This is a genomic window from Accumulibacter sp. (assembly GCF_036625195.1).
In the GTDB taxonomy this organism is placed as follows: Bacteria; Pseudomonadota; Gammaproteobacteria; order Burkholderiales; family Rhodocyclaceae; genus Accumulibacter.
Genome location: NZ_JAZKUG010000001.1, coordinates 2,576,839 through 2,634,509, shown reverse-complemented (window position 1 = coordinate 2,634,509; position 57,671 = coordinate 2,576,839). Strand labels below are relative to the sequence as shown.

Annotated in this window: 44 protein-coding genes, 2 tRNA genes and 4 pseudogenes (2 of these 50 only partly in view); 9 read left to right on the top strand and 41 right to left on the bottom strand. The window is 65.6% G+C overall.

What is annotated here, in order from left to right; all coding sequences use genetic code 11:
• On the bottom strand, window positions 1-609 hold the 5' end (the start) of the coding sequence (gene gltX, locus V5B60_RS11645; protein ID WP_332347149.1) for a glutamate--tRNA ligase. 810 nt of this gene lie to the left of the window's left edge; the window shows 609 of its 1,419 coding nt (coding positions 1-609); its start codon is at window positions 607-609; the stop codon falls past the left edge of the window.
• A 165-nt stretch (window positions 610-774) separates the two neighbouring features.
• On the opposite strand from gltX, the gene V5B60_RS11640 reads away from it, so the two are divergent.
• On the top strand, window positions 775-2,382 hold the full coding sequence (locus V5B60_RS11640) for a gamma-glutamyltransferase (RefSeq protein WP_332347148.1): 1,608 nt from the start codon (window positions 775-777) through the stop codon (window positions 2,380-2,382).
• Window positions 2,383-2,499: 117 nt separating this feature from the next.
• On the opposite strand, the gene V5B60_RS11635 is transcribed toward V5B60_RS11640, so the two are convergent.
• The 3 genes from V5B60_RS11635 to V5B60_RS11625 form a co-directional block, all read right to left on the bottom strand.
• Window positions 2,500-2,982: a phasin family protein gene (locus V5B60_RS11635; protein WP_332347147.1), complete on the bottom strand. Its 483-nt coding sequence runs from the start codon at window positions 2,980-2,982 to the stop codon at window positions 2,500-2,502.
• Window positions 2,983-3,076: 94 nt separating this feature from the next.
• Complete coding sequence (locus V5B60_RS11630) at window positions 3,077-3,280, bottom strand: hypothetical protein (RefSeq protein WP_332347146.1); 204 nt, start codon at window positions 3,278-3,280, stop codon at window positions 3,077-3,079.
• A gap of 128 nt (window positions 3,281-3,408) precedes the next feature.
• Entirely contained in the window at window positions 3,409-4,431 is a 1,023-nt protein-coding gene (locus V5B60_RS11625) for a L,D-transpeptidase (RefSeq protein ID WP_332347145.1), read from the bottom strand.
• A 413-nt stretch (window positions 4,432-4,844) separates the two neighbouring features.
• Here V5B60_RS11625 and ybiB point away from each other — a divergent pair, with 413 nt between their 5' ends.
• On the top strand, window positions 4,845-5,828 hold the full coding sequence (gene ybiB / locus V5B60_RS11620) for a DNA-binding protein YbiB (RefSeq protein WP_332347144.1): 984 nt from the start codon (window positions 4,845-4,847) through the stop codon (window positions 5,826-5,828).
• Window positions 5,829-5,969: 141 nt separating this feature from the next.
• On the opposite strand, the gene V5B60_RS11615 is transcribed toward ybiB, so the two are convergent.
• The 4 genes from V5B60_RS11615 to V5B60_RS11600 form a co-directional block, all read right to left on the bottom strand.
• Entirely contained in the window at window positions 5,970-6,269 is a 300-nt protein-coding gene (locus V5B60_RS11615; RefSeq protein ID WP_332347143.1) for a DUF3579 domain-containing protein, read from the bottom strand.
• A gap of 209 nt (window positions 6,270-6,478) precedes the next feature.
• A tRNA-Val gene (locus V5B60_RS11610) sits at window positions 6,479-6,553 on the bottom strand.
• 252 nt (window positions 6,554-6,805) lie between these two features.
• Entirely contained in the window at window positions 6,806-7,741 is a 936-nt protein-coding gene (locus V5B60_RS11605; RefSeq protein WP_332347142.1) for an alpha-E domain-containing protein, read from the bottom strand.
• Window positions 7,742-7,759: 18 nt separating this feature from the next.
• Window positions 7,760-9,178 carry a circularly permuted type 2 ATP-grasp protein gene (locus tag V5B60_RS11600; protein WP_332347141.1) on the bottom strand — a complete coding sequence of 473 codons (1,419 nt, stop codon included), beginning with the start codon at window positions 9,176-9,178 and terminating at the stop codon, window positions 7,760-7,762.
• 652 nt (window positions 9,179-9,830) lie between these two features.
• Between V5B60_RS11600 and V5B60_RS11595 the strand changes: the two genes are divergently transcribed.
• Window positions 9,831-11,246 carry a DEAD/DEAH box helicase gene (locus V5B60_RS11595; RefSeq protein WP_332347140.1) on the top strand — a complete coding sequence of 472 codons (1,416 nt, stop codon included), beginning with the start codon at window positions 9,831-9,833 and terminating at the stop codon, window positions 11,244-11,246.
• 145 nt (window positions 11,247-11,391) lie between these two features.
• On the opposite strand, the pseudogene V5B60_RS22235 reads toward V5B60_RS11595, so the two are convergent.
• From V5B60_RS22235 to V5B60_RS11500, 17 genes and pseudogenes are all read right to left on the bottom strand, one after another.
• Window positions 11,392-14,832 (bottom strand): annotated as a pseudogene (locus tag V5B60_RS22235) (DEAD/DEAH box helicase family protein).
• Between the two features lie 84 nt (window positions 14,833-14,916).
• The gene (locus V5B60_RS22230) at window positions 14,917-15,210 is read right to left on the bottom strand and encodes a hypothetical protein (protein ID WP_434735389.1); all 294 of its coding nucleotides are present in this window, start codon (window positions 15,208-15,210) and stop codon (window positions 14,917-14,919) included.
• Between the two features lie 148 nt (window positions 15,211-15,358).
• Window positions 15,359-15,481 (bottom strand): annotated as a pseudogene (locus V5B60_RS22225) (Fic family protein); the annotation flags it as partial.
• Between the two features lie 167 nt (window positions 15,482-15,648).
• Window positions 15,649-16,014 (bottom strand): annotated as a pseudogene (locus V5B60_RS22220) (Fic/DOC family N-terminal domain-containing protein); the annotation flags it as partial.
• Complete coding sequence (locus tag V5B60_RS11560) at window positions 16,011-16,286, bottom strand: hypothetical protein (RefSeq protein ID WP_332347136.1); 276 nt, start codon at window positions 16,284-16,286, stop codon at window positions 16,011-16,013. The pseudogene V5B60_RS22220 and the gene V5B60_RS11560, both read right to left, overlap by 4 nt.
• 2 nt (window positions 16,287-16,288) lie before the next feature.
• Window positions 16,289-17,062, bottom strand: a complete 774-nt coding sequence (locus V5B60_RS11555) for a hypothetical protein (RefSeq protein WP_332350701.1) — start codon at window positions 17,060-17,062, stop codon at window positions 16,289-16,291.
• Window positions 17,063-17,115: 53 nt separating this feature from the next.
• A pseudogene (locus V5B60_RS11550) lies at window positions 17,116-18,629 on the bottom strand (N-6 DNA methylase); the annotation flags it as partial.
• A 312-nt stretch (window positions 18,630-18,941) separates the two neighbouring features.
• Entirely contained in the window at window positions 18,942-19,634 is a 693-nt protein-coding gene (gene mtgA, locus V5B60_RS11545; RefSeq protein ID WP_332347135.1) for a monofunctional biosynthetic peptidoglycan transglycosylase, read from the bottom strand.
• Window positions 19,631-20,449: a shikimate dehydrogenase gene (gene aroE, locus V5B60_RS11540; protein ID WP_332347134.1), complete on the bottom strand. Its 819-nt coding sequence runs from the start codon at window positions 20,447-20,449 to the stop codon at window positions 19,631-19,633. Before aroE ends, mtgA begins: the two co-directional genes overlap by 4 nt.
• Window positions 20,446-21,321: an energy transducer TonB gene (locus V5B60_RS11535; protein WP_332347133.1), complete on the bottom strand. Its 876-nt coding sequence runs from the start codon at window positions 21,319-21,321 to the stop codon at window positions 20,446-20,448. Before V5B60_RS11535 ends, aroE begins: the two co-directional genes overlap by 4 nt.
• Window positions 21,322-21,337: 16 nt before the next feature.
• Window positions 21,338-23,245: a ribonuclease catalytic domain-containing protein gene (locus V5B60_RS11530; protein ID WP_332347132.1), complete on the bottom strand. Its 1,908-nt coding sequence runs from the start codon at window positions 23,243-23,245 to the stop codon at window positions 21,338-21,340.
• An 8-nt stretch (window positions 23,246-23,253) separates the two neighbouring features.
• Entirely contained in the window at window positions 23,254-23,829 is a 576-nt protein-coding gene (locus tag V5B60_RS11525) for a YqiA/YcfP family alpha/beta fold hydrolase (RefSeq protein ID WP_332347131.1), read from the bottom strand.
• A 1-nt stretch (window position 23,830) separates the two neighbouring features.
• Window positions 23,831-24,655 (bottom strand): undecaprenyl-diphosphate phosphatase, encoded by an 825-nt coding sequence (locus V5B60_RS11520; RefSeq protein WP_332347130.1) that lies wholly within the window; start codon window positions 24,653-24,655, stop codon window positions 23,831-23,833.
• Window positions 24,656-24,687: 32 nt separating this feature from the next.
• Window positions 24,688-24,885: a proteinase inhibitor gene (locus V5B60_RS11515; RefSeq protein ID WP_332347129.1), complete on the bottom strand. Its 198-nt coding sequence runs from the start codon at window positions 24,883-24,885 to the stop codon at window positions 24,688-24,690.
• Window positions 24,886-24,937: 52 nt separating this feature from the next.
• The gene (locus tag V5B60_RS11510) at window positions 24,938-25,813 is read right to left on the bottom strand and encodes an IclR family transcriptional regulator (RefSeq protein WP_332347128.1); all 876 of its coding nucleotides are present in this window, start codon (window positions 25,811-25,813) and stop codon (window positions 24,938-24,940) included.
• A gap of 16 nt (window positions 25,814-25,829) precedes the next feature.
• The gene (gene tpx, locus V5B60_RS11505) at window positions 25,830-26,333 is read right to left on the bottom strand and encodes a thiol peroxidase (protein WP_332347127.1); all 504 of its coding nucleotides are present in this window, start codon (window positions 26,331-26,333) and stop codon (window positions 25,830-25,832) included.
• Window positions 26,334-26,464: 131 nt separating this feature from the next.
• Window positions 26,465-29,137 (bottom strand): HAD-IC family P-type ATPase, encoded by a 2,673-nt coding sequence (locus V5B60_RS11500; protein ID WP_332347126.1) that lies wholly within the window; start codon window positions 29,135-29,137, stop codon window positions 26,465-26,467.
• 225 nt (window positions 29,138-29,362) lie between these two features.
• On the opposite strand from V5B60_RS11500, the gene V5B60_RS11495 reads away from it, so the two are divergent.
• Complete coding sequence (locus tag V5B60_RS11495) at window positions 29,363-30,229, top strand: hypothetical protein (protein WP_332347125.1); 867 nt, start codon at window positions 29,363-29,365, stop codon at window positions 30,227-30,229.
• A 192-nt stretch (window positions 30,230-30,421) separates the two neighbouring features.
• Entirely contained in the window at window positions 30,422-32,068 is a 1,647-nt protein-coding gene (gene gpmI / locus V5B60_RS11490) for a 2,3-bisphosphoglycerate-independent phosphoglycerate mutase (protein ID WP_332347124.1), read from the top strand.
• 63 nt (window positions 32,069-32,131) lie between these two features.
• Here gpmI and tpiA read toward each other — a convergent pair whose 3' ends face one another.
• The 9 genes from tpiA to alaC all read right to left on the bottom strand — a co-directional run bounded on the left by tpiA (window position 32,132) and on the right by alaC (window position 44,323).
• Window positions 32,132-32,899 (bottom strand): triose-phosphate isomerase, encoded by a 768-nt coding sequence (tpiA, locus tag V5B60_RS11485; RefSeq protein WP_332347123.1) that lies wholly within the window; start codon window positions 32,897-32,899, stop codon window positions 32,132-32,134.
• A 73-nt stretch (window positions 32,900-32,972) separates the two neighbouring features.
• Window positions 32,973-34,229, bottom strand: a complete 1,257-nt coding sequence (pgk, locus tag V5B60_RS11480; RefSeq protein WP_332347122.1) for a phosphoglycerate kinase — start codon at window positions 34,227-34,229, stop codon at window positions 32,973-32,975.
• 223 nt (window positions 34,230-34,452) lie between these two features.
• Window positions 34,453-36,048, bottom strand: a complete 1,596-nt coding sequence (locus V5B60_RS11475) for a phospholipase D-like domain-containing protein (protein WP_332347121.1) — start codon at window positions 36,046-36,048, stop codon at window positions 34,453-34,455.
• 79 nt (window positions 36,049-36,127) lie between these two features.
• Window positions 36,128-37,630: an endonuclease/exonuclease/phosphatase family protein gene (locus V5B60_RS11470; RefSeq protein WP_332347120.1), complete on the bottom strand. Its 1,503-nt coding sequence runs from the start codon at window positions 37,628-37,630 to the stop codon at window positions 36,128-36,130.
• Entirely contained in the window at window positions 37,627-39,393 is a 1,767-nt protein-coding gene (locus V5B60_RS11465) for a carbamoyltransferase family protein (RefSeq protein ID WP_332347119.1), read from the bottom strand. The genes V5B60_RS11470 and V5B60_RS11465 overlap by 4 nt, the downstream gene beginning before the upstream one ends.
• A 148-nt stretch (window positions 39,394-39,541) precedes the next feature.
• Window positions 39,542-40,414, bottom strand: coding sequence for a lipid A biosynthesis acyltransferase (locus V5B60_RS11460; protein ID WP_332350539.1), 873 nt, complete (start codon window positions 40,412-40,414; stop codon window positions 39,542-39,544).
• Window positions 40,415-40,516: 102 nt separating this feature from the next.
• Complete coding sequence (locus tag V5B60_RS11455) at window positions 40,517-41,827, bottom strand: homoserine dehydrogenase (RefSeq protein ID WP_332347118.1); 1,311 nt, start codon at window positions 41,825-41,827, stop codon at window positions 40,517-40,519.
• Window positions 41,828-41,895: 68 nt separating this feature from the next.
• Window positions 41,896-43,128: a pyridoxal phosphate-dependent aminotransferase gene (locus V5B60_RS11450; protein ID WP_332347117.1), complete on the bottom strand. Its 1,233-nt coding sequence runs from the start codon at window positions 43,126-43,128 to the stop codon at window positions 41,896-41,898.
• Window positions 43,129-43,138: 10 nt separating this feature from the next.
• The gene (alaC, locus tag V5B60_RS11445) at window positions 43,139-44,323 is read right to left on the bottom strand and encodes an alanine transaminase (protein ID WP_332347116.1); all 1,185 of its coding nucleotides are present in this window, start codon (window positions 44,321-44,323) and stop codon (window positions 43,139-43,141) included.
• A gap of 147 nt (window positions 44,324-44,470) precedes the next feature.
• On the opposite strand from alaC, the gene V5B60_RS11440 reads away from it, so the two are divergent.
• A complete protein-coding gene (locus V5B60_RS11440) occupies window positions 44,471-44,842 on the top strand; it encodes an Mth938-like domain-containing protein (protein ID WP_332347115.1) in 372 nt (123 codons plus the stop codon).
• Between the two features lie 200 nt (window positions 44,843-45,042).
• Window positions 45,043-45,921, top strand: coding sequence for a polysaccharide deacetylase family protein (locus tag V5B60_RS11435; RefSeq protein ID WP_332347114.1), 879 nt, complete (start codon window positions 45,043-45,045; stop codon window positions 45,919-45,921).
• Between the two features lie 44 nt (window positions 45,922-45,965).
• Here V5B60_RS11435 and V5B60_RS11430 read toward each other — a convergent pair whose 3' ends face one another.
• Complete coding sequence (locus V5B60_RS11430; RefSeq protein WP_332347113.1) at window positions 45,966-46,658, bottom strand: Bax inhibitor-1/YccA family protein; 693 nt, start codon at window positions 46,656-46,658, stop codon at window positions 45,966-45,968.
• 243 nt (window positions 46,659-46,901) lie between these two features.
• Here V5B60_RS11430 and V5B60_RS11425 point away from each other — a divergent pair.
• Window positions 46,902-46,989, top strand: a tRNA-Ser gene (locus V5B60_RS11425).
• A 166-nt stretch (window positions 46,990-47,155) separates the two neighbouring features.
• Here V5B60_RS11425 and V5B60_RS11420 read toward each other — a convergent pair.
• Window positions 47,156-48,448, bottom strand: a complete 1,293-nt coding sequence (locus V5B60_RS11420; protein WP_434735327.1) for an ISNCY family transposase — start codon at window positions 48,446-48,448, stop codon at window positions 47,156-47,158.
• Between the two features lie 302 nt (window positions 48,449-48,750).
• Between V5B60_RS11420 and V5B60_RS11415 the strand changes: the two genes are divergently transcribed.
• A complete protein-coding gene (locus tag V5B60_RS11415) occupies window positions 48,751-49,365 on the top strand; it encodes a Uma2 family endonuclease (RefSeq protein WP_034933360.1) in 615 nt (204 codons plus the stop codon).
• Window positions 49,366-49,748: 383 nt separating this feature from the next.
• Here V5B60_RS11415 and V5B60_RS11410 read toward each other — a convergent pair whose 3' ends face one another.
• The 5 genes from V5B60_RS11410 to V5B60_RS11390 form a co-directional block, all read right to left on the bottom strand.
• The gene (locus V5B60_RS11410; RefSeq protein ID WP_332347112.1) at window positions 49,749-53,270 is read right to left on the bottom strand and encodes an SNF2-related protein; all 3,522 of its coding nucleotides are present in this window, start codon (window positions 53,268-53,270) and stop codon (window positions 49,749-49,751) included.
• A 50-nt stretch (window positions 53,271-53,320) separates the two neighbouring features.
• Window positions 53,321-54,718 (bottom strand): EH signature domain-containing protein, encoded by a 1,398-nt coding sequence (locus tag V5B60_RS11405; protein WP_332347111.1) that lies wholly within the window; start codon window positions 54,716-54,718, stop codon window positions 53,321-53,323.
• A complete protein-coding gene (locus V5B60_RS11400) occupies window positions 54,702-55,430 on the bottom strand; it encodes an OmpA/MotB family protein (protein ID WP_332347110.1) in 729 nt (242 codons plus the stop codon). The genes V5B60_RS11405 and V5B60_RS11400 overlap by 17 nt, the downstream gene beginning before the upstream one ends.
• A 2-nt stretch (window positions 55,431-55,432) precedes the next feature.
• A complete protein-coding gene (gene zorA, locus V5B60_RS11395; protein ID WP_332347109.1) occupies window positions 55,433-57,412 on the bottom strand; it encodes an anti-phage ZorAB system protein ZorA in 1,980 nt (659 codons plus the stop codon).
• A gap of 192 nt (window positions 57,413-57,604) precedes the next feature.
• Window positions 57,605-57,671: the 3' end of a fused MFS/spermidine synthase gene (locus V5B60_RS11390; RefSeq protein WP_332347108.1), read on the bottom strand. It continues 1,277 nt past the right edge of the window; the window shows 67 of its 1,344 coding nt (coding positions 1,278-1,344); its start codon lies beyond the right edge, outside the window — the gene reads right to left on this strand; it ends in the stop codon at window positions 57,605-57,607.

Genomic DNA, 57,671 nt, shown 5'->3' with positions numbered 1-57,671 from the left:
GCCGCGGATGACGTGCGTGATGCCCATGTCCCGGTCATCGACGACGACGCAGAAATTGTAGGTTGGCGAGCCGTCAGCGCGGGCGATCACCAAGTCGTCGAGCTCGCTGTTGGCGACCTCGATGCGCCCCTTCACGAGGTCGTCCCAGGCGACGACTCCGTCCACCGGATTGCGGAAACGGACCACCGGCTCGATCCCGGCCGGCGGCTCCGGCAGGCGCTTGTCCGGCTGCGGCCGCCAGCGGCCGTCGTAACGCGGCTTGCGACCCTGTTCGCGCTGCTCGGCCCGCAAGCGATCGAGCTCGTCGGGCTGCATATAGCAATGGTAGGCGGTGCCGGCGGCGAGCATCTCGGCGATCACGGCCCGATAACGCGTCATGCGCTGCGTTTGGTAGAACGGGCCCTCATCGTGCGCGAGGCCAAGCCACCGCATGCCATCGAGAATCGCCTGCACGGCCTCGGGGGTCGAGCGGGCGAGATCGGTGTCCTCGATCCGCAGGATGAAGCGGCCACCGTGGCGACGCGCGTAGGCCCACGAGAAGAGTGCGGTACGCGCACCCCCGACGTGCAGGAAACCGGTTGGCGAGGGAGCAAAGCGGGTGCGGATCATGGTCGCTGGTCGCAGTCGGAAAAGGCCTCATTCTAGTTGAAGCGCCGGCCCGACGGGCTGCGCCTGCGCCATCGCCCACCCTCGCCGCGTCGCCGCAACCGCCGCCGGCCACGGTCCCCGGTCGCCGCCGGCGGCAGCAGCAGCCTTCTTTCCGCCGGCGCCGGCATGGCGTATCCTTCGCCGATGGGAATTCGTGGCGTAATCGCTGCATCGGAGCCGCACACGGCGGCCGCCGGTGTCCGGGTGCTGCAGCGCGGCGGCAACGCAGTCGACGCGATCGTCGCCGCCAAGCTCGCGGCGACCGTCACCGAACTGCCGCTGACCTCGCTCGGCGGCGGCGGCGCCTGCGTCTGGGGTGACGCGCGCGACGGCTACGAGGTGCTCGACTTTTTTGGTGCGGCGCCGGGACTCGGACTGGCCAGCTGGCCGATCCTCGACTTCGCACCGATCACCGTCGACTTCGGCGAGACCAGCCAGGTCTTCCATATCGGCAAGGGAGCGGCTGCGGTGCCGGGCCAGCTCGTCGGCCTGCTCGCCCTGCACCGGCGCGCCGGCCGCCTGCCGCTGCACGAGGTCGTCGCGCCGGCCGTGGCTTGGGCGCGCGACGGTTTCCGGGTCAGTCCGCAGATCGCCGCGATCGCCGGCCTGATTGCGCCGATCGCCAGCAACTCGGCCACGGTGCGCCGCCTCTTCCAGCCTGCCGGGCGTCTGCCACGGGCGGGTGATCGGCTGGCCAACCCGGATCTCGGGGATTTCCTGCAAGGGCTCGCGGACGGCAGTCCCGACGCCCAGGTGGCGACCTACCACCGTTCGCTCGTCGAGCACTTCGCGCCGGCGCAAGGCGGACTGATCGGCGAGCAGGATGTGGCGAGCTATGCGCCGCTGGCACGCGAACCGCTGCGCATTCCCTTCGGGCCCTTCACGGTGCTGACCAACCCGCCACCGTCGGCCGGCGGTGGCCTGATCGGCGCCGGCCTGCGCATCGCCGAGGAACTCGGCCTTGGCGGCGAGGAATTCCGCTCTCCGGCTCATCAACTGGCCATCGCGGCGGTACTGGCGACGGTCTCGGAAGTGCGCGGTGCCGGCTACGACCACCGCCTGCACGCCGACCCGGAAGCGATCCGGCAGCTCGTCGCCGGCGGCAGCCTGCCGCAGTGGGCACGGCACGCGCGCGCGCTCGGCCGAGAGAACGCCTTGGGCGCGACGACGCACATTTCGGTGATCGACGCCGAAGGCATGGCGGCGGCGATGACGACCAGCAACGGCGAGGGCTGCGGGCACGCCCTGCCCGGGCTGGGCATCCATGTCAACAACTTCCTCGGTGAGGACGACATCAACCCGGCCGGGTTCCACCGACTGGCGGCCGGCAGCCGGATGAGCACGATGATGTCGCCGACGATCGTCCTCGCCGGCGACCGGCCCCGCCTCGCGCTCGGCAGCGGCGGGTCGAACCGCATCCGCAGTGCCATCCTGCAGACCCTGCTCAACGTGCTGGCCTATGGACGTCCGCTCGACGAAGCGGTGAATGCCTCGCGGCAGCACATCGAAGGCCGGCAGCTGTGGTTCGAGACCGCTGGTCTGGCCGCTGGCGCCGCCGACGCCCTGCAGGCGCGCTGGCCGGGCGCGACCCGCTTCGCGTCGGCCAGCATGTTCTTTGGTGGCGTGAACTGCGTCGCCCGCATCGACGGACGCCTCGCCGGCGCCGGCGACCAGCGGCGTGGCGGCACCGTCATGTTCGCCGACGACCGCACTGCGACAGCCCTGCCGGACTGACGCCGAAAAGCGCGGCAGCCGCACACCTCTCGCCTACGCCCCGCTGCGGGCAGGCGACGCCGCAACGGGGAGGAGCTTGGCCGACGCCCGGCCGCCGGCGCCGCGCTGGGCGCCGACTCAGGCGCCGGGCGGTGGCGGCAGCTTCAGGACGTCACGGATCTCGTCGAGGCTGGCCGGAACGCGGTTGACGATCGCGTCGGTGGCCTGCTGATTGGCCTTGGCGACGATCTCGGCCAGCTCGCGCATCTTGCTGACCCCCGTTTCGAAGGCCTTCTTCGCCAGCTCGGTTTCGGCTGCGACGAGCTGCTGCGGCGAGCCGGCCTTGGCGAGGCCACCGACGGCTGTCGTCATTCCCTGGACGGTTTCCTGCAGGATCTTCAACTGCCACTCGCCGACCGCCTTGACTCCTTCCATCGCAGCGCGGTTGGCAGCGTTCAGCGCCTCGAGATTGTCGCGCTGGCTCGCCAGCAGCGCGTCCATGTTGAGGCCCGGAACCTCGAGCCGCGCAAGCGCGTTCAGCAACTGCTCGCTGGCCTTGCTCGGATCCAGGCTGCTCAGGCCCTGCAGCCAGTCGCCCATTTGTTTCGACACGTCGATCATGCTCGTTCTCCCACTCTGGTGAACACCCGGAGATTGGCTGCCATGCGCTACCGGCAGCCACCGTTCGCGTCGCATGACTGCCTGCGCACCGCCCTCACCTGGTCGGCACCGGCAGCAGCTCACGCCCGCCGGCAAGGATGTTGATCATCTGGGCCACCGCCCGGATCTGCTTGCCGGCCTGTGTATGATACCCCGCGTGCGTGTAGTACTGGCCCCACCAGTCCCAGCATCTGCGCGGGTTGACCGGTGGACTCGCCAGAGTGCCGTTGCGCACCTGCACCTGCCTCAAGCCACGCATTCGTCGCCACGAGGCAATGGCCAACGGCGGGCGACGATCAGCGGTAGCTACGCAGGCGTCGAGTGCTCTGCCATCGACGGCGGCAGTCGCCTGCAGCAACGGGCGCAGGCGCTGCCGCTACAGTCAGATCAGTGATCGGGGAAGGAACTCAGGACCGCCAAGTCGAGCCCCGTCGTGTGCTCGAGCACCGGTGCATCGGTCACCATCAGCGTCGTTCCGGGCCGGATCTCGGCTGCCAGAAGCGCCTGGAAATCGGCCGGAATCGTGACCTCGTCCACCACCCTGGGGTCCGGCCGTCTGTCGGCATCGCCCATGTGCCCGACCAGAGCGACGCCAACCCACCGATGCTGCAACAGCCCGCCGGATTGTGCGCCTTCCTTGGCGACGAAGACGTGGCTGCCAACGGGCTGCTGCGGCTTGCGGAATGCCGCCTTGGCACGGCCGATCTCGACGCCGCTGCGCAACACCAGGATGCGCTCGTCGTAGCGGCTCAGGAGGATCGACAGCGGGCCCGACGGCGACTTCTCCGGCTCCCAGCGATGGCCTGTGGCCACCGGCAGGCGGCGATGCTCCGCCCGACTCCCGGCCTCGGTGAGCGGACTGAGGAAGGCCGGATGCCGGAACTCCTCCGGCGCCGAGCCGGCCTTGGCGATCACCACCGTCATCCCCTTCGGTGCGGCGTCGAAGAGAAGGCGAGCAAACTCGCTCGGCAGATGCACGCAGCCGTGCGATTCCGGATATCCGGGAACGCCACCGGCATGCAGCGCCACCCCGTCCTGGGTGAACTTCTGCGTGTAGGGCATGGCGGCGTTGTGGTACTTCGTGGAATGGTGATCCTTGTCCTTGAGGAAGGTCTGGAAGACGCCGCTCGGAGTCTCGTAGCCGGGCTTCCCGGTACTGACCGAGGCAACGCCGATCAGCAGGCCATTGCGGTAGGTGTAGGCGCGCTGCTCTTCGAGGCTGACCAGCACCAGGATCGGTCCAGCCGGTGCGAGTTGCGGCGCCCACGTGAATTCCCCGTTGCGCAACTGGTCGGCCGGGGTCTCGAACGGCACGGGCTCCCTGGCTCCCCAGAAAGGTGTGCGCTCTGCCTGGAGGCTGCCGGCCAAGCCGAAGAACAGGGCGACCGCCATCATGTAAAGTTTCGTCATCTGCTCGTCCAATCCTTCATTTGTTGTGGCCCCATACTGCCGGGCACACCGCCCGGGAGTGCCAACCGTGCATTCTCGCCCGGCCATCGACAACCCCGGCCGGGATGGGTTCCTCCGACAGAGGGCACGCGCGAGCCGTGGGTGCTGCTGCACCCCCCGCTTGCCCGGATCGTCACCCTACCACGATTGATGGCACGGCTGTTGCTTGGACTTCCGGGAAGTGTGGTGTGAAGACGGCAGCTGCGGCAAGTGCTGCCGTCGGCTGTGAGGTACGATGCGGGCTGACGCGGCGATTGGCGGCCGGCGCGGGGTGGCGGTTGCCGACCGCAACAGGCTGGACGGCCGCTGCTGCCGGCGCCGCGGAATCGGATGGGTGACGGCGGCACGCTGTGACGACAACGGGAGGGGGGACAATGGACTTGGCGCTCTTGATCAGGGAAATCGGCCGCGGCGCGACCGGCGCGCGCGACCTGTCGGGAAACGAGGCACGGCAGCTCTATGGGGCGATGCTCGACGGCATGGTTGCCGATCTCGAACTCGGTGCGATCGCGATCGCGCTGCGCATGAAGACCGAGTCGGTCGACGAGATGGTCGGCTTTCTCACCGCCGCCAATGAACGGCTGCCGACCCTGCAGCGACCGCGTGGCCGCGCCCGGCCGGTCGTCATCCCGAGCTACAACGGCGCCCGCCGTGGTGCCAACCTGACGCCGCTGCTGGCGCTGCTCCTGCGCCGTCACGGCGTGCCGGTTCTGGTGCACGGCCTGAGCCAGGACTACGGACGCGTCACCAGTGAGCAGGTGTTCTGTGAGTACGGACTGGCGCCGTGTGACAGCTTGCGCGACGCGCAGGAGCGCATCGACGACAACGGCCTCGCCTACCTGCCGCTGCCGCAGCTTGCGCCCGCTCTGGCATCGCAGCTGGCCCTGCGCGATCGGCTCGGCCTGCGCAACAGCGCCCACAGCCTGGTCAAGATGCTCGACCCCTTTCAGGGCGACTCACTGCTCCTGGCTGCGGCGACGCACCCCGACTACCTCGACAGCATGCGCGCCGTGCTCCGCGCGGTCGGCGCCAACGCCCTTCTGCTGCGCGGCACCGAGGGTGAGCCCTTCGCCAACCCGAAACGCCGTCCGGCGATCGAGCATGTACATGATGGGGAGAGCGCGATCCTCTTCGAGGCGGAACACGACAGCCTGAGAAACCTGCCGCAACTGCCGGTCAGTCCGGCGGCGCGGGAAACGGTCGACTGGATGCGCCGCGTCCTGGTCGGCGAGCTGCCGCTGCCGCTGCCGATCGCCAACCAGCTGGCCTGTTGCCTGTACGCCTGCGGCCGGGCCACCGACCTCAATCAGGCGAAGGCGCTGGTGGCCGTGGATGGCAACCGGCTGTCGCTGGTCTGAGCGATCATCGCCCAGCTTCTGGCGATGTGTGCGCCGCGTCGCCGCAACGGCATCGCAACCCTGACCCGCATGCATCGACCCCTTCGCCACGGTCACCGGACCAGGCAGGGCCGGCGAGACACCGGCGATCCCCCGCGCAGCCTAGCCCGGCGTGTCAGGCGCTGCGACCTCGCGGATCAACTGCAGATCGTTGTCCTCGGCGAAGTGAAGAACGAAACGGTAAGCCATCGGCTCTATTTCGTACAATCGCCCATCGACATGAACCGCCTTCTCTCCCTTGTAGGTCCGCGGACCGACGTAGGGCGAATAGCGCATCCTCTTCTCGGCGCCAAAGACCGAGAGGACGCCACACAGCCTTTCGGCCCAGTCGCTCGGACGAAACTTCCTGCCGCCAGTGGTCAGACCGACGATGATGAAGGAGGAATGCGGCGTCGTGCTCATGTCTCGGTGATGTCGTGGCGAAGAGGACCGGGGAATGCTCCTGCAGCAGCTCGTTGCCCACCTGCCTGTGCGGCTGTGGCAGCGATTCTAACAGAAAGACTGGCAAGCTGCCGGCTCATGCGCTGACTGGAGCTCCGGGCCAGCAACGCCACGATCACGGCGCCCCTCCCACGGTCGGCGTTCGTTGCGCAATGCAAGCCGTCTGCGAATGGTGGGCGATAGTGGGTTCGAACCACTGACTTCCACCGTGTGAAGGTGGCACTCTACCGCTGAGTTAATCGCCCAACCGTCTGCAGTCCCGCGGCGCGAGGAGACATCGCCGCTCGGCTGCCGTCTGCCCGTCGACCTGAGCGCGGCGCCGGCCGCAGGCTCTGCGGCACTCGCGCCGGCGACGGAGGCGCGATTAGAGCACAAGTCACCTTGCCGGTCAATGCAGCTGCACGCGGCAAGCAGCCGGGGGCGCAGAACAAGGGGCGGTTGCCAGCGGCAAAGCCGCTGCCGACCACGGCCAGCCTCGTGGCAGCGCCCGGCACGCCTCAGGCAGCAATCAGGAAGTCGTGGCTGATGCCGTCACCGAGCTCGTAGATGCGATCCATGAAGTCGGTCAGGTATTCGTGCAGACCGCCTGCAAACACATCATCGATGCGGGCGAAATGCAGCCGGGCATGCAGCACGCCCGCCTGGCGCTGGGTCTCGGCCGAAGCGTCGTTGGCGATCAGCTGCAGCATGCGGACGATCCCGTCGGCGCAGGCGTGCAGCGAGCGCGGCAGGTCCATGCGCAGGATCAGCAACTCGGCGACCCGGGCGGGCGTGATCGCATCGCGGTATACCTTGCGATACACCTGGAATGCCGACAGCGAGCGCAGCAGCGCACCCCAGCGATAGAAGTCGCTGGCCCCCTCGTCGTCGCTCTGGCGAAGGATGTGGTACTGCATGTCGAGAATCCGTGCCGTGTTGTCACCGCGTTCGAGCAGGCCTCCCAGGCGGATGAAGTGCAGTGCATCGTCCTTGAGCATGGTGCCGAAGGTGACGCCGCGCGTCACCGCCGAACGCAGCTTGACCCAGTCGAAGAACTCGCTGATGCCGCGCGCGAGGATCTGCTCGAAGGTCTGCTGGCGCACTTCGATCCAGGTGGCGTTGATGCTCTCCCACATTTCCGCCGTCAGCGTCCCGCGCACGGCATGCGCGTTCTCGCGCGCGGCGCGCAGGCAACTGTAGATCGAAGACGGATTCGTCGCGTCGGCGACCATGAATCGCAACACGTTGTCGACATTGACCGCCGGATAGCTCCCGGCGAAAGCCGACTCGAGGCTGTTCAGGGCAAGAATCGCGCGCCAGTTCTCGTTCTGCGCAGCGGTCGACTGCGGAACCAGCGACATCTGGTACGAGACGTCGAGCAGTCGTGCCAGATTCTCGGCCCTTTCGGTATAGCGCGCCAGCCAGTACAGGTGGTCCGCCGTTCGACTCAGCATCTCGATCCTCCGTCCATCTCAGTTCTCCAGCACCCAGGTGTCCTTGGTTCCCCCGCCCTGCGACGAGTTGACCACCAGCGAACCAGCGCGCAGCGCCACCCGGGTCAGGCCGCCCGGCACCATGCCGACACCGCGCTTGCCGGAAAGGACGAATGGGCGCAGGTCGAGGTGGCGCGGCGCGATGCCGGAGTCGACGAAGGTCGGGCAGTTCGAAAGCGCCAGCGTCGGCTGCGCGATGTACTTCTCGGGAGCGGCGATGATGCGGGCACGAAACGCCTCGATCTCCGCCCGGCTCGCCGCCGGCCCGACGAGCATGCCGTAACCGCCGGCGCCATGCACCTCCTTGACCACCAGTTCCGGCAGGTGTGCCAGAACGTAGCGCAGGTCTTCCGGCTTGCGCAGCATCCAGGTCGGCACGTTGTTCAGCTGCGGCTCCTCGCCGAGATAGAAGCGAATCATCTCGGGAACGTAGGGATAGACCGACTTGTCATCGGCAACGCCGGTGCCGATGGCATTCGCCAGGGTGACGTGCCCGGCGCGGTACGCCGACAGCAGACCGGGAACACCGAGCATCGAGTCCTTGTTGAATACCAGTGGATCGAGAAAGTCGTCGTCGAGACGGCGATAGATCACATCGACCCGCTGCGGCCCCTGCGTCGTGCGCATGAACACCGTCTCGTCGCGAACGAACAGGTCCCGCCCCTCGACGAGTTCGATTCCCATCTGCTGCGCCAGGAAGGTGTGCTCGAAGTAGGCGCTGTTGTAGGCTCCTGGTGTCAGCAGGACGACCGTCGGATTGGCGACGCCCTTTGGCGCCACCGTGCGCAGGTTGTCGAGCAACAGGTCCGGGTAGTGCTGGACCGGCGCGATCATGTGCCGGGAGAAGAGCTCGGGGAAGAGCCGCATCATCATCTTGCGGTCCTCGATCATGTACGACACCCCCGAGGGCACCCGCAGGTTGTCTTCCAGGACGTAAGACTCACCGGCGCCCGCGCGGACGATGTCGACGCCGGCGATGTGCGCATAGATCCCGGAGGGAACGTCCACTCCGATCATCTCGCGGCGAAACTGCGCGTTGTTCAGCACCTGCTCCGCGGGAACGCAACCGGCCTTGAGAATCGCCTGCTCGTGGTAGATGTCGTGCAGGAAGGCGTTCAGCGCCTGCACCCGTTGCCGCAGGCCTGCCTCGAGCTGCGCCCACTCGGCCGCCGGGATGATGCGCGGAATGATGTCGAAGGGGATGAGGCGTTCGGTGCCCGCTTCCTCGCCGTATACCGCAAAGGTGATGCCGACGCGATGGAAAGCCGTGTCTGCCTCGGCGCGCTTGCGCTCGAGCCGCTCGGCCGGCATGGCGGTCAGCCACTCGGCAAAGGCGCGATAGTGCGGCCGCAGGCCGGCGTCGGAATCGTACATCTCGTTGTAAAACGCTGTGCTCATGAGGCTCACCGCGACAATAGGACTTGCCGTGCTCAAGCAGGAAATGTGCCAGCCCGGATCAGGCCGTGCCAGCCGATAACAGCATGCCGCCTCCCGGCGGCCAACGCAAGCGGATGGTGCGCCAACGCGGCAGGGCGCACGCTTTCGGTGCATCGCAGCAGGGGCCGTACCGGCCACGGTCTCGCCAGCCGGCAGCCGCGGCGACGCCCGGATCGAAACGGCGGCGACGCGTCCGCCCGCGTCGCCGCCCATGCCGCTTGCCGGCCACCCGGCACTGACGACCCTTGCTGCCAACGGCATCGGCCGGCGTTTGCCGCTTGGCCACCACCAGTAGCCAGCAGCGCGACGATGCCCCTTCCGAAACCGCCATGGCGCCGGCGGCAGTGCTATACTGCGCGCCGCGCTCGGCAGTGGAACTGCCGAGCGCCCCGAGCATCGCGAACCTGGCCGTAAGTCTCAAGCCCCCTGCCCTCTGGTGTCGATCACAGCCCGCCTTCCCGGCACCAGGCTGCAATGCCGACGGGCGCCGGATCCCGTCGATTCGACAGAGTCTGTCTCGCAGCCTTTCGTTGGTTGGCGTTGCCCCTCCTGCTTCATCCGCATCCCGCGCCCACTGGGTGGCGATGGGCTGCGCACCCACACGAAAGACGACATGAGCTTTTCAGAACTCGGGCTCAACCCCGCCCTCCTCGCAGCACTCGCCGATTCCGGCTACACCGTGCCGACCCCGGTACAGGCGCAAGCCATCCCCGCCGCCATCGCCGGCCGCGACCTGATCACCTGTGCGCAGACCGGTTCCGGCAAGACCGCCGCCTTCATGCTGCCTGCCCTGCACCGGCTCTCGCTGCAGGAGCGGCCGGCGACGGCGGCGCCCAAGGCCAACCGGCAAGGCGGCCGGACGCCACCGCGCGGCCGTGAGCAGCAACGCTGGCAGCCCGCACGGCCACGAATGCTGGTCCTCACGCCGACGCGCGAACTCGCCCTGCAGGTCACTGCCGCCAGCGAGAAGTACGCTCGCCGCATGCACCAGGTGCGGGCCGTCGCCATCCTCGGCGGCATGCCCTACCCGAAGCAGCTGGAATTGCTCGCTCGCAACCCGGAGATCCTGGTGGCCACGCCAGGCCGCCTGATCGACCACATGGGCTCGGGCCGGATCGATTTCGCGCAACTGCAGATGCTGGTTCTCGACGAAGCCGACCGCATGCTCGACATGGGATTCATCGACGACATCGAGCGAATCGTCGAGGCAACGCCCGCATCCCGTCAGACGATGCTCTTCTCGGCGACACTCGACGGCACGGTCGGCGCAATGGCCCAGCGCATCACACACGACGCGTTGCGCATCGAGGTCGACGCGCCGTCGGCCCGACACGGGAACATCGAGCAGCGGATGCACTTCGTCGACGATCTGGCGCACAAGAACCGCCTGCTCGACCACCTGCTGCGCGATGCGTCGATCGACCAGGCGCTCGTCTTCACCGCGACCAAGCGCGATGCGGACAGCGTCAGCGATCGCCTCAACATCGCCGGCCTGAATGCGGCGGCTCTGCACGGCGACATGCACCAGGGTGCGCGCAACCGGACCCTGGCCGCGATGCGGCGTGGCCAAGTGCGAATCCTCGTCGCCACCGACGTCGCCGCGCGCGGCCTCGACGTGCCGACGATCACGCACGTCTTCAACTACGACCTGCCGAAGGCCGCCGAGGACTACGTGCACCGCATCGGCCGCACCGGACGCGCCGGCCGCAGCGGTCTGGCGATCTCGCTGGTGCATCACGCCGAGCAGTTCAACCTCAGACGGATCGAGCGGTTCACGCGGCAGAGCATCCCGGTCGAGATCGTCGCCGGGCACGAGCCGACGCGCCGCCCGCAGGCGGCGAAGCCCCGCCCGCAGGGCCGTCCGGCGGGGCCGGCGGCCGACAGGCGGAATGCCGGGCACGCCGACCAGCGCCCGGACAAGGCGGCGGCAAACTGGCGCGCCGGTCTGCCGCGCTCTGCCCACCGCGATCCGACGCAAGGCAAGCCGGCCGGCAACGCGAGGCATCGAAGCTCGGCCGGCAGTCGCTGAGCACACGCTGGGCCGCGGCCGGGCCCAGGACGGGGAAACTGCCGTCCTGGGCCCGGCGCACGGAGAACTGTGACGGGCACGCCCCCCTGTCCGTAGACGCGCGACCCGGTGCGGGCATCACCGCGGTCACCCGCAGCCGGCACGCTCAAGCTGCCATTGCCGTCCGCCGCACCCTTTCGATCGCCGCCAGCAGCTCGTCCACCTGCGGGGAGTCGAAGAGTCCATCCGGCCCGTGCGCAGTCAGGTCGGTGAACGGCGACTCGTAAAGCATCGCGGCGTCCAGCACGCCGTGTTCGGTGAGGTGGTTGACGACCAGGTTCACGAACTCGATCTGGTTGGCACCGAGTGACTTGCCGACGAGAAATCCGGCCAGGCACTCCTTCGCAGCCTGGCGGTCGAGTCCGACCAGCGAGCGTACGAAGAGCCCCAGACCGTGCGACTCCTCGACGGCGCGTCGGAGATCCGCCGCAGCACCCACGCCGCTCTCGCCGAGCATGCGCTCGAGCTCCGCAAGATCGGCCACCGTCAACGCCTTGTTCATCCGCAGCTTGTGGATCGCGACGTGGTCCTGATGTGCCCGCAGGAAGGCCCGCGCCTTGGCGCGGAACTTCGCATCGTCGGTGCCGTGGCCGAAGCCGGGTAGCTCGACCCCCGTCCCGACGCCCATCTCGTCCTCGAAGTCGGTGTAGATGGGCTTGCGCTTCCGCTTCTCGATGAGCTTGATCAGATCACGCAGGCGCCGACGCATGCCCTTCGAGCGTCGGGACGTTCACGGCCTGCCACCACTCGTCGGTCTGCACGTCCTGGATCAGCACCATCTGCTCGCGCACCATCGGGATCGCCGACTTCTCTTCCAGCAGGCCGGCAAGCGCCTTGAGCTGATCGCGCAAACGAGCGAAGCCCGGCTCCGATCGCAGCATCGCGAGCTGGAGGTTCAGTACCAGCAGGTCGAAGCGCTTTGCCTCCTCGTTCTCCGGGTCGAGTTCCGACGGCAGACCCGCGACCTGGTGCGACAGGTTCGAGAGCGCTTCTGGCGACAGCACAGTCCAGGCCTCGGGGATGGCGTACTGCTCGACGATGCGCCGCCGCGGCCGCACGATGAAATTGTCGAGGTTCATGCTGGCCACTTCCCTTTGCAGCAACGCTGCGAGCTGCGCGCGCACCTCGTCATCCGATGCCGGGTGCCCATGCGGCGGCGCCCGTGTTTCGCGCGCCGTCTGGCGGTCGGCTTCGGCCAACTTCCCGTCCAGCTCGCCGATCAGCTCCAGCCGGGCATCGAACAGCCGCTTGCCGAGCGATTCACCGAGCGCACCCTCGGTGGCGGGGATGTTCTGGCTGAAGTACTCCAGGTTCTGGCAGTAGTCGAAGACGCAGAAGTACTCCTTGTGCCTGCCCGGCCCGAACAGGTCCGGACACAGTCGCGTGCCACGGCCGAGCATCTGCCAGAACTTGGTCTTCGAGCGCACCAGCTTGAAGAAGACCAGGTTCACGACCTCCGGGATGTCGATCCCGGTGTCGAGCATGTCCACCGAGATGGCGATGTGCGGCGCCTTGTCCTTGGCCGAGAAGTTGTCGATCAGGCTCTGTGCGTACTCGGTCTTGAACGTGATGACGCGCGCGAACTCACCCTTGTGAGTGCGGGTAGTTGGCGTTGAAGCGCTCGGCGATGAACTCGGCGTGGTGCTGGTTCTTGGCGAACAGGATGGTCTTGCCCAGCCGGTCGCCGCCGGCCACCGTCAGGCCGCGGGTCATCAGGTGTTCCAGGACCTTGTCCACCGTGTCCTTGTTGAACAGCCACTGGTTGACCGCCTCGGCCTCCACCCGGTTGGGGACGTTGCCGTCTTCGTCCCACTCCAGCGCGTCCCACTGATCCTTGTCCTCTTCGGACAGCTCGTCGTACTTGATCCCCTCGCGCTGGAACTTCAGCGGCACCGACACGGCCTTCGGCGGCACGAGGAAGCCGTCGCGCACCGCCTCGTCGAGCCATAGGCGTCGGTCGGCACGCCGTTCTCCAGGTCGAACAGGCTGTAGGTGTTGCGGTCCACTCGTCCTTGGGCGTGGCCGTGAGCCCGACCAGCAGCGAGTCGAAGTAGTCGAAGATCGCACGGTACTTCTGGAAGACCGAGCGGTGCGCCTCGTCGATGATCACCAGGTCGAAATGCCCGACGCCGAAGCGGCGTTGGCCATCGCCACCGCGCCCTGCGCGGTCGTTCGCTACCTCGTCGATCAGCCCCATCATCGTCGGATAGGTCGAGACGAAGACCCGCCCCTCGGCGTCCTTCTCGGTCACCAGGTTCACCGGCGAGGCATCGGGCAGGTGGCGCTTGAAGGCGTTCACCGCCTGATTGACCAGTGCCACGCGGTCGGCGAGGAACAGCACGCGCTTGACCCAATTGCAGCGCATCAGCAGATCGCAAGCGCGATCACCGTGCGCGTCTTGCCGGCGCCGGTGGCCATCACCACCAGCGCCTTGCGGTCGTGGTCGCGCTCGAAGGCCTCGGCGATGCGTCGGATGCCGCGCGTCTGGTAGTAGCGCTCGACGATGGCGGGGTTGATCTCGCCCGCCGCCAGCGGCTTGCGCGTACTGCGCCGCTGGATCGCGAGTTCCAGCTCGGCCTTCTTGTAGAAACCCTGCACGGCGCGCGGCGGGTAGCGCGTGTCGTCCCAGAGCCAGTGCTCGTAGCCGTTGGAGTAGAAGATCAGCGGGCGCTGGCCGAACTGGCGCTCCAGGCAGTCGGCGTAGAGCTTGGCCTGCTGCTGGCCGACGCGCGCGTCGCGCCGCGTGCGCTTGGCCTCGACCAGTCCCAGCGGCTTGCCGTCGTCGCCCCAGAGCACGTAGTCGACGAAGCCCTTGCCCTGGTTGTTGGGCATGCCCGCTGACCTCGAATTCCCGGTCGCGCGGCTGGTCGAGCGGCCAGCCGGCCTCCTTCAGCAGCAGGTCGATGAAGTAGTCGCGGGTTTCGGCCTCCGAGTAGTCGTGCGTGTCGGGCTGCGCCGCCGCGGCCTGCTTCGCCGCCGCCACCTCGGCGCGCAGGCGCTTCAGCTCCTCGTCGAGCGTGCCTTGTCGGCCAGCAAGGCGGCGAGCTTCTCGTCGCGCTCGCGCAGACCCGGCTTCGAGCTGCTGCAGCTGCTCGGCGGTCTGCCCGCGCGCCGGCGTCGCCTTCGGCAGCGCGCTCGGCGTCGAAGGCCAAGCCCCGGCGCCGGCCGCGCCGCGCGGCCGTAGGTGCGGGCAAGCCAGTACGCCACGTGGAACAGCTCGCGCACGGCGACCAGCGCGTCGTCGAGCGGGATCGCGCGCTGGCCGTGCACGGCGCGGTTGCCGAGCGTGTTGATGACCCGCGCCTTGCTGAACACCGCCTCGCCCGCCGCCTGCTTGAAACTCGGCTCGTGGATCAGCGCCGAGAGGTTGTCCTGGTACGGCAGCTTGAGCGCGGCGTCGTGCTTGTACGCCCAGGCGACCGCCAGTTCGAGCGCGCGGCGCGCGTAGAAGCAGGCGCTGCGCGGGTCGGCGTGCGCCGCCGCCTCGGCGCGCGCAGCGGCTCGAACACGGCCGGCCACTCACGTGCAGGAAGGAGAACTGGCTCATCGTCGCCGCGCGCGGCGAGGGCCATGCCCTCGTTCCTCGACGTACGTTGCGATAGCTGAACACGCGGCCGCGCTGCCGGTTGCGTCAGACTTCGGCGACGACGCCGAGGCGCTCCAGATGCGCCAGCGACTTGTTCACCGTGGCCGGCGTCAGCCGGTGGCCGACCAGCGCGGCCGAGGTGGCGATCGGCTGGCGCTGCAGCGCCTGGTGTACCGCCAGTGCCGACGCTGCGGCGCGGCCCAGCGCGGCGATGCGGTCGCGATCGGCGTTGCACCAGCGCCAGCAGCGCCTGCGCCGTGACACGCCCTGCGTGGCGCTCGCCTGCACGCCCTCGGCGAAGAAGTCGAGCCAGCGCTCCCAGTCGCCGCGCAGGCGCACCTCGTTCAGCAGCTCGTAATACAGCGCCGATGCTCCTTGAAGAACAGGCTGGGTAGAGCATCGGCTCGCGCAGTACGCCGTCGGCCACCAGCTGCAGCACGATCAGCAGACGCCCGATGCGGCCGTTGCCGTCGAGAAAGGGGTGGATGGTCTCGAACTGCACATGCGCCAGCGCCGCCTTGACCAGCGGCGGCACGGCTCGGGCTCGTCGTTGAGGAAGCGCTCGAAGCGCCGCCAGGCACTCCGGCAGCGCATCGGCCGGCGGCGGCACGAACACGGCGTTGCCCGGCCGCGTGCCGCCGATCCACACCTGCGAGCGGCGAAACTCGCCGGGCGTGAGCCCCGCCCACCCGGATGGTCGAGCAGCACCGCGTGCATCTCGCAGAGCAGCCGGCTGCACAGCGGCAGCCCGCCGCGCAGCCGCGCCAGGCCGTGCTCCAGCGCCGCCACGTAGCGGCTGACCTCGCGCGCATCGTCCAGCGGCACGCCCGGCTGCTCGTCGATCTCGAAGAGCAGCAGGTCGGCGAGCGAAGACTGCGTGCCCTCGATCTGCGACGACAGCACCGCCTCCTTGCGCACGAAGCTGTAGAGCAGCAGCGCCGCGTTCGGCAGCAGCGCGGTCACCGCGTCGAGCCGCCCCCAGCGCGACCAGCGCCAACGGCGTCGAAGCGCCGCCGCAGCGCCGGCGTCCACGAGCGGCGGCCGCGGCGGCAGCGGCGCCGGGACGAAGGCCTGGAACGGCTCGCCAGCGCTGTCGCGACCTGACGTAACGGCCGGGGCAGCGGGCGTCCGCGAGCGCTTCATCGCGCGTCAAGAGCCGAGTGAGCCGCTTCAAGAAATGCTACAAGCGCGCGCTCGCCGGCGAAGTCGTCCGAAACCGTCTTCTCGAACGCCTCTCGCCTCTGCACGGGGTTGTCGATGATGTCCGCCAGCGCTTCAACCGACGCCCGGCTCTTCGGCGCCGGGACGAGCGCGCGGAACAGCTCGCAGAAGATGTCTCCGCTTTCATCGTCGATCAGCGGCAGCCAGGTCTCACGCCAAGTCTCGGACCACACGCCGATGAAATCGCCTCGCATGGCTATAGCTCTCCCCGGAAGGCTCGGTGCTGAAGGGAGGCAAAGAGCGCGTCGAGTTCGGCCAACGCGGCACGCGCGGCAACCTTCAGTTCGTCGTTGGCAAGGGCAAGCCGAGCGAACCTTTGCTGCTGGCTCAAGGCGGGCGTGATGACCGGCATCAACTTGACGTCGCCGAGGTTGATCCCACGAACTGCGACGCCCTTGGTGTGTTTACCCATCCAGCGCTGGAACCCTTGAGTTCGGAGGCACTCACGAACGAACACAGGGTCTGCGCCAGTGATCGCCAGGCGCGCCGTATCCTGGGTGATGTTTGCATCGTCGAGTTCGGGCGGCACGACCGCGAATCGTCCAACGTGGCCGCGAATTGACATCAGGAGATCGCCCCGTCTTAGAAGCGAGCGCCGGAAGGCGTTTGATATGGCCTCGGTCGTTCGTCGAATGCCGGGCAACGCGATTCCGCCGTCCTGCATATCGACCACGCGCACATACTTGATACCTTCAGGTTGGTCAGGCCCCGGCATTAGGATGCCGTAGCTAATCGGCCGCCTACTATCGACTAGCTCGATCATCGGACGAATTGGGAACTGCCGAGGGTTTGCGATCGGGTCGCCGAACATGTCGAGGAAGATGGATTGGGTGAGGGTGTCGAGCTGGGCGAGTGCGGCGCGGCGCTTGGCCCGCAGCGCGTCCGCCTTGTCCAGGATCTCCGCAATTCGCCGCTGCTCGGGGACTTTGTGCCCGTGATGTACTTCGATGCCTCCGAGCATCCCGATCATCCAACTCCTTCATCCCCCGCTGAAGAATCTCCTCCTCCAGCTTCGCCAGCTGGATCGGCAAGGATCTCCTTCGGCGCCCGGTGCTCGACCGCCTCGTGCACCACTTCCTTGTAGCGGTTGAGCGAGAGGTCGTAGCCCTGCGCGGCGATGTCGGCCTTCGGCACGCAGAAGCTCTGCGCGGTGCGCGGGCGTTCGCGCTCGGCGCCATTGCGCTGCGCCCAGCGCGCCAGCACGTCGGGCAGGTTGTTCTTGCCGTGCTCGTCTTCGCCAGCGCGCTGCGCGGCACGGGCCGAGCTTGTCTTCCGCAGCAGCGGCGTGCGCTTGTCGTCGAGGCTCCAGCCGTCGGCCTGCGACGTCGTAGAACCAGACCTGGTCGGTGCCGCCGGAGTTGGTCTTGGTGAACAGCAGGATCGCGGTGGACACGCCGGCGTAGGGCTTGAAGACGCCGCCGGGCAGCTTGACCACGGCGTCGAGCTTCTGGTCTTCGACCAGCATCCGGCGCAGTTGCTTGTGCGCCTGCTCGAACCGAACAGCACGCCGTCGGGGACGATCACCGCGGCGCGGCCGCCGGGTTTGAGCAGGCGCAGGAAGAGCGCGAGGAAGAGCAGCTCGGTCTTCTTCGTCTTGACGATCTGCAGCAGGTCCTTGGCGGTGTTCTCGTAGTCGAGGCTGCCGGCGAAGGGCGGATTGGCCAGCAGCAGCGTGTACTTCTCCTCCTCGCCGGCGTGGTCCTGCGCCAGCGAGTCGCGGTAGCGGATGTCGGGGTTCTCGACGCCGTGCAGCAGCATGTTCATGCTGCCGATGCGCAGCATGGTGTTGTCGAAGTCGAAGCCGTGGAACATGTGGTGATGGAAGTGCTCGCGCAGCTTCGCGTCGTGCAGGAGACTTCGGGTGGCGCTCGCGCAGGACCTCGCCGGCGGCGACGAGGAAGCCGGCGGTGCCGCAGGCCGGGTCGCAGATGACGTCGGTCGGGCTGCGGCGCGGTCAGCTCGACCATCAGCCGGATGATGTGGCGCGGCGTGCGGAACTGGCCGTTCTGCCCGGCGCTGGCGATCTTGCCGAGCATGTACTCGTAGACGTCGCCCTTGGTGTCGCGGTCCTCCATCGGCACGGCGTCGAGCAGGTCCACCACCTTGGCCAGCAGCGCCGGCGTGGGGATGGTGAAGCGCGCGTCCTTCATGTGCTGCGCGTAGGTGGAGCCGTCGCCGCCGAGCGTGCGCAGGAACGGGAAGACGTGCTCGCCGACCACGGTGTACATCTCGCCGGCGCGAAGTGCTTGAAGCGCGACCAGCGCAGGTCGTTCGTAGGAGCGGCCCCTGCGGCTGTCGTTGCCCGCGGGGAAGACGCGCCGCTCCATCGGCCGCTTGAGCCGGGCGGACTTGTTCTCTTCCAGCGTGTGCAGGTCGTCCAGCCGGCGCAGGAAGAGCAGGTAGGTGATCTGCTCGATGACCTCCAGCGGGTTGGAGATGCCGCCCGACCAGAAGGCGTTCCAGATCTGGTCGATCTGGCTCTTGATGTTGCCGGTGATTCCGACGGCGCGAGTCGAAAAGGGCCGAAGCCTGAACATAGACGACGAAGACCAGGAAGACGGCGGTCAGGACACCGATGATACCGAGCATGACCACCCCGAGCGGCGCTTCCACCTCGGTCACCGCCAGCGACAGCGTCGTCGGGGTGGTGAAGGCGTGCCAGTTGATCGCCGCGAAGATGCCGACGAGGCTGCAGACGAGCAGCAGGAAAATGGTACGAAGCTTCATGAGGCGATGGCTCCTGGAAGAATGCGGAAACGACGGCCGTGGCCGCCGCGAAAGGCCGATAGTATCGCAGGCTTGCCGATCACCGGCCAGCGCGCGCACCACCGACGACCGGATTCCCCGGTTCAGGGCAGGTCGGCAGACGGCATCCGGGCGAGAATGATCGCGGTCTTCCTCGCCAGCCCCGGCGCGTTGCGGTTGCGGTCGTAGAAGCGCGGGCTGGGAACCATTCCGGCGAGCCGCGCCGCCTGCTCGCGCGAAAGCTGGGCGGCAGCGACGCCGTAGTAATGCCGGGCTGCCGCTTCGGCGCCGAAGACCCCGTTGCCCCATTCGATGACGTTGAGGTAGACCTCGAAAATCCGCTCCTTGCTCCACATCGCTTCGAGCATCAGCGTGATGACGGCTTCCTCGGCCTTGCGCCACGGCGTCCGTGCCGGCGTCAGGAAGAGGTTCTTGGCGAGTTGCTGCGAGATCGTCGAGCCGCCGGCGACGACCCGCCCCTTCTTCTGGTTCTTCGCGATCGCCTGCTGGATGCCGTCCCAGTCGAAGCCTTCGTGATCGACGAAGCGGGCATCCTCGGCGGCGACGATCGCCCGCTTGAGATGGAGCGAGATGCGGTCGTAAGGCACCCATTGCTTCCTGAGTTGCGCCTCGGGCTGCTGCCGACGCAGTTCCTCGATGCGGATCTCCATGAAACGGGTGAGATCGGGGTTGCTCCACTTCCACCAGAGGACCCAGCCGAACAACCAGAACTGGTAGATCAGCAGCAGGGCGACGCCGGCAAGCAGCAGGCGCTTCGCCCAGAGCAGCAGCTTCATCTGCCGTCGCGCAGCATCGCCAGCACCGGGGCCGTCTCCGGCCGGAGGCCACGCCAGAGATGAAAGGCCTCGGCTGCCTGCTCGACGAGCATGCCGAGGCCGTCCGCCAGCCGCGTCGCGCCGAGACTGCCGGTGAGCCGCAGGAACGGCGTCTGCCCCTGCCCGTACATCATGTCGTAGGCCAGGCTGCCGGGAGCGAAGAGGCCGTCCGGCAGAGGCAAGGAGTCGCCGGCAAGACTGGCCGAAGTGGCGTTGATCACCAGATCGAAGCACTCACCGGCGAGTTGCGCGTACGCGCAGGCGCCGACATTGCCGGCACCCGCCATCCGCCCGGCCAGTTCGTTCGCCGTCGCCAGGCTGCGGTTGGCGATCAGCAGTCGGCTCGGCGCCGCGTCGAGCAGCGGCCCGAGAACACCGCGCGCCGCACCACCGGCACCGAGCAGCAGGACACGCCTGCCGGCAATCGGGCAGCCCAGGTTGTGCGTCAGGTCACGCAGCAGCCCAGCACCGTCGGTATTGTCGCCAAGCCAGTCGGCGCCATCGAAGGACAGGGTGTTGACCGCGCCAGCCAGCCGCGCGCGCTGCGTCAGTCGCGTCGCCAGCCGGCAGGCCTCCTGCTTGAACGGTACGGTGACGTTGGCGCCACGACCGCCGGTGGCGACGAAGGCGCGCACGCAAGCGGCAAAGCCTTCCTGGGGTGCGAGGATCGCCTCGTAGACCAGATCCTGGTGGCACGCGGCGGCGAAGGCCGCGTGGATCGCCGGTGACCTGCTGTGCCCCACCGGATTGCCGAAGACGCAGTAACGGTCGCTCATCGCTTCGCGGCCCTGGTCTCCAAACTGTCGCGCTGGGTGAAATTCCACGTCCGGGTGATCACCAGGGTATCGGTATCGTGCCGAATGGCCGGCGGAAAGGCGGCAAACGGCGAGGCCATGACGACGATGCGGCGCGCGGCATCGTCGAGGATCCGGTGGCCGGAAGAGCGGTTGATCTCGACCGAGTCGACGCTGCCGTCGCTACGCACCGTCACCGTCAGGACGAGGCTGCCGTAGAGCTTGCCACGCGCCTCGGCCGGGTAGTTGAGCGTGCCGACGCGCTCGACCTTCTGTCGCCACTCCTCGAAGTACTGTGCAAAGCGGTATTCCATCGCACTGCTGCCGATGAACTGCTTACGCGGCCGCTTGCTGTATTCATCGAGTTCCTTGGCGATCTCGCCTTCGAGACGCGCCATCGCCAGCGCACTCTGCGCCAGGTCACGGCCACTGAGGTTCGCCACGGGATCCGGCTGCGCCTCGCGGGCGGCGGTCGCCGGCACCGAATCGTGGCTCCGTGCCTGCGTCGCCAGCCGTTGCTGATGCGCCTCGAGCGCCTGCACCCGCTTCTGCGAGTGTTCGAGCTCGTCACCGTGCTGCTGCCGGGGCGCGGCCGGCATCGGCGTCTTCGCCCGGCGCTCGTGCTCGGTATTGCCGCCATTGTCGAGGTTGGCCTGTGCCTGCACCGTCGCTTCCTCCGGTGCGCGCGCCGAACGACGATTGACCAGGACGACGTCGAGCGCCCGCTCGCGGGCGGCACGCGACGCTTCCGGGAAACGGAAGTGCAGCGACAACAGCAGGCCATGCAGCAGCAGTGAAAAACCGACCGCCAGCGCCAACCGGTGGTTGGCCGACCATCGCTCGAACCGATGCACCGATCGCTGCCTCACCTCAATCGACGGCCTCCGGCAGGGTGTCCACCACGTCCTCTTCCGTCGACGACGACAGGGTCTCGACATAGCGACAGCCGAGGCCCAGGGTCAGGTAGTCCACCGATTCGACCTGCAGCAGCACTCGTTGCCCCGACTTGAGCTCCGGCACTGAGGGCAGACGCTGTACCAACGGCAGGTCGTCGAGCCGCACCAGGTTCTCGCGGCCGATGGTCGCCGCAATGCGCTCGATTCCCTGCTGCCGCAACCAGCGCAGGCACCAGTAACGTTCCATGCAGCGCTGAAATTCGGCGTAGGCGGCATAGGTCAGTTCGAAGTCGCGCAGGGCGGCAAACAGCGCGTCCGAGCGAGCGGCAAAAGGCGGCGTCGTGGACTGCAGGCAGGCAAGCAGCTGCCACTGGTTGAGCAGGTCCACATAGCGCCGCAGCGGTGACGACAACCAGGCGTACTGCTTCACCCCGAGCCCCTCGTGAGCCTGCGGCACCGTGCTCATGCGCACCTTGCCACCGCCCTGCACCCGGTAGATCGCCGCCACCCCTCGGCTGGCCAGCAAGGCGCCCCAGGTACTGTTGGCAACGATCATCAGTTCGGCCACCAACTTGTCGAGCGGGCTGCCGCGACGGCGCGCGGAAATCTCGACGCGACAGCCTTCGGCGTCGGCGAGATCGCCCTCGATGCGGAAGTTGAAGTCCTTGTTGTCCGGCGTCGCCGACGGCTTGCCGCGCCGGCCCTCGCAGGCGTTGGCCAGTTGCCAGAGCATCAGCAGCTCGTCGCGGAAGGGAAACTCCGCCAGTCCGCCAGCCAGAGTCCGCTCGTTGAACAACGGCTCGATGTCGTGATGGCGCAAGTTCGCGGCGACCTGAACGATCTCCAGCCGTGACTCGTCGCCGATGATCTCCATTTCCGGTGTCACCGTGAGATACAGCGAAACGGCCGGGATCGCGCGCCCACTCGCCAGAGTGTAGCGATCCACCACCGCGTCCGGCAGCATCGTGAACTTGCTTCCGGGCATGTAGACGGTGGACAGACGGGCGCGCGCGATCCCGTCGAGCGCCGAGCCGGGAGCGATGCCGAGCCCCGGGGCCGCAATGTGGATGCCGACCCGCCAGCCGATCCCGGGCAGCGACTGCACTGAAAACGCGTCGTCGATCTCGGTCGTCGTCGCGTCGTCGATCGAAAAGGCCTGCACGCCGGCATGCGGCAGCTCAACCGGCAGCGACGGCAGCTCGACGGCGGGGAAAGCCGTCCCGCGCGGGAACTGCTCCAGCAGAAAGCGCTGCAGATGATAGTCGTAAGGCGAGCGGATGGCGCCACAGCGGTACAGCAGGTGGGCGGCCGTGAGGCCCGTCTCGCTGCACGCGGCTTCCAGAGCCTTGCTCTCGGCGCGACTGCGATCCGGCTTGTAGAGCAGCTGCCCGAGCAGCGGCGGGAACTCCGGCGGCAGGGTGAACGACGTCAGTTGCGCCACCATGCGCTCGATGGTCAGCGCCTGCTGACGCTTCTTCTCGAGACCGGCGAGAGCCGCCTGCAGAATTTCCGGCGGCGCCTTGCGGAAGCGGCCGCGACCCTTGCGGTGGAAATAGATTGGCGCTGCGTGCAGCGCCAGCAGCAGCGCCGCTGCTTCGGCCGCAGTCGCGGCGTGACCGAAGTATTCGTTGGCGATGTCGGCGAAATGGAATTCTCCATCAGCGACACACTCCCAGAGAAAGTCCGCTTCGATACCGGGCAACAGTGACTCCGCCTGCTCGAGCAGAACGGCCGGCGCCGGATCGCCGTAACGCAACAGGACACTGGCCGCCTTGATCTTGCTGCGCTTGCCCGATGCGCTCTCGACCTGCAACGAGCTGTCGTTGTCGGTCAGAATGGTGGCCGCCCGAAAGGCGCCGTCCTCTTCGAACAGTACGTGCATCGGGGCCATTATAACCCGCAGAATTCAATGATTTGCGGCAGCAGACGGGGAAAGCTGAGGAAGCTGTGGTCGCCCCCCTCGATGACGATCTGCCGGCTGCCGGCATAGCGTGCCAGCGCCTGGCGGTAGTCGAGAACCTCGTCGCCGGTCTCGACCAGGAGCAGGTAGCGCTGCGCGCACACCTGCGGTGCCTCCAGCAGGCGCAGCTCGGCAACATGCTCGTCGGTGAAGTCGAAGCTTTCGCCGCTATGGAAATTGCTGTGCCTGCCGACCAGACCACCGAGAAGTTCCGGTGCCATCACTGCCGGGTTGATCAGGACGGCGCGCAGGTCGTGCTTCTCCGCCAGCCAGCTCGCGTAGTAACCACCGAGCGAACTGCCCACCAGCGTCGTCTCGCCCGCGGCGCCAGCCAGCACCGCCTCGGCGCTGGCGATGGCGGCCAACGGGGCGGGTGGCAGGACAGGACAGCTGAAACGATCGCCGAGGCCACGCGCCACCATGCAATCGCCGAGCAGCCGCGCCTTCCATGATGCCGGCGACGAACAGAAGCCGTGCAGGTAGAGAATGCGCGATCCGGCCGCCATCTCAGCCAGCGGTCCACGCGATCAGATCGTAGTGCCAGGTGAGCAGGACGACGATGCCGAAAGCGATGCGGTACCAGGCGAAGATCGAAAAGTCGTGCGTGCTGATGTAGCGCAGCAGGCCACGCACCGCCCAGAACGCCGAGATGAACGAGGCGACGAAACCGACCACCCACATCCCCAGGTCGTCGAAGGAGAGCAGCGCACGTTCCTTGTAGAGCTGGTAGATGCTGGCGCCGATCAGCGTCGGCATCGCCAGGAAGAAGGAAAACTCGGTCGCCGCCCGCCGTGACAGGCCGAAAAACAGGCCGCCGATGATCGTCGCCCCCGAGCGGGAGGTACCTGGAATCAGCGCCAGCGCCTGCGCCAGACCAAGCTTGAGGGCATCGGCAAGCGACAGATCGTCGATCGATTCGATGCGGATGCGGTGCTCACGACGCTCGGCCCAGAGAATGACCAGGCCGCCGATGATGAAGGCCGCTGCCACCACCGGCGCGTTGAACAGGTGTGCCTTGATCGCCTTGCCGAAGAGCAGGCCGATGACCGCCAGCGGCAGGAAGGCGACCAGGATGTTGAGCGCGAAGCGCTGCGCGGCGGGCTCGCGCGGCAGTCCACGGACGACGCTGCCGATCTTCGCCCGGTACTCCCAGCAGACGGCCAGCATCGCTCCCGACTGGATGACGATCTCGAACAGTTTGCCGCGCTCGTCGTTGAAATCGAGCAAGTCCCCGGTAAGGATGAGATGGCCGGTCGACGACACCGGGAGGAATTCGGTGATCCCTTCGACGATACCGAGAATCAGGGCCTTGAGCAGCAGCAGGAGATCCACAGCAGACTTTCAAAAAGCCGCCATTCTAGCACTCAGGGCCGGGTTGCCCGTTCGAGCGCGTCGAGCCAGGCGATCGCCTGCTCGCGATCCGTACCGCACATCTCGTCCGACGGCTGCAACCCGGCACAGCAGGGCGGTCGTTCCGCTCTGCCCCAGAGCAGACAGCGATGATCGGCAGCCAGGCTGGCGCAAGGCTCGCCGGCCGCCTTGCCATGCGGGTGGCCGGGCATCGGCGTGCTGATCGAGGGCGCGATGCAACAGGCACCGCAGTCCGGACGACAGTCAGGTCCGCGTCGCACCACCGCCTGGCGCTGCGTCGCCGTGGGCCGCCGGAGCTTCGCCCTCCGCCGCCTCGCCACCACCGTATCCGAGCCGGCGCGACAGAGTCGCCGCGGCTTCTTTCGTCAGCCGTGCCGTCGGGCTGTCCCAGTCGAGGTCGAAACTGCCGATGATGCCGAGCAGGGTCAGCGCCGCCACCATGCGGCCAGCATCGTTGAAGACCGGTGCACTGAAGCCGTTGACCCCGGGCGTGACGCTGCCGGCGGCGCGGGCGATACCGTGCCGCCGGACCTCGTCGAGCTGCACCGCCAGCGCTGCGCGCAACGCTGTCGGCGTCGCCTGCCTCGCCGCCGCAGCCGCCTCGATCTCCGCGTCGAGCATCCGGCGCAGATAGGGCGAACGAAAGAAGGCAGCAAAGGCCAGTCCGGTGGCCGACGAGAGCAGCGGCAGCACGACGCCGGTACGCAGGGTCACTGTGACCGGACCGCCCGCCTCCAGCCAGCGAACGCAGGTCGCACCGCGGTTGCCCCACATGGCGAGGGCGACAGTCTCGCCGGTGCGCTCGCAGAGATCATCGAGCACCGGACCCGCCAGACGCACAGGGTCGAGCCTCGCCAGGCTGGCCAGCCCGAGTTCGAGCGCAAAGCCGCCCAGGTCGTAGCGCCCGGTGTTCGCATCCTGTTCGACCAGCCCCATGCGGATGAAGCTGACCAAGTAGCGACGCGCCTTCGCCGCCGGCATGCCGGCACTGCGCGACAGGTCGCGCAGCAGTAGCGAGCGACCACTGCTCGCCAGTGCCTGCAGCAGCCGGGTACCAATCTCGACCGACTGGATCCCCTGACGCCGCCCGACGGGATCGCTGACGTCGCCTGCAGGCACCGGGCCGACGACCACCTCAGGCCACCGCTTGCAGGGCTGCCGGGTAGTCCGGTTCGTCCTTGATCTCGGCGACGAGCTGGCTGTGGAGCACGCGATCGTCGGCGTCGAGAACGAGCACCGCGCGCGCTGCGAGGCCAGCCAGTGGCCCCTCGCTCAAAGCGACGCCATAATCGGTGAGAAACTCCCGGCCACGCATGGTCGACAGCGTCACCACCCTGTCGAGCCCTTCGGCGCCACAGAAGCGGCTCTGCGCAAAGGGCAGATCGGCAGAGATGCAGAGCACGACGACTCCCGGGAGCGCACTCGCCTGCTCGTTGAACTTGCGTACCGAGGTGGCGCAGGTGGGCGTGTCGATACTGGGAAAGATGTTGAGAATCTTGCGCTGGCCAGCGAAGCTGCTCAGCGTGACGTCGGCAAGGTTCTTGCCAACCAGCGAGAAGGCCGGCGCCACTTGGCCTGGCTGCGGGAAACTGCCACTGAGCTGAAAGGGCTTGCCACCCAGAGTCACTGTACTTGTCATATCGGGTCCTGGTCGGTAATGAGGGTTGGAGGGACCGAAGAAGATCGCGTGCCACCTGCCCCGGTGCCCCTTAGTCATTATGGCATGGCCGGAGTTCAGCGCCGACGACGGTCGGGTCCGGGGCGGGCGAGTCAGCGACGCGCGCGCACGTGCTTCTCGACGCCGACCACGAGGTAGGCGAGGACGCCAACGGCGCCGATCTCGAGCCATTCCCGCCCGCCGATCGGCGCCGTGGCAAACAGGCGGTTCATCAGCGGCAGGTAGGTCAGAGCAGCCTGCAGCAGGGCCATCACCAGAATGCCGTACCAGATCGCCGGGTTGGAGAAGAGCCCCAGCCGCAGGGCCGAGACCTTCAGCGAACGGCAGTTGAAAAGGTACATGCTCTGGACGACGACAAAGACGTTGACCGCGACCGTGCGCGCCTCGGCGAGCGAATGGCCCTGCGCCAGCTCGCGCAGGAAGAGCCCGAAGGAACCGGCAAGCAACAGCAGGCTGACGAGAACGATTCGCCAGACCAGCGCTGCGTCGAGAATCGGTGTTCCCGGCGGTCGCGGCGGACGGCGCATGACCGCGTGCTCGATCGGCTCGAAGGCCAGCATGAGGCCGAGAAAGACCGCCGTCGTCATGTTGATCCAGAGAATCTGCAGCGGCGTGATCGGCAGGGTCGCCCCGGCAAGGATCGCTGCGACGATGACGAGACCCTCGCCGAAGTTGGTCGGCAAGGTCCAGGTGATGAACTTCACCAGATTGTCGTAAACCCCTCTGCCCTCCTCGACGGCAGCCTCGATGGCGGCAAAATCGTCATCGGTGAGGACCATCTCGGCGGCGTCCTTGGCCACTTCGGTCCCGCCCAGGCCCATGGCGATGCCAATGTCGGCCTGTTTCAGGGCTGGCGCGTCGTTGACCCCGTCGCCGGTCATCGCCACCACCTCGCCATTGGTCTGCAGCGCCCGCACCAAGCGCAGCTTCTGCGCCGGCTCGACGCGCGCAAAGACGTTGACCCGGCGCACCACTTCGCACAACGCCTCATCATCGAGCGCCGCCAGCTCGCGGCCGCCGATCGCCGTCTCACCGGCGCGGGCGATCCCCATCTGGCGGGCGATCGAAAGTGCCGTGGCGGCGTGATCGCCGGTGATCATCTTGACCGTGATGCCGGCTGCGTGACAGGTCCTGACCGCGGCAATCGCCTTCGGTCGCGGTGGATCGACCATCCCGACCAGTCCGACGAACTCCAGACCGGCCTCGGCACTGCTGGCGGTCAGCGAGACGGCGGAGCCAGCGGCGAGACGAGCGACCGCCAGCACCCGCAGACCTGTCGCCGCCATCGTCGCGGCAGCGCTCTCGATTTCCTCGCGGCGCAGCGCGACGCTCCGCCCGTTGCTGTCGAGCATGCTCAGCGAACGCGACAGCAACTGCTCGAGCGCCCCCTTGAAGTAGGCGACCCGGGCTCCGTCGATGTCATGCAGGGTCGCCATGTATTGCCGCGCAGAATCGAAGGGAATTTCGTCCAGACGCGGAAACAGCTTCTGCAGCGTCCGCTCGTCGAGCCCCGCCTTGCGCGCAACGACGAGCAGCGCCCCCTCGGTCGGATCGCCGACGATCTCCCAATGGCGGTTGCTCCTGCTCAGGCCGGCATCGTTGCACAGCGCTCCGGCGACCAGGCACTCACGCAGGGCGCCGGTCACGTCGCCACCATCGCCAAGCTTGCCGTTTGGCGAATAGCCACTGCCGCTGACCACCGTCCGGACGCCACCGGCGTGGATTTCGCGCACGGTCATCTGGTTCTCCGTCAGGGTCCCGGTCTTGTCCGAACAGATCACCGTCGTGCTGCCGAGGGTTTCGACCGCCGGCAGCTTGCGAATGATCGCCCGCCGCCTGGCCATGCGGGACACACCGATGGCCAGGGTGATGGTCATCGCCGCCGGCAGCCCTTCCGGAATCGCGCCAACGGCCAGCGCCACCGCCGCCATGAACATGGCAAAAGCCGATTCGCCGCGCCAGATGCCGACGGCGAAGGTCAGCGCGGCGAGCAGGCCGATGGCGAGCAGCAACCAGTTGCTGAATACCGCCATGCGACGGGTCAGCGGCGTCGTCAGATCGGGGGCCTCGGCGATCAGCCGCGAGATGCGACCGGTTTCGGTATGGTCGCCGGTCGCCACCACGACGCCGGCTCCCTGACCGCTGATCATCACGGTCCCGGCGTAGGCCATGTTGCAACGCTCGGCGAGCAGGGTGTTCTCCGGCAAGGTATCGCCGCTCTTGGCAACGGCCGTCGACTCGCCGGTCAGAGCCGCCTCGATCGCCTGCAGATCCCTGCTGCGGAACAGCCGCAGGTCGGCCGGCACCTTGTCGCCCGCCGCCAGCAGGACGACGTCGCCAGGAACGAGCTCGGTCGATGACAGGCGCTGCTTGCCCCCCCCCCGCAGAACCGTGACCTCACTGATGACCGAGCGGGCAAGCGCCGCCAGGGCACTCTCGGCGCGACCTTCCTGGATGAAGCCGATGACCGCGTTGACCAACGTGACACCAAAGATCACGGCGGCGTCGACCCATTCGCCGAGAACGGCGGTGACCAGTCCGGCCAGCACCAGCACCAGCACCAGTGGCTGCACGAACTGCAGCGCGAAACGCAGCAGCGGTCCCCGGCTCGGAGTTGGCGTCAGCCGGTTCTCGCCGTGTTGCGAACGGCGGCAGCCCACCTCCGCATCGTCGAGCCCCTGCTCGAAACTGGCAGCCAGGCGAGCCGCCGCTTCCTCTGCCGGCAGCGAGTGCCAAGCGACATCCTGCAGCGATGAGGTGCTCATTGGAACGGTCTTCTCCAAGGGCAACGCCCGGCGCCGACGTTGCTGTAGTATTCTAGCATCGGTGCCCGACGGCCGGCCGCAGCAGAGGAACGAGCCGCGCCGGCCGTGGCGTGAGGAGGAAACCTGGGGACAGATATCGCCCTGCTGAACGGCGGGATCGGCGGGCGCTCGCAACCGCGTGAAGGCGCTCGGCAGTACCGCCGCTGGCGAACGCCGATTTTCGTGGTGGCGTACGTGCTGCTCAACGGAGATGCGCTGGCCCACAGCATCGGCGACAATGACGCCAGGACATTGCCGCCGACCGCGGCCGCACGGCTGGCCGAACCGAGCGAGACGAACTTGTCGACTTCGCCCGAGCTTGCCGGCGCCCTCGACGAACAAGAGGCGTCGCCGCCATGGTTGTCGCATGGACCGTTGCCGCTGCCGGCGATGCCTGCGCTGGATGCCGACGAAGCCGCTCATCCCTTTGCCCCGGCATCACGACCGCCACCGGGGAGAACGCGCCGACAAGGGTCGCCGGGGCCGGCTGCCGCGCCTCGCGGCTCGCCGCTCCCGCTGCCCACAGGCCTGCTGCCCGGCGTTGAGGACATCCTCGCTGACCTGAACAACCTGCAGCAGGCAGCAACCGACCTCATCGTCGAGAGCACCGATGCACGCATGGGCCCGGGAGGGCGGGTCAGCTTCTCTCTCGCCGGCATTGAAGGCTTTCATTACAGCGCAAGCGACGGTCACGCCTCGATCGGACACGGCGAGCTCGCGCTGACCGTCGGCGACACGTCCGGCGACCACCGCCCTCCCGTTGCCGGGGGGCGCACGGCGCCCGCGCTTCCCGCCAGCCACGATGCCAGTCCGCCGTTGCACGTCATCGAACTCCTCAGGGAGGTGCTCGCCTACCCGCTGGTCTGGGTCCTCGCCTTCCTGCTGCTCGCCGGCAAGATCGCACTGCTGGTCGCCACCCGGCGTGCCCGCAAGCACCGCCACAGGAGGCGTCCCGCGAATCGGCAACAGGAGACACCACAACGGATCCGCAAGCGAGTCCGCATCCGTGTCCGCCGACGGCAGCCGGTGGTCGGCCTGCAACAACCCCGCTAGCTGCCGCGAAGCCTGCGTCGGCCTCGCCACGAGCCCGCAAGCGGCCAAGCGAGTTGCGTGCAAGTGATCGTTTTCAAAAGGGATTCTTTGTTCGGCGACGGCTGCCGGCTTGCGGTATACTGGGATTGACGCCGCTGCACATCGACCCTCGGCGGCCTGCTTTCCCACACTCAACCTCCCCAGGAATCCATCATGTTGCAGAAATCTGCCTCCTTCCCCGGAATTCAGGGCCCTGTTGTCACGATCATCATGGATGGCTACGGCATCGCCAAAACGGATGTCGGCAGCGCCATCGCCGCGGCCAGGAAACCCACCCTGGACCGCCTCCTCGCCAGTTGCCCGAATGTCACCCTGCGTGCCCATGGCATCGCGGTCGGAATGCCCTCCGACGACGACATGGGCAACTCCGAAGTCGGCCACAACGCCATCGGTGCCGGCCAGGTCTACAGCCAGGGCGCGGCGCTGGTCGCCGACGCCATCGCCGTGGGCTCGATCTGGCAAGGCACAGCCTGGCAGCAGATCGTCGCCGGCGCCAAGGCAGGCCGCGGCGTCATCCACTTCCTCGGCCTCTTCTCCGACGGCAACGTACACAGCCACATCGACCACCTGCGGGCGATGGTCCTGCGCGCGAAGGATGAAGGTGTGCCGAGCGTGCGCGTCCATATCCTGCTGGATGGGCGCGACGTACCCGAAACCAGTGCCCTCGAATATGTCCTGCCGTTCGAAGCCTTCCTCGCGGAAGTCAGTGGAGCAGGCTTCGACGCCCGCATCGCCTCCGGCGGTGGCCGCATGAACATCACCATGGACCGCTACGAGGCGAACTGGAACATGGTCGAGCGCGGCTGGCAAACGCACGTCCTCGGTCAGGGCGAGCAGTACGCGAGTGCGTCGCAGGCGATCGAAGCGCTGCGTGCGCGCTCGCCGGCAACGATCGACCAGGATCTGCCGCCTTTCGTGATCGCCAGCGCCGGCCATCCGGTCGGCACCATCGAGGATGGTGACTCGGTCGTCTTCTTCAACTTCCGCGGCGACCGCGCGATCGAAATCACCCGTGCCTTCGAGGAGGCGAACTTCGACAAGTTCGACCGCGTCCGCCTGCCGCGCGTGACCTACGCCGGAATGTTGCAGTACGACGGCGACCTCAAGCTGCCCAAGCGCTTCCTGGTCGACCCGCCGGCGATCCTCGACACCATGGGCGAGTGGTTTGCCAAGTCCGGGATCACCCAGTTCGCCTGTTCCGAAACGCAGAAGTTCGGCCATGTGACCTACTTCTGGAACGGCAACCGCTCGAACAAGTTTGCTGGCGAGACCTACGAAGAGGTGCCGAGCGACGTCGTCCCCTTCGAACAGCGGCCGTGGATGAAGGCTGCGGAGATCGCCGATGCGATGATCGCTGCCCTCAGGAGCGGGCAGTACCGGACCCTGCGCTGCAATTTCGCGAACGGCGACATGGTCGGCCACACGGGGCACTTCCGCGCGGCGACGATGGCGATCGAAGCCGTCGACCTGCAGCTGGCACGCATCCTGCCGGTGATCGACGCGATGGGCGGTGTTGCCCTCATCACCGCCGATCATGGCAATGCGGACGAGATGTACGAGATCGACAAGAAGAGCGGACAACCAGCCAGGAATGCGGACGGGTCGTTCAAGAGCAAGACCTCGCACACCTTGAACCCGGTGCCGCTGATCCTCTACGACCAGGTCAGCGGCGGCCGGCTTGGGCTGACACAGACCGCCAGCGCGGGCCTGTCGAACATCGCCGCGACGATCGCCAACCTGCTCGGCTTCGAGAAGCACGACAAGTGGGATGAGAGCCTGCTGACGGTCAAACAGGCTTAGGAGCAGGGTGCGGCCGGCAGGCGGGCGACGCTGAGGCGCGCCTCCCGCCGCGCGCCCTTTGGGCTACTTGCTGAGCGCCTCGCCCGGCGAGATGATGCCGAGGAAGCTGTCTGCCTTCAGCGCCGCACCGCCAATCAGACCGCCGTCGATGTCCTTCTGCGCCAGCAGGCCGGCAGCGTTCTCGGGTTTCATCGAACCGCCGTACTGAATGCTGATCGACTGGGCAACGCTGTCGCCGTAGAGTTTCGCCAGCAGGCCGCGGACGAAGGCGTGTGCTTCCTGCGCCTCGTCGTCGCTGGCGGTGACCCCGGTGCCGATGGCCCAGACCGGCTCGTAGGCGATCACCGTCGACAGGGCATCGTCGGCGGAAAGACCGGCGTAGGCGCCGTTGACCTGCGTCGTCAGGACGCTTTCAAGCCGGCCTTCCTTGCGCTCGGCCAGTGTCTCGCCGATGCAGACGATCGGCTTCATGGCGAGCGAGAGGACCTTCCGGACCTTCTTGTTGACCGTCTCGTCGGTCTCGCCGAAGTAGCTGCGCTGCTCGGAGTGGCCAATGATCACGTACTCGACACCGATCTCCTTGAGCATGTCGGCGCTGACCTTGCCGGTGAAGGCACCCTGGTTCTCCCAGTGCACATCCTGCGCGGCAAGCTTGACATTGCTCCCCTGCAGCACGTCGGCCACCTTCGCCAGCGCGAGATGGGTGGGGGCGATGGCGACGACCACCTGCTTGATGTCCCTGGCGGCAGCGACCACTTCACCAGCCAGTTTCACGGATTCGGCAACGGTCTTGTTCATCTTCCAGTTGCCGGCGATTACGATTTTGCGCATGGTATTCCTCGATGTTGTATGGCGGGGATGACGGGCTAAGCCGATGGCCCCGGCTTGGCCGGGGCCATCGGCATCACTTTTCGGAGAGCGCGGCAACGCCGGGCAGGATCTTGCCTTCCAGATATTCGAGCGAAGCGCCGCCGCCGGTGGAACTGTGTGTGACTTTCTTGTCGGCGCCGTATTTCTTCGCCGCGGTGGCCGTGTCACCACCGCCGATGACCGTGATCGCACCCGCCGCCGTCGCTTCGACGACCGCCTGCGCCATCGCGCGCGTTCCGGCCTCGAACTTCTCGAACTCGAAGACGCCCGCCGGACCATTCCAGATGATCGTCCTCGCCTTCCTGATGGCGTCGCTGAAGATGCGCGTCGACTCTGGACCGCAGTCGAGCCCCAGCCAGCCATCCGGAATCCCGTCGACATCGTTGGCCGTGCCGGTGTTGGCATTGGCGTCGAACTTGTCGCCGATGACGAAATCGACCGGCAGCAGGATCTCCTTGCCTTTCTCGCGCGCCTTCTCCATCAGGCCGGTGACGAGCTTGGCGCCTTCTTCATCAAACAGTGAGTTGCCGATCGGCATTCCCGAGAGCACCTTCTTGAAGGTGAAGGCCATGCCGCCGCCGATGATGATCTGGTCGGCCTTGTCGAGCAGGTTGTTGATCAGCTGGATCTTGTCGGCCACCTTGGCGCCGCCGAGGATCGCCAGCAGTGGCCGCTGCGGCGATTCGAGAACGGCCGAGAACGCCGCCAGTTCCTTGTTCATCAGGTAACCGGAAGCGCGTTCAGGAAGTTGCACGCCGGTCATCGACGAATGGTCACGGTGCGCCGTACCGAAGGCATCGTTGATATAGACGTCGGCGAGCCGGGTGAGCGAAGCGCGAAACGCCTTGACGGCATCCGGGTTGGCCTTCAGCTTGGTGACCGTCCCGTCGGCATTGGTGACGCTGGCCTTGCCCTCCTCCTCGATGTGGAAGCGCAGGTTCTCGAGCAGGATGACCTCGCCCGGCTTGATCTGGGCGCAGGCCGCCTCGACTTCGGGGCCGACGCAGTCGGGCAGGAACTTGACCGGCCGCCCGAGCAGACCTTCGAGGGCGACGGCCACCGGCGCCAGGCTGAACTGGGGATTCGCCTTGCCGTCCGGACGGCCGAGATGTGACATCAGGATGACCGCCGCCCCCTTCTCCAAGGCATGCTTGATCGTCGGCAGCGCGGCCTCGATGCGTTTGGTATTGGTGATCGCACCGGTCACCTTGTCCTGTGGAACGTTGAAATCGACGCGGATCAGGGCGCGCTTGCCTTCGAGGGCGAGATCTTCGATGAACAGTTTGGACATGATTTCCTCGAGAGTGAGTTGGTGTTGAGAAAAGCTGGAATCAGGATCGCAAAGGGCATGGTGTCTCCGTAATGGTTGTCGGACGACTTGACGGTCCGCCGTCTCTTGGCCACCGCATTGGAAACGTGCAACCGGTGGGAAGGCGTTTCAACCACGCAGACGAAGTATCCTTGGCGCCGCTCCTGGAGTCAATTGTCTGTTGTCAGTCAGGCAGATCCGGCGCTCAGTAGTAGATCCTGAACAGCCTCTGGATCTGCTCGAACTCGTGCAGATAGGCCTTCGCCACCTCGCGATGGGTCGCGAGAACGAGCAGGTCGTGCGAGAAAACCGAGGTGTTGTACCAGTTGAAGCTGCCCTCGATGACCGTCGCCTCGTCGATGATGCAGTACTTGGAATGGATCGGTGAATAGGGCACCGGGTGATCGGTCTGCCCGTACACCAGCCCGACCGCGATGCCAGCGGTGCGCAGGCCCTGTACGGCGGGAAGCAGCGGGCGATTCAGCTCCTCGGCCATGGTTCGCTCGATGCCGACACGACCCTGCCGCGCCAGGTGCCCATTGAGCAGGATGTGCACGTGCACGCCGCGGTTCTTGGCGTGGATCAGCGCATCGACGACGCTGTCGCCGTGCTCGCCGAGCAGGTTGCCGATGAGGAACAGGGTCAGCTTGATCGAATGCTTCGCCCGGTGGATTTCCGCCAGGATCGCATGGTGTGGACGGTAATACCTGCCGTCGAGCAGCGCCTGCCGGCCAAAGGTGTAGAGCAGGTTGAACGGGCTCAGCGGATCGACTCCATAGCGCTGGTTGACGCCACCGCGTTCGCTCTGAAAGACATTGTCGAGCAGACGACAGACCCCCTGCGAGTGAAAAGTCATGCCGGACTCCCAGTTCGCCCACCAGCGGTCGAACGTGATGTTGAACGAGCCCAGGATGCAGTCCTCATCGTTGAAGATGATGAACTTGGTATGCATGTCGGGATCGACTTCGATCAGGTGGTGCTGCGGCGTGCAGAAGACGCCCAGCAGCTCGACACCGGCACGCTTGAGGCGGGCGTAGTTGTCACTGTTGGTCAGCGTCATTTTCCGCCAGTCGACGATGCACTGGACCCACACGCCCTGCTCGCTGGCGTGCTCCAAGTGGCGGGTGAAATCGTGGTCATCGATGCAGTCCACGCTCACCTTGATCGTGCAGAAGCGGTTCGGGTCCCTGTGCTTGCTGCGGATCACCTTGTCGATGTGATCGTGGATGAAGCGCTTCGGATGGTAGGGATGGTGCTGTTGCCCCTTGGTGAACTTCGGGATCAGGTGCAGCGAGTCGAAGTGGTGGTTGTACCAGTCGACGTCACTCTGCAACTGCCAGGCGTTGCATTCATGGGTGCGGTAGCCATTGTGCGTGGCCCACTCGGAGCTGATCCTGCGGTACTGCGGCTGCTCGCTGCGCAGCTGCTGCCAGTCCATGAAGATGTACTCGAGCTGCGACGGCAGCGAGCGTTCGTCACGGTGCACGATGAAGGCGAACTTGACGCAGTTCACCCGGCCGAAGCTGCGCGACTCGGGGTGGATGTAGAAGTCGCGCGTCCGCCGCTTGTGGTGGTTCCACTCGATGTCGTAGGGATCGGTATCGACGATGTAGGTTTCGCAGATGCCGTGGTCCCGATAGACCCGCAGGATCACCTTGAGGTTGAGCTGGGCGCCGAAGGAGACATCGAAGATGATCTTGCCCCAGCGCAGGTAGAACTTTTCGTTGAAGTCGTTGCTGCGCACGAAGGCACCACCTAGGTTTCCGTGCACCCGTACTGCGTAGTTCTCTGCCTTGTCCATGTCGAGAATGACTGCCTGTCGTGTGTGAGGCCGGCCCGCTAGCCGAGGCAGCGGGGCCAGCCGTGAGAAGGGGTCCGCATCATGTCGGTTCGAAGGTCATCAGATAGCCGAGATGGTCGGACACCCTGCCGTAATCGTGGTCGGTGAAAACGCTGCGGCCGGAAGTGACGCGCAACCGGCTCCCCTGGCGCAGAAACACGTAATCGATCCGCTGATCGTCGTCGAGGTCCTGCGGCCAGCCGGGCTCACCGGCTTCGAAAACCTTCCCGAACACCAGCGGGGAGGTCGCGGCAAGGTACTGGTCGCGATACTCGCGCGACTCGACGACCAACTGGTAGCCCAGTGAGCCCGCCTTGATGTTGAAGTCGCCACAGAGCATGCTGGCCGCGATCCCGTCGCCCGCCTCCTCACCTGCCCAACGGCGGAGATTGCCGAACTGCTCGGCAAAGCCATCCTCCCACCAGCTCAGGTGGGACGAGAAGACGTTGAGCAGTCCAAAGCGTGGCACGCGCACCCGCGCCATGACGACCTTGCGCGAATGGATGCTGTAGGGGTCCGTGCTGCGCGAGACGTAGCGCGCTCGGTGGCTCTCGATCGGGTAACGGCTGAGCACCGCCACACCCTCACGGTAGCGTTCGAAACCCAGATGCGACCAGTCGGTCACCAGTTGATACGGCGCCGCAAGCCGCTCGTTGATGATCCTCGCCGTGTTGGTCTGCCAGTCGCCGCGGCCTTCATTCCACAGTTCGGCGACCTCCTGCAGGCAGACGATATCCACCCCGAGTTCATCGATCGCCTGCGCGATCCGCGACAGCTTGCGATCCTGCTCCTCCTCCTGACAACAGTGGAGGTTGAGGATCATCAGCGTCAGCGGCCGCCGCTCGACGACGTAATCGCGGCCGAACGCATCGTCGCGAAGCACGCCCTGCTGCCTGGTCTCACAGCTGATGCGGTAGCGCACGCGGAAGGCATCACCGACACGCAGCCCGGCTTGCCAGACCTGACAACCGTAGTGGTTGGGGTTGCGGGCGTTGCTGAGGAACTCGCTGTCCCAGTAGTTGCGCCGGTAGCGAGCGTTCGACTGCTGCGTGCTGCGCCAGTCGTCGGTGGTCCATTCGATGCTGACGCGGCGCACGCCGAGACCGCTGTCGACCGCCACGACCACCGGCAGCAGACGCTGTTGTTCAGCCAGGCGGGGCTCGAAGCCGACGTTCAGCAGCGCGCAGCCGGCACCCGGCATGATCCCCGAGTCGGCCTGGATGCGGTGGTTCGCGCCGTCGTTGTTGTCCCAGTACTCGCGGCCGCCAGCGCGGTAGCGAACGGCGAACTCGACGTTCCCGGGCAGTTGTCGATCCTCGCCCAGGGCAAAAGCCATTGTCGCCAGCCAGTATTCCTTCGTCCCGTCGATGGCCGCGTGGTGGGCCGCCGGCAAGCTGTGCCAGACGCCGTCCTCACCAGCCCAGCGCACTTCGACGGTCTTCTCGAAAACCAGATTGTGCACCAGCAGCAGGAACGACAGCTCCTGTTGTGCCGACTTTCTGCTGATGATGTTCCTTGCGTAGAGCAGTTTGATCTTGTTCATTCGTCCTGGGCGTCGATCAGCTGTCGTTCGGCTCCGTCCTTGACGACCAGGACGTCCTCCATCACCAGGTACTGCAGGTCGGAGCCGAAGAACATGTTGAGTGCATCGGTTGGCGAGCAGATCATCGGCTCGCCGCGGCGGTTCAGGGAAGTGTTCAGCACGACACCGTTGCCGGTCAGTCTCTCGAGTTCCTGCATCAGGTCGTAGTAGCGCGGATTGAACTCACGTCGCAGAACCTGCGCACGCGAGGTGCCGTCTTCGTGCACGACTTCGGGCACCCGTTCCTTCCAGCCGTTCGCGACCTCGAAAGTGAAGGTCATGAACGGCGCCGGATGCGCGCTGCCGAGCATCTGCGATGCGACGGTATCGAGCATGCTCGGGCAGAACGGTCGCCAGCGCTCGCGAAACTTGATCTGCGCGTTGATCCGGTCGGCGACCCCGGCAACGCTCGGACAGCCGAGGATCGACCGCCCACCGAGCGCGCGCGGTCCGAACTCCATCCTGCCCTGGAACCAGGCCACCGGATGGCCGGCTGCGAGCAGGCGGGCGACACGCAGCGGGACGGCGCTCAGCCGCTGCCACGCCGGCCGGGCCGGATGGCGCGTGCAGGCGGCGATGATGTCCTCGTTGCTGTATGCCGGGCCGAGATAGACGTGCTCCATCTTCTCGACCGCCACGCCACGCTGCACCGAGACGTAGGCCGCTGCGCCAACCGCCGTGCCGGCGTCACCGGAAGCCGGCTGGACGAAGAGTTCGCGTACATCCGGGCGGGCAATGATCTTCTGGTTGAGCTTGACGTTGAGTGCTCCGCCGCCGGAGAAGGCCAGACGACCGGTCTCCCGCAGGATGTCCCCCAGATAGTGGTCGAGCATCTGCAGCGACAGATCCTCGAACAGCTTCTGCATGCTCGCGGCGTAATGGATGTAGGGGTCATCGGCGACGTCCCCCGCACGCTTCGGCCCCAGCCAGTCCACCAGCCTCGGCGAGAAGTAGTACCCCTTGCCCGCTTCCTTGTAACGGCGGAAACCGATCACGTTTGCGTAGTGGGTATTGACCGTCAGCTCTCCATTCGCGAAGCGGGCCAGGCGAGAGAAGTCGTAGCGCCCCGGATCGCCGTAGGGCGCCATTCCCATCACCTTGTACTCGCCGTCGAGCATCTCGAAGCCGAGGTACTCGGTCAGCGCACCATACAAGCCGCCCAGCGAATCCGGATCGTAGAACTCCTTGATCTTGTGGATCCGGCCATTCTCGCCGTAACCGAAGAAAGTCGTCGCGTACTCGCCCTTGCCGTCGATGCCGAGAATCGCCGTCTTCTCCTCGAAGCCGGCGCAATGGTAGGCACTCGCGGCATGTGCGAGGTGGTGCTCGACCGGTACGATCTCGGTCTTCCGCAGATCGAAACCCAGTTGCTGCAGACACCACTCGATCCGCCTGCGATAACGGTGAAAACGGCGATTGCCGGTCAGGATGGCGTCCAGCGCACGATCCGGGGCGTACCAGTAGCGCCGCGCATAGTGCCAGCGCGCCGGCCCCAACAGGCTGATCGGGGCAAAGGGAATGGCCACCGCATCGATATCGGACGGCCGCATACCAGCGAACTCGAGGCAGAACTTCGCCGCCTCGTAGGGCATCCGGTTCTTGGCATGCTTGTCGCGCACGAAGCGTTCCTCCTCGGCGGCAGCGACGAGCCTGCCATCGCTGTAGAGAGCCGCCGACGGGTCGTGCGTCAGCGCGCCGGACAATCCGAGTAGGTTCAGTGCCAAGGTAGGGAAGTCTCAGAGGATCAGGTTTCCGGCCCGGCAGCCAAGCGCCTTGCGGCGCGACGCTGCAGACGGCGACAGTATACCCGCCACGGCCGCAGTTCTGTTCGCCGACGCGCCGCGGTGGTGCGAAAAGCTCCGCCAAAGACCCTCAGTAGGGTCGCGGTTCGCCTTCCGGCCGCGTCTTGAAACGGCGGTGCACCCAGTAGTACTGCTCAGGCATGCTGCGGATTGCCTGCTCGATCCACGCGTTCATTCGCGCCGTGTCCGCCGCGACATCGCGACTCGGAAAATCCTGCCACGGCTCGCCGACCGTCACCAGGTAACCGGCAGCGTCCGGCAGGATGCGCGTCAGGCAGGGAACGACCGTGGCGCCCGCCAGTCGCGCCAGTCGCGACAAACCGGGAACAGTCGCCGCCTGGACGCCGAAGAAGGGCACGAAGATCGAATCTCTGCGTCCGAAATCCATGTCCGGCAGGTAGTACAGCGGGCGCCCCGACTTCATCGCCCGGACGCTGGTCCGCACGGGCTCCTGGCGCGACAGCAGCAACTGGTCGCCAAAACGCTGGCGACCACGGAGCAACAGGCGATCGAACACCCGATTCGACTGCACGGCGTAGATGCTCGCACAATCGAAGCGCATGGCGATCGCTGCGCCGCCAGCGTCGAGGCCGACGAAGTGCGGCGTCAGCATCAGCACCGGCCGCCCCGCTTCGACCAAGGTCCGCAGGTGCTCGTCGCCGACGACGGTGAGCAGGCGCGACAAGCGCTCCGTGCTCGCCCACCAAAGCAGGCTGCGCTCGAGCATGCTGCGGCCGAGCACCCGGAAGTGGTCCCGCGCCAGCTGCCGCCGCTGCTCGTCGGAGAGATCCGGGAAACACAGGCGGAGGTTCACCAGGACGATGTGGCGTCGCCGCCGGCCGAGGTGGAAGGAAACGCTGCCGAGCGCGTTGCCGCAACGCGCCAGCACGGGCAGCGGCAGCCAGTGCAGCAGCCAGAGCAACCCGACCGCCAGTCGACTCAGCATGCCGGTTCGCCGACACCCTGCAGACAACGGTCCCGCAGGCCGTCTGTCAAGAGACGGCGGCCCCGCCAGACGCGACCTGGGCTGCGCTCTGTCACGGTGCTAGAGCAGTTCCTCCAGGCGCAGCCGGATGATGCGCCCGCGCACTGCCGCCAGCGACTCGATGCCGGCAATCGCCGTATCGACCTCCCGTTCGCGCGTCTTGTGGGTCAGCATGATGATGTCCGTCTGCTCCTCGCCCTCGCCCGGCTCGCGCTGGATCATGGCGACGATCGAGATGCCGCTGTCGGCGAGAATCCGCGTCACGTCCGCCAGCACCCCAGGCCGGTCCTCGACCCGCAGGCGCAGGTAGTAGCTGCTGACCACGGCGGAGATCGGCAGGATCGCCAGGTCGACCATCGCGTCGGGCTGGAAAGCCAGGTGGGGCACACGATGTTCGGGATCGGCGGTGTGCATTCGGGTGACGTCCACGAGATCGGCGATGACTGCCGAAGCCGTGGGTTCGGCACCGGCGCCCTTGCCGTAGTAGAGCGTCGCACCGACCGCATCACCCTTGACCAGGACCGCGTTCATCGCCCCCTCGACGTTGGCGATCAGTCGCTTCGACGGGATCAGCGTCGGATGCACGCGCAGCTCGACACCTTCGGCGGTCCGTTTGGTGATGCCGAGCAGCTTGATGCGGTAACCGAGTTGCTCGGCGTAGCGGATGTCGGCCGCATCGAGCCGGCTGATCCCCTCGATGTGTGCCTTGTCGAAGTTCATCGCGTTGCCGAAGGCGATTGCCGACATGATGCTGAGCTTGTGCGCCGCATCCACCCCCTCGACATCGAAAGTCGGATCAGCCTCGGCGTAACCGAGGCGCTGCGCCTCGGCGAGCACCGTGGCGAAGGACAGCCCCTTGTCGCGCATCTCGGAAAGGATGAAGTTGGTCGTACCGTTGATGATGCCGGCGATCCATTCGATGCGGTTCGCCGTCAGGCCTTCGCGCAGCGCCTTGATGATCGGGATGCCACCGGCGACCGCCGCCTCGAAGGCCACCATCACCCCCTTCTCACGAGCGGCAGCAAAGATCTCGTTGCCGTGTTTGGCGAGCAGCGCCTTGTTGGCCGTCACCACATGCTTGCCGTTGTCGATGGCCTGCAGCACGAGTTCCCTGGCCACATCGCAGCCACCGATGAGTTCGACGACGATATCCACCTCCGGATCGCGGACGACGGCAAAGGCGTCATCGGTCACGCGGCAGGCGCCAGCCGTCAGCTCCTGCGCCCGAGCGGGGCTGCGGTCGGCGACGACGCTGATGCGAATCGGTCGGCCAGCACGGCGGGCAATCTCCTCGCCATTGCGGCTGAGGACCGAGAACGTCCCGCCGCCGACGGTGCCGATGCCAAGTAGTCCAACGTTGATAGCTTTCATGGAGCAGTCAGGAGTGAGGGTTGTCGAGGAGAGGCGGCAGCCGCCGGAGCGACCGTCCGCGGTGCCTGTCAAGCCGCCGCTCCGGCGCGCTTGCGGTAGTGCGCGAGAAAGCGGGCGATGCGGGCGATGGCGTCGCGCAGATCGTCTTCATAGGGCAGGAAGACGAGGCGAAAGTGGTCGGGCGCCGGCCAGTTGAAACCGCTGCCCTGGACGAGCAGGACACGCTCCTCGGTGAGCAACTCGGCGATGAAGTCCTGGTCGTTGGCAATCGGATAGATCGCCGGGTCGAGGCGGGGAAACATGTACAGCGCCGCCTGCGGCTTGACGCAGCTGACGCCCGGAATGGCGGTGATCAGCGCATGCGCGAGATCGCGCTGACGGCACATGCGGCCACCGGGAGCGACCAGGTCGTCGATGCTCTGGTAGCCACCGAGTGCGGTCTGGATCGCGTGCTGCGCCGGCACGTTGGCGCACAGCCGCATCGACGCGAGCATGTCGAGGCCCTCGATGTAGTCGCGGGCCCCGCGCAGATCGCCGGAAACGACCATCCAGCCAGCCCGATAGCCGCAGGAGCGGTAATTCTTGGAGAGACCGTTGAAGCTCACCGTCAGCACGTCCTCGGACAGCGACGCGATCGCCGTATGCGTCGCGCCGTCGTAGAGCACCTTGTCGTACACCTCGTCGGCGTAGATGATCAGACCGTGTAACCGGGCAATCTCCACCAGCTCACGCAGCACGCTTTCCGGATAGAGGGCGCCGGTCGGGTTGTTCGGGTTGATCACCACCAGTGCCCGCGTCCGCGGCGTGATCTTCGCCCGCAGGTCATCGAGATCCGGCAACCAGCCATTGGCCTCGTCGCAAAGGTAGTGTCGCGGCGTGCCGCTCGACAGGCTCACCGCCGCCGTCCACAACGGGTAATCCGGCGCCGGCACGAGGACTTCGTCGCCGATGTTGAGCAGCGCGTTCATCGCCATCACGATCAGTTCGGAGACGCCATTGCCGATGTAGATGTCTTCGAGCGTCACGCCCTTGATGTGCTTCTGCTGCGTGTAGTGCATGACCGCCTTGCGCGCCGAGAAGATGCCCTTCGAATCCGCGTAGCCGGCCGCGCTCGGCAGGTTGCGGATCATGTCGAGCTGGATCTCCTCCGGCGCGTCGAAGCCGAACGCGGCGAGGTTGCCGATGTTCAACTTGATGATGTGATGCCCATCTTCCTCCATCTGCTTCGCGCGCTGCAGCACGGCGCCGCGGATGTCGTAGCAGACGTTGTCAAGCTTGTTGGATTTCAGTACCGGTTTCATCGTCCTGGCCTCAGAGCAGGCCGTCCTTCCTGAACATGTCCTTGATCCCGCGCACCGCCTGCCGCGTCCGCTCCTCGTTCTCGATCAGCGCGAAGCGGACGTGGTCATCGCCGTACTCGCCGAAACCGACGCCCGGCGACACCGCGACGCGCGCCTCGGCGAGCAGCTTCTTGGCAAACTCCAGCGAACCCATCTGGCGATAGGCTTCCGGGATGCGCGCCCAGATGTACATCGAGGCGCGCGGTATTTCGACCATCCAGCCGGCCTCGTGCAGGCCCCTGGCGAGCACGTTGCGACGCCCCTGATAGAGCTGGCGGGCTTCCTCGACACATTGCTGCGGACCATCGAGGGCGATCACCGACGCCACCTGGATCGGCGTGAAAGTGCCGTAGTCATGATAACTCTTGATCCGCACCAGCGCGTGACACAGTTCCTGATTGCCCACCATGTAGCCAACCCGCCAGCCGGCCATGTTGTAGCTCTTCGACATGGTGAAGAACTCGACCGCGACCTCACGCGCGCCGTCGACCTGCATGATCGACGGCGCCTGGTAACCGTCGAAGACGATGTCCGCGTAAGCCAGGTCATGCACCACCAGGATGTCGTGCTGCCTGGCGAGAGCGACGATGCGCTCGAAGAACTCGAGGTCGACACAGCGCGCCGTCGGGTTGCTCGGAAAGCCGAGGATCATCATTCTCGGCTTCGGGATCGACTCGCGGATCGCCCGCTGCACTTCCTCGACGAAATCCACCTCGGGCGTCATCCGCACCGAACGGATGTCCGCGCCGGCGATGATCGCACCGTAAATGTGGATCGGGTATGAGGGGTTGGGGACGAGGACGGTGTCGCCGCGATCGAGCGTCGCCAGCATCAGATGCGCCAGCCCCTCCTTCGAGCCGATGGTCACCACCGCTTCGGTCTCCGGATCCAGGCTGACGGCGTAACGCCGCTGGTACCAGTCGCAGATCGCCCGCCGCAGGCGCGGGATTCCCTTCGAAACCGAATAGCCGTGCGTGTTCTCGCGCAGCGCCGCTTCGACCAGCTTGTCGGTGATGTGCTGCGGCGTCGGCCCGTCGGGATTGCCCATGCTCATGTCGATGATGTCCTCGCCACGCCGGCGGGCGGCCATCTTCAGCTCGCTGGTAATGCTGAAGACATAGGGTGGCAGGCGGCTGATGCGGGAGAACTCTCTCATGGTCGAGACTCGGGAAGTGATCGGCAGCAATGGCGCGTGCCGCTCGTTCGACGGACCGCCGACGATATCCGCCGCAAACGGCAAAGCCGGACAGGGTCGGCAAAAAAGCTATAATCCTACTTCAACGACTGCCGTGCCGCAATTTCGATGAAGCTTCAGAGCACCCGGACAGAAAACCTCAATACCTTTACCGCCTACGGCGACGACCACGTCGTCGTCAACGGCATCCGCCACGTCTGCAACCTCGCCGTGCTGCCCGACCGCCTGCTGCCGGAGTGGACGCGGGCCAGCTTCGAGACCCTGAGCATCGCCGACTTCGAGCTGCTCGCCGGGCTCGACGCCGACATCGTCCTCCTCGGCACCGGCAAGCGGCTGCGCTTCCCCCGGCCCGAGCTGCTGCAACCGCTGATACGCGCGCAGCGGGGGCTCGAGGTGATGGATCTGGCGGCCGCCTGCCGCACCTACAACCTCCTCGTCGGCGAGGGGCGGCGGGTCGCCGCCGGCCTGCTCCTTGCCTGAGCCCGCGCCGCGTCCGGATCGCTGCACACGCGCCGGACCCAGAGGTTGTGAATAGATCTACTGCGCGACCGATCTGCGGCGTTGCCCACTCGCTCACTCCTCGCCTATCCATCTGATATGTCTCGTCATTCGCTCGCTCGCACTTGGCATCTCGGCCTGCTCGCGACGATTTCTTCACAACCTCTCAGCCTTCGCCAGCCTTGACACGGATCGCCCTCAAGATAGACGTCGATAGTTACCGTGGCACGCTGCACGGCGTCCCGGCGCTGATCGACCTGTTGCAGCGGCACCGGGCGGCTGCCAGCTTCTTCTTCTCGTTCGGTCCCGACCACGGCGGACGCGAGTCGCGGCGGCTGTCGCCGGCCAGGTACCACGATCGCCTCACACGCCTCTACGGCCTGCTGCTACCGGCACCTCGAATCGGCGTTCGCTGCGTCGACGGAATGCTGCAGGCGCGCGCTGCCGGCTTCGAGGTCGCCGTGCATGCCTGGGACCGCGTAGGCTGGGAAACCCGCTCGCCGAGCGCCGCGAACGCCTGGATCGAAGCCGAGATGACGCTGGCCTGCCGGCGTTTCACAGACATCTTCGGTGAGCAGCCGCATGCCTGTGCAGCACCCGGCTGGCGGACGAACCGCCATGCGCTGCGCCTGACACAGCGCCTTGGCCTGGGCTACGCCAGTGACTGCCGCGGGACATCGCCGTTCATACCGGTCATCGACGGCGAAATCGTCCTCTGTCCCCAGTTGCCGACGACATTGCCGACGATCGACGAGCTGCTGGCGACCGGATCGACATCGGTCGAGCAGGCGATCGAGCGGCTGGTCGAAGAGCCATCGCGCATCGCCGGCGACCACGTCTTCACGTTGCGCGCTGAACTCGAGGGAATGTGTTTCCTGCCGGCGTTCGCGCGCCTGCTCGGCGAGTGGCAAGCCCGCGGCCATGCCTCATCGACCCTGCGCGAGCTGATCGGCTCGCGCAACATCGTCACCCTGCCGCGGCACGAAGTCGCCTTCGCCAGCATCCCGGGGCGCATCGGCCAGCGCATGCTGCAGGGAAAGGCTTTCCTGCCGGCGGAATGAAAAGGGGCGGCCGCGGCCGCCCCGTTGCTGGCGAGCCTCGCCGCTCAGTCGCGATCGCCGCTGAAGACCATCAGCAGGTTCAACAGGCTGACGAACACATTGTAGATGTCGAGATAGACCGCCAGCGTCGCCGAGATGTAGTTGTCCTCACCGCCGGTGACGATGCGACTGATGTCGTACAGGATGTAGGCCGAGAAAACCAACACGGCAACCGCGGAGATGGTCAGCGAGAGCGCCGGAATCTGGAAGAAGATGTTGGCCAGCGCTGCCAGCAGGACGACGATCATGCCGACGAACAGGAACTTGCCCATGAAGCTGAAATCCTTCTTCGTCACCGTCGCCACACCGGCAAGCGAGAAGAAGATCACACCCGTGCCACCAGCCGCCATGGCGATCAACGAACCGCCATTGCTGAAACCGAGCGCCACCTGCAGGATGCGCGACAGCATCAGACCCATGAAGAACGTGAAGGCCAGCAGCAGCACGACGCCCATACCGCTGTTCTTGGTTCTCTCGATGCCCCACATGAAGCCGAAGGCGATGCCGAGGAAGAGCATGAACGACAGGAAGGGGCTGCCGGCGAGGAATGAAAACTGCAGTTGCACACCGACCAAAGCGCCGATGACCGTCGGCACCATGGTCAGCGCAAGCAACATGAAGGTGTTGCGCAGGACGCGGTTCTGCTGCAGGGACAGGGTCGCAGCCTGCTGCGCGCTCATCTGGTACTGGGGTTGCATGGTCTTCCTCCTGAGTGACGAAATGCGATTACGCGGCTAAGACTAGCGAAAGATTGAGAAAGTTTCAATCGTGACGACCCGGGACTGGCGCAGCGGTCCGCCGCCAATGGCTTTCGTGTGTCGAGGCGTGCCGACGAGGAAGCGCCTGCCGGGCTGGGCCGTGCTATGATCCGCGCCATCACAGACGCAAGGCGGCACCCCTCTCGCCCGGGCCAACCGGCAATGCCCCACAGCGTCGCCCCGGGAAGCGTGGCAGAGTGGTCGATTGCACCGGTCTTGAAAACCGGCAACGGGCAACCGTTCGTGAGTTCGAATCTCACCGCTTCCGCCAGAAGGCCTACGTAAGTAATTGTTTTTATTTTGTTCGAGTCATGGTACTTCAGATTCAATAGCATTGTCAGCTTCGCTTGGGCCTTGACCCCTTTTCGCCCAGCAGTTCTCATTTCAAAATCCATGACAAGGGGGTGGTGAGGCTCGGAACTGTTGGATGGGGCGAGTCAGCTGGTGTCTGGGGGGTTGGGAGCAAGCCGCTGCTGCATGAAGCGCATGAGGTGATCCCAGTCATCGAAGGGCAGGTACTGTAGCAAGGCGCGCAGGTGTTCGAAGAAGGTTCGGCGGGAGGGCAGCAGGGCGCGCACCTTGGCGTAACGGGTGTCCATCCAGTCGAGGGCGGTATGGACCAAGAAGGCCAACAAGATCAGGGTGGCGAACAGGTTGGCCAAGAACTGTTTGCCGTGTCCGAAGTTGTGGTCGAAATGGTAGCCCTTGGTCTTGAGGGTGTTGTTGTTCTCGTTCTCGATTTTCCAACGCGCCCGCCCGGCGGAAGCCAGAGCGGCGACGTTGTGGCTGGTGATGGCATGCGAGGTGGCCCAGGCGTTCTTGAAGACGATGGCACCGCTGGCATCGGTGGTGACGAGTTCCAGCCAGTTGGCGATCACGGCATCGTCCGTGTCGCGCAAGGGCACTTGATGGGCGTAGCGATAGGTGTCGGTAAAGTGCTTCTTGCCGACACGTCGCGCCTGTACGACGCGACCGAGCTGGTCGTTGCGCTCGAAATCGCCAACCCACTCGTAGAGCGTGGCATGGGATTCGGGCTTGCAGGTGAACAGGAAGTCGGCCTGTTGCGCCCGCACCCGCAGGCAATGTGACTGATGGCAGTAGAGGTCGTCACCCAGATAGGTGATGCGCCACGGGCGGTAGTGCTCGCCCCAGCGCGCCAGCCAGCGGGCCGAAGCGGCCAGTTCGCAGTCCTGCTTGTCGTGGCCGTCCTGGCGCTGCACGAACTCCGGCGGCAACGGGATGGCGTTCGCCTGGCCCGGCGCCACCAGTACCGGCGTCACGGCAGTGTGGCGATGGAGAACCCTGCCGTTCTTCAGGCGCGTCTCGCTGCAACGGGGGCAGGAAATCTTTTCCGAGGAGAAGAAATCAGTGCCGTCCAGGGCAATCAGCAAGGTGTCGTTGATCGAGCGAAATCCCGCCAGATAGCCTTGCTGGTACAGCGCATCGCCCATCTCGGCCAAGACCGGGTACAGCCTTTCCGGCGGCACCGGGTCCAGCAGATTGCGAATCTGGTTATCGCAGGGAATCTCATGCACCCCGAACAGCGAAGAGGCATTGTTCCGCCCCAACTCCTTCTGCATCCTGACCTGGCTATCGAGGAAGGACGGACTTTGCGAGAAAAACACGGCGAAGGCCGACAGGGCCGCATCCTCCATCTCATAGCGCCGGGCGTTGCTCGGCTTGCGCCCGTCGGGCAAAGCCCGGAATGCATCCCGAACCTTCTCGATCAAGGCGACGGCGGGGCTCGGCAAGGGGATGGGGGCAACGGTCGAAATGGGGTGGGCGCCTGAAAATCATCAAAACTTCGATCAAGTTCGAGGTTAACACCATAACGTACTGTTTACCAGCATTATTTTCAGAAAACCGAAGTTCCCCTCAATCTTCACCGCCCAGGCCCGGCAATCCTCGTGCGCCAGCCTACGCCAACCGCCCCCTTGCGTGGGTTTGAAATGAGAACTGCTGCTTTTCGCCGTTGCGTTGCGGGCAAACCTCAAGGCACAATGGCAAGGCCTGCTCTGCCGGAGTCGATATCATGGCCGTGCCAAAAGCCACGGGACACCGCTTCACCTATGCTGACTACCGGCAATGGCCCGGTGACGAGCGCTGGGAACTGATCGACGGCGTGGCTTACGCGATGGCGCCAGCGCCGACGATAGCGCATCAGTCTCTTGTACTCGCCATTGCCGCACAAATCGATGATGCGCTTGATGGCACTCCCTGCCGCACCCTGATCGCTCCGGTCGACGTCCTGTTGCCGGTAGCGGACGAGGCTGATGATCAGGCGACGACCGTCGTCCAACCTGATGTTCTGGTGGTCTGCGACCCGGCCAAGGTCACCGAAAGCAACATCCGCGGCGCCCCGGAGTGGATCATCGAGGTCATCTCCCCTGCCACCGCCCGCCACGACCACCTGACCAAGCGCGCGCTTTACGAACGCGCCGGCGTTCGCGAATATTGGCTCGTTCACCCGGTCGACCGCCTCGTTACCCTTTACAGGCTGCAAGACGGCCGCTACGGCGGCCCGGAAATTGTCGAAATGACCGGCGAACGGTCGCCGGCCGTCTTCCCTGAAGTCGTCATTCGCTGGCAAGCGGTTCTGGACAAGCTGCCGCTTGGCGCAGCTCGCTCCGTCAATCCGCACGCTTGATGAAGACTGTTGAAAAGCGTCGTTCCCGCCAAAACGGGGATGGTTGAACGACAGCTCTCGGATCACGAAGCCGCCCTTCGCAACCTGCAGTCACCTTGGCATCGATTCCTGGCAGGGCCCGTGCCCGCCGGGCCGACTACGGGCACGGCTTCGTGGTCGCCCAATCCTGAACGGGTCGCGGCGTCTGCCCATCCTGCACCACCCACCGCCGGCCATGGCCCTAGTCGCGTTCAAGCAAGGTGTGCAAGAGGATCGCTTGGTCGTCTCCCTCGCTTCGGTCGCACCGCCGCGCGTTTGGGGTAGGGTCCGTTCGTGCACCCGGGTCTTAAAGAACTGGCCCAGCTCCCGTAGCCGGCCAGAAGGGGACTTGCACTGGCCGCCGGCTACTGCAAACCAGAGGATGCCAGCTCTCCGACCGTTACCGGATGCGCGTCCAATAGTGCGAGCAAGTCCTGACGTTCGATGAGTCGAACCCCCAACAGAGCCGCCTGGATCTTCGCGGACTTGTTGAACCGTTGGTTGGTCACTGCGATGCGCGTGAAGCGGACGGCCTCGTGCTTCGCCATGTATGCCTTTGCCCCCGCCGAGACGTCCTTGATGGCACCCCATCCCAAGGCCTGGCACTGGTTGCTCGACGCCTTGCACTGGATGAGTACGCCGTCGTGACCGCGTAACCCGACCACATCGACCCCGCCGTCTCCGCTCAATGGAGTCTGGTACGTGTGAAAACCCTGCTTTCCCCAGAGCAGAGCGCAGAGGGACTCGAGTTCATAGCCTTGGATCGTGCGAATCTCCTCCTCCCCGAGGATCTTCGCCAAGAAGTCCAGGCCCGACCCGTCTGCCTTAAGCTCCGCGAGTTGGTTCAGGTCGATATCCTCCGCTCCATTCAGCCAAGTCTTGGCCGCCAGATCACGCTTCCTCGTCAGCAATTCGCCCAGCCTCTCCTCGAAAGTCACATAGTCTTCGGCCCGCACGGTAGGATAGTAAACGGTGACTTTCTTCGCTTGGCCGATGCGGTATACGCGGTCGGTCGCTTGGTCCTCCTTCGCCGGGTTCCAGCACCGCGTGTAATGAATGACGTGATTGGCCTTCTGGATATTGAGTCCAAAACCCACTGCCTGCGTCGACAGGATTATGACACCGAATCCCTCTTCGGCCTGGAACTGATCAATCAGGCGCTGCCGCGACTGATCCTTTTCAGGCCGCGTTTCGCTACTGCCATTGATGACCACTGGTCTTTGACCAAATTGCTCGCCAATGTAGTGCTGAACGACCCGCTGGATCTCGCGCAGTTCGGTGAATATGATGACCTTTTCCCCTTTGCGGCGAATACCTTCGAGAACGCCCATCAACCAACTGAGCTTGGGCGAGTCGACCAATGCTTGACTCATGGGCTGGGTCGTATCGACAGTCTGGCCCGGCCACACGGGATGGGCGCAGAGAAGCCGGAGATGCTGCAACATCCCGAGCATTGCCTGTCCCACCTTCTGCTTGTCGCAAGCCTTGATCTTCTGCCGATGTGCCGACAAGGCCGCAGCGTACAGCCGCCGCTGGAGAGGAGAGAGACGAAGATCGCGACAATTCCTATCCTCAATCTTCGCCGGCAGGCTCGCAACCTCGCATTTCGTCCGGCGAAGCACCTGCGGCGCGAAGAGCTTATTCAGCTCCTCAAGTGCCTGTTCCTCTCTTACCGTTTTCGCCTCGATCGGCCGCTTGTATTTTCGCCCGAACTCGTTGAGCGCTCCCAACAGACCCGGCTGAACGAAGTCGAACAGGCACCACAGGTCGGTGAGCGAGTTCTCGACGGGCGTTCCGGTCGACGCAATCTTGAATTGCGCATTCATCGCTTTTGCCGCCTGCGTGACCAGCGCCGCTGGCGATTTGATCTTCTGCGCCTCGTCGCAGATCAGAACGCTCCACAGCTCTCTGGCCAGCGAAAACTCATAGTCTCGGAGGGTTTCGTAGGTTGTCAGAACGAGCTGGCAGTCCGCGCGCCAGCCAGGGCGCAAGAAGCGCGTGAGGCCCAGCTGGCGCAGCGGTTGATCGATTTCGTCAGGTCTCGCGCGAAGGTTCTTCAGCCCTTGTCCGTAGAGGGTGAGCACGCGGAATGTTCCGGGTCGGAAGAAGCGACTGATCTCGCGCGTCCAGTTATCCAGCAGAGTGACCGGAGCGACGACGAGCGCCGGGGGCGACGCCGGTGCCCGGGCGAACACCCCGGCCAAGAGAGTAAGCAGCTGCAGCGTCTTGCCCAGGCCCATGTCGTCGGCCAACAAGGCGCCACGAGCATGGGTTGGCGAGCATCGCCAGAGGTGCTGCAGCCATTGGACGCCTTGCTTCTGGTGGTCGAGCAAGTCGGCTTGGAGGGAGTGCGGCTTTTCGAGCGGCTGCTGGTTCTCGGCGAGGACAGATCGTCGCTCTTCCGAGTAGCCGACCGTTTCGATGTTGTGAGGTATCAGCAGAATGGGAACGGGGGCACGACCCTTGTCACTTTCGTCGGCAGAGCCAGGAGCAGCCTCTTGCCACTTGCCGGCCGCCACGTCCTCGAGAGCCCGATCGATGTCGGCCTTCAAGGCTTTGGCTTCGACGATGTCAATCGGCGTCGGCAAACCAGGCCATTCAATCTCGGTTCGCACCGATCGCTCTGCGTCAGACAGCAGCTTGGCAAACGCTTGCTGATCCTCTTTCGTGAACGGCAACAGGAGCGTCTGATTGCTGCCGGGAAGCGCGAAGGACACACCGACTTCGACCTTGTCCGGCAGCCAGTGGGTCGCTTCACCGGTGCGTACGATATACGGAGAATAAACTCGCTGAGCCGCGCCAATACCTTGAACGCGAGGCGCATAACCGGCGATGTCGTACACCGACCGCTCGGTTATCAACGGACGCGGCTTGGGCAGGATGGCCGCAGGCGCCTCGATAGTGTCCAATCCTGCTCCCGACCTCGCCGCCTCGAACTCCTCGGGCGGCAGAACGGAGGCCACTTCTTCGCCGAGAAGCGCGTATGGATTGTGCAGAAAAGCTTGCGCCTTGGCACCTGCAACTCGACGACCCGGCATGCCCTTGATCACTTCCAGGACTTGCCGAACGGTGGGTTCGACGACGATGTGAACGATGCCTCCCTGCGGCAAGTTCAAGTCGTAGCGCGTCAGTACGGACTCACCCTGGTCGAAAACGTCAAGCCACGTCTCGGGTGCGTCGGCAAATCCAGGCCTGATCTCTATCACCGGCGTGTCGCACACGTCCGTGCGTTGCAACTGGAGCCGCAGCGTCTGAGGGGTCAGTACGACGGTTCGATCGAGGAAGTGGTCCAGCCTGGCCCCGGCCTGCAGAGCCAGCCTGCGAATTGAGCCCCACTCCCGAAAATTCCGTTCTCTGGTCCTCTCAGCCGCTGTCAGACGCGCGTACGCCTGCACCGCTTCCAGAAGGAGCCAGGCTGCCTCGCTCAGCAGATAGTCTTCGCACCCGACGCGCACCACCGCCCCACGACGCTCCACCTGCGCGTGCACCCGATTTCCGGTGTCTTCGTACCACCCATCGAGGTACACACTGAAGTTGGCGTCATCGAGAGCCCCCGCGCTCGACAAGCCGGGACGGCCCTCAAAGAGACGAGGAAGTCCGAGCAGCGGCAAGCTGGTCGCGTGTTGGGAGAGACCGCGAAGGCGGTAGAGGCTGGCCCAAGTGGCGCTCAGTCCCTCCGGCCCAAGAGACGCAAATTCCTCCTCCTCGAGCTGTTGGAGATAGGCAGCCAATTCCCACGAGTCAAGGTGCAGGCTTTGCGGCTGCCTGATTAATTCACCGATCGTGCCGGAGGGCACGACGAACCTCAGACCGGAGTCGCCGTATTTCAGCTCGATTCTCGGGGCCTCTGCCTTCGTTCGCCCAGCGAGGCCAGCGAAGCTGCGCATCTGCCATTCCTTCACTGCCCGGCCAAGGGCCCGCACAGGCAGCTCTCGAATCATGCGATCATGACGCCCAAGTCGCGCAGCCCCGGCCACCGCTCAGTGCCCTCGATGAATCTATCCTCCCAAGCAGCGGCGTGCCCTCCCCAAAAGACGCGAAGTTCCCTGTCCTTCAGATCGTCGGGATAGGTCAGGCAGCCCCGGCTGAATTCGAACGGCGTCTGGTTCTCCCTGTAGCCGTAGCATGCGTCACCGATATCTCCGAACTCGACAAAATAATACGCTCCAATCTTCATGATGAAGGCGTTGCGATTGCCACCACCGCCGTCGAGTCGGCTGTAGCGTCCCTTCCTCCGGCTGCGAAACTCGACCCAGTTCGGTAGCGGATTCCTGTACAGTTGGCTGCCGAGAGCGATGTGCGAAAAGGAGATCTGACCAATGAATTGCATCCAGAAGTCGAGCCGCCTCTGATCAGCCAGACCTCCGGCCTGCAGCCGATGGAAGAAGTCCTGGAGATCCTCGAGTACCAGCCACTCACTGACCATCGACTTGACATCGTGCTGGACCAGTCCCCACATCACCTGCTGAATCAGATGCGGACTGCCCCAAGTCTCGAGAGCGAGCTGTTTGAGGCCTTCGTGAACCCGATGGTCCGCGCATCGCCGGTAGCGAGTCAGAAGCTGTTTCAGACCGTCGTCCCTGACTGACGGATGGTTTTGAAGCTGCAAAAGCAGGACGTCGAGATGGTTCTTGAAGGGCTCGTCGCCGTAGGCGATCACTTCGTCGACCTGCGAGAGCACGAGACGGGCCCAGAACCAACTGCCCTCGGGGATACTCAGGTCGTGGCGCAATCGATCCACGCCGTCCCGCTCGCCGCGCAAGGCTTCGCCTGCGTACTGACGGCACGGCTCGTCGCCGAGCAGCGCCTGGTTTTCGTTGAGCACGTTCAGCCACGGCAGGTGGGGTCGCAACGCTCGGGGAGTTTGTTCTGTCAGGCCAGCAAGGTCCTCGGCCAGCCAGGCCCGCAAGCGGCGCCAGTTGACCTCTCCGGCACTCCCCGGAGTGGCGGGATACCGGAAGTAGCCATCGAGAAGTCCCTGCCAAGCCAAGGTAGCCGGGCGCCGCCGCGTCGCCTCGTCGAGAAAGGCATCGAAGTGCGGCGAATCCTCGATCAGCTGCACTGTCGCGCCGCAGCGTTGAGTAAGCCCCCAGCAAGCCAGCCAGAAATCCGCTCCGTTCAGCGCGCCGCCCCCCAACTCGCGCAGCGTTCGTAGCGCGCGGCAAATCCTGTCCGTTCGCGGACGCATTGACTTCTCCCCGACCTGCTGGCGTATTCGTTCGACCACCTGGCGGATTTTCTGCAGGCCTTGGGCCTCGCCTTGGCGCACCTGCCCGGCGATCTGCCCGACGGCTTCGCCAAGGCGCCTGTTGAGGCGCTCAACGGGTGACGGCATGACGCACCAACTGACATTGCCCGAGAGGGGCATCGAACGTAAACGATCCGGGCGACATGGCGTCGTCGGAGTCCTTGTCGACCGACCAGAACTCGAGCTTGAACTCGACCCTGCGGCTTTCCTCGTCGGTAGCTCGCGAGGCGTTGAACGAGTACCCGCCGACCATGAACAGATCCCGCATGCGGCGTTTCTGTGCGTCTGACAAGCGCCGCTCTCCGGGAAAGGGATCGTCCATCAAGGCACAAAGCACGCTCTGCGCGCGTTTGAGGCTCAGATCCAAGTTGAACAGATAGCTGCCGACCTGACTAGTATACCCCTCGACGACGATCCGCTTCAGCAACCTCCTGCCGCACGGCGAGTCGGCGAAATCGAGGACGACCGGGGCAAACTCCCGTAAGGTACGCGCGTCCGCTCCCGACAGGTCGTAATCCCTGTGCGCGAAACGCGCGCGTTCGCCAAAATTGACCCGGCGGTTCTTGGTGTCGACGACGACGTTTGCGAAGCCCGCAGCGCGCGCCCGAAATTCCGCCATGCACTCATTGACCTCGGCTTCGTGTCGATCGTTGCGACTGGTCACGGCAAACAACGAAACCGCCATGACCACCAAGAAGAGCATCATCAGGGCAGTCATCAGATCCGCATAGGAAATCCAGAAGGGTCGCTCTCCTTCATCGCGACTCACACGCCCCACACCCCACTTGGATCCGAACATGCCTACTGACGCTCCTGATGCTGCCCGACGACCGCGGCGAGTTCCGTGAATGCCGCCCTGAGCAGCTCTGTCCCGGTCCCCAGTTCCTGCTGGAAAGCCGCGTTGCTGGTCCTGAGTCCGTCGGCCACCGCCTGCCCGAAGCTCTTGAAAGCAGTATCGAGCACCTCATTGACCCGCTCCAGGTACTCGCCAGCCTGCGTCTCAGCCTCGGCCAGTTTGTCGGCCGCAGCTTTCATGTTCGCCACCAGCTTCTCGCTGACGCCCACCTCCTGCCGCGCCTGCTCGACGGTCTGTCGCAAGTTCCTCTCCATCTGACGGACGCTGTCGTGGATACCCCTGAGGTTTGCCATCTGCGTCGAGAGGTTGCCCGCTGCCTCGCGCATCATCGTCGCCACCTGCGTGATACCCGCGAGGGTTTCACCGGCGGCGGCGATTGCACTGCCGACTGCCTGGCCTCCCTGAGTAAACTGATCGGCCGCCAAATACATCGTTTCGGCACCCGCGTTCATACCTCCGATGGCCGCAGTAGTAACCTCATGCAGCTGCGTGGCATTCCGCTCCAGCGCGATGGTGGAATTTCCCACCGCCCGGATCAGCCGCTCTACGGCGTCTTCGACGCTCTCGACCATCGCCCGCGTAGCGCCGTCCATCCTGCCAATCCTCTGATCATCTGCCCGCTCCGCGGTGACCCGATGGTCCTCCAGCGCACGCGCCGTCGCCTCGAGTTGGCCGCGAACCAGCTGCAAGGTCTCGTCGAGATGCTGCCGGTTTGCCTGCTGGCTTTCTCCTGTGGCTCGTCGCACCTCCGCCAAGAACTCCCCCATTCTCGTGAGCAACGCAGCCTGGCGTGCCTCCGACCTTGTCAACGCCTCTGTCAGCCTGTCCGAGAACTCTGCTGCGCTGGTCTGGCCGACTTGGCGCAGGTCGCCTGCCAGATCCTGGAAGCCTTGCTCAACTTCCTGGATCGAGGCGATCGACTGCGTGAACATCTCGTTCAGACCGCGCATCTGCCCACCGAAGGTTTCCTCGAGTCTTGCCATGAACGCCGTCAGTACGTCCTCCAGCATGCCCTGTACGGCCGTTCCCTGCTGTCCCGCTGCACGCTCGACAACGCTCGCGATCTGCTGCAGGGGCTCCCGCAGGCTCTCCCTCAAGGCATCGCCCACGCCTGCGGCCACCTGTTGACTATGGGAATCGCTGGCCTCGATCTGACGCTCCGTGAGGTCCGTCAGAATCTGCCGGAGATCCTCGACGAGACTCTGCTTCAGCAGCCTGGTCTGGGTGGCGCTTTCCTCGCCGGCCCTGACCAGCCGGGCGAGATACTCCTCTCCGGCACCAGCCTCGTAGAGCGAGTCGATCGTCTGCGCAAGCTCTTCCACCTGCTTGTAGCGGCGATTCAGCTGCTGCTTCTCGACCAGTGTGATCAGCATCGCCATGGCGATCGCGATGGCCGAAGCCGTGAAAGCCTCCATCACCCCCTGCATCAAGGCACCGAGACTCGCCTTGATTGCTTCACCGCTGCCGGTTGGTTCGAAGCCAGCCAGGCCGAGAATCAGACCGAGAAATGTTCCGATAATCCCGATCCCGGTCAGGAGGCCCGGCAAGTGGCGAAAGAACTCGCTGTTCAAGCACGCGTCGACGACAACATGGCTGCTGAAAAACGCGTCGGCCGGGACGGTGGCCCTGATCTTGCGCAAGCGATTCTCTCCATCCACTGCCTCATACTGGAGGTGGAGTGTCTCCGCGTATTGCCCCCATAGATGCCCCAATACCCTGTCTGCCCCGAGAATGTCGGAGACCCTTTCTCGGAGCACAGGAATATCCTCCTCGCCCGTGCGCAGAAGGCGAATGGCCGGAATCACCCGACGCAGTAGTCTGCCCAAGCGCCAAGACGGCAACCAGTACCCCCAGACAAAAGCGAGAGCGAGAATGGCAACAAGAATTACGACCACGTCCCGGATCACATGCTCGGTGACGATCATTTACGGCCTCCCAACAGTCAGTGGCTCTTCCTCACATCCGATCCGTGGTCCCTTGTGACTCAAATCTCCGGCATTATGGCGCAACCACCCACAGCCGCGATCGGAGCCGCACCAAGGACGACTTTTCTTTGTCGCGGGCTCGCTGTGCGAGCCCGCGGAGCCCCGTACCCCTGTTCACGTAAGGCATGGTCGTCAGCGTGATCGCGCCAAGTCGAAGTCGGCTCGGTTGCGCTCGTCGGTGAACAGTTGCGCCGCTTCC

Bases quoted from the DNA above. Each gene is read 5' to 3' on its own strand.
- V5B60_RS11640 (WP_332347148.1), top strand. From the start codon at position 775: ATGGCGTATCCTTCGCCGATGGGAATTCGTGGCGTAATCGCTGCATCG.
- V5B60_RS11635 (WP_332347147.1), bottom strand. From the start codon at position 2,982: ATGATCGACGTGTCGAAACAAATGGGCGACTGGCTGCAGGGCCTGAGC.
- V5B60_RS11630 (WP_332347146.1), bottom strand. From the start codon at position 3,280: ATGCGTGGCTTGAGGCAGGTGCAGGTGCGCAACGGCACTCTGGCGAGT.
- V5B60_RS11625 (WP_332347145.1), bottom strand. From the start codon at position 4,431: ATGACGAAACTTTACATGATGGCGGTCGCCCTGTTCTTCGGCTTGGCC.
- ybiB (WP_332347144.1), top strand. From the start codon at position 4,845: ATGGACTTGGCGCTCTTGATCAGGGAAATCGGCCGCGGCGCGACCGGC.
- V5B60_RS11615 (WP_332347143.1), bottom strand. From the start codon at position 6,269: ATGAGCACGACGCCGCATTCCTCCTTCATCATCGTCGGTCTGACCACT.
- V5B60_RS11605 (WP_332347142.1), bottom strand. From the start codon at position 7,741: ATGCTGAGTCGAACGGCGGACCACCTGTACTGGCTGGCGCGCTATACC.
- V5B60_RS11600 (WP_332347141.1), bottom strand. From the start codon at position 9,178: ATGAGCACAGCGTTTTACAACGAGATGTACGATTCCGACGCCGGCCTG.
- V5B60_RS11595 (WP_332347140.1), top strand. From the start codon at position 9,831: ATGAGCTTTTCAGAACTCGGGCTCAACCCCGCCCTCCTCGCAGCACTC.
- V5B60_RS11560 (WP_332347136.1), bottom strand. From the start codon at position 16,286: ATGCGAGGCGATTTCATCGGCGTGTGGTCCGAGACTTGGCGTGAGACC.
- V5B60_RS11555 (WP_332350701.1), bottom strand. From the start codon at position 17,062: ATGATCGGGATGCTCGGAGGCATCGAAGTACATCACGGGCACAAAGTC.
- mtgA (WP_332347135.1), bottom strand. From the start codon at position 19,634: ATGAAGCTGCTGCTCTGGGCGAAGCGCCTGCTGCTTGCCGGCGTCGCC.
- aroE (WP_332347134.1), bottom strand. From the start codon at position 20,449: ATGAGCGACCGTTACTGCGTCTTCGGCAATCCGGTGGGGCACAGCAGG.
- V5B60_RS11530 (WP_332347132.1), bottom strand. From the start codon at position 23,245: ATGCACGTACTGTTCGAAGAGGACGGCGCCTTTCGGGCGGCCACCATT.
- V5B60_RS11525 (WP_332347131.1), bottom strand. From the start codon at position 23,829: ATGGCGGCCGGATCGCGCATTCTCTACCTGCACGGCTTCTGTTCGTCG.
- V5B60_RS11515 (WP_332347129.1), bottom strand. From the start codon at position 24,885: ATGCCCGGCCACCCGCATGGCAAGGCGGCCGGCGAGCCTTGCGCCAGC.
- tpx (WP_332347127.1), bottom strand. From the start codon at position 26,333: ATGACAAGTACAGTGACTCTGGGTGGCAAGCCCTTTCAGCTCAGTGGC.
- V5B60_RS11500 (WP_332347126.1), bottom strand. From the start codon at position 29,137: ATGAGCACCTCATCGCTGCAGGATGTCGCTTGGCACTCGCTGCCGGCA.
- gpmI (WP_332347124.1), top strand. From the start codon at position 30,422: ATGTTGCAGAAATCTGCCTCCTTCCCCGGAATTCAGGGCCCTGTTGTC.
- tpiA (WP_332347123.1), bottom strand. From the start codon at position 32,899: ATGCGCAAAATCGTAATCGCCGGCAACTGGAAGATGAACAAGACCGTT.
- pgk (WP_332347122.1), bottom strand. From the start codon at position 34,229: ATGTCCAAACTGTTCATCGAAGATCTCGCCCTCGAAGGCAAGCGCGCC.
- V5B60_RS11475 (WP_332347121.1), bottom strand. From the start codon at position 36,048: ATGGACAAGGCAGAGAACTACGCAGTACGGGTGCACGGAAACCTAGGT.
- V5B60_RS11470 (WP_332347120.1), bottom strand. From the start codon at position 37,630: ATGAACAAGATCAAACTGCTCTACGCAAGGAACATCATCAGCAGAAAG.
- V5B60_RS11455 (WP_332347118.1), bottom strand. From the start codon at position 41,827: ATGAAAGCTATCAACGTTGGACTACTTGGCATCGGCACCGTCGGCGGC.
- V5B60_RS11450 (WP_332347117.1), bottom strand. From the start codon at position 43,128: ATGAAACCGGTACTGAAATCCAACAAGCTTGACAACGTCTGCTACGAC.
- alaC (WP_332347116.1), bottom strand. From the start codon at position 44,323: ATGAGAGAGTTCTCCCGCATCAGCCGCCTGCCACCCTATGTCTTCAGC.
- V5B60_RS11440 (WP_332347115.1), top strand. From the start codon at position 44,471: ATGAAGCTTCAGAGCACCCGGACAGAAAACCTCAATACCTTTACCGCC.
- V5B60_RS11430 (WP_332347113.1), bottom strand. From the start codon at position 46,658: ATGCAACCCCAGTACCAGATGAGCGCGCAGCAGGCTGCGACCCTGTCC.
- V5B60_RS11415 (WP_034933360.1), top strand. From the start codon at position 48,751: ATGGCCGTGCCAAAAGCCACGGGACACCGCTTCACCTATGCTGACTAC.
- V5B60_RS11410 (WP_332347112.1), bottom strand. From the start codon at position 53,270: ATGCGCAGCTTCGCTGGCCTCGCTGGGCGAACGAAGGCAGAGGCCCCG.
- V5B60_RS11405 (WP_332347111.1), bottom strand. From the start codon at position 54,718: ATGCCGTCACCCGTTGAGCGCCTCAACAGGCGCCTTGGCGAAGCCGTC.
- V5B60_RS11400 (WP_332347110.1), bottom strand. From the start codon at position 55,430: ATGTTCGGATCCAAGTGGGGTGTGGGGCGTGTGAGTCGCGATGAAGGA.
- zorA (WP_332347109.1), bottom strand. From the start codon at position 57,412: ATGATCGTCACCGAGCATGTGATCCGGGACGTGGTCGTAATTCTTGTT.